Below are 54,489 nucleotides of genomic sequence, written 5' to 3' on the forward strand. Positions count from 1 at the left end.
AGGCTTGTCGAATCATTTTTAATTGATCTGCCTGTACCAGTCATTTATTTGGCTGTCAACGACGACGGCAAGTACGAAGTCATTGACGGACTCCAGCGCCTTACTTCCATATTTGACTACTTCGAGAATGGATATGCATTAACTGGCTTGGAGATCAGGAAGGAACTTGTAGGGAAGCAATTTTCAGAGCTTGATACCGAGCTTCAGTCAAAACTTGAGGATGCGACCCTCAGAACTTTTGAGCTTAGCCAGACAGCTCCAAAAGATTTGATGTTTATCATCTTTGAGCGCCTCAACACGGGAGGCATGGCGCTTAACGATATGGAGATTCGTAATTGTCTCTATCGAGGTGGGCTTAATGACTTGATTAAGGAGCTTTGCCAGCTCGAAGAGTTTAAGAACTCAGCGGGGCAGAGCGGCCTTGACAAGAGGATGGCAGACCGCACTCTAATCCTTCGCTATTTAGCGTTCTATCAGATGACCTACACAAAGGCGAAGAAGGGCTTAAAAGCATTTTTCAACGAGTTTTTTACTACCTATCGAAATCCCACCGCAGAAAAGACGAAGGAGTTTAGAGGGGCGTTTAAACATGCGATGCGTGCTTGCCAAACGGTGTTTGGGAATAAGGCCTTTCGCCTTCGGCGCGTCTACGAAAAAGGCGGCGGAGAATGGGCTTCTCGCATTAACGCCTCTATCTTCCAAGTTATATCAGTGTCGTTTAACGACTACGATATTGGCATAATCACTAGATCGGCGGACAGCATTTATGAGGCCTACATCGACTTGATCGAAGCCGATGAAAGATGGGTCGCGTCGGTCACGGCGGCCACAGGTGACTATTCTCGTATAGAGTATGCGTTTGAAACTTGGCAAGCCCGACTCAAAGATGCGGTGTCTGGCGAAAGGGCAAATGATGCAGTTCGTCTCTTTAGCCGAAGGTTGAAAGAAGAGATGTTTGAAGCCGATAATTCGTGTTCGATATGCGGCCAAAAGATTGTTATGCTAAATGATGCCGCGCTTGACCACAATCTTCAATACTGGAAGGGCGGTGAGACGGTTCCTGTGAATGCTCGCTTGGCTCACCGTACGTGTAACTGGAAGCGTGGCAAAGGGGTCTAACCAGCCCCTTGAGTGGACAGGCCCTCGCAGACTATCTGCAGTGCCACCCCAGTCTTCTTGCCTGCCACTCAGGGGCAGCGTTATACAGGCGCACCTATCCTATACTCCCGATCAATCCCAACGGTTCTCTATTTCCATGAACGAGATCCAGGCCTCAAAGCTCTTCGGCCAACTGCCTGAGGTCCTTCAGGCTTATCTGGCTCAGCGATCTGGAGAATACGGCATCCCTCCGCACGACCTCCTGAGAAAGATACCCGAGGGACTTCATGACAATCCGCTGGAGATCTTTAACTTCCTCAAGGAAAAGCATATATCTCATATCACAGCAATTTCCAATGGAGGCAGTCCTGATTCATTCATGAATTGGGTCTTTGAAGATGGGGCCGCCAATAGTGCACGCAACAATGATCCAATGAATATCTTGGAGTTTCTAAATGCACAAGCGGATGCAAGATTGGATTCAATGGTAGTTGAATTTGGCATCCCTGATCCAGGTACATCCGGTTTCAATCAGCAGTTTGCTGAATTCTTTGGCGTTGAGCAACTGGAATCTGCCCCAGACTTCTCTGATGTGGGAAATGCTATCCAGGACATTGCTGGGGGTGATCAGATTGTTCGCGAAGCCGCACATCAAGCCTTGCAAGATAGCTTATTTGATGTTGGAGTGCCTGTCGGTTATGTAACGGTTCGGGGATTGCGCACAGTATGGCCCTTTCTTAGATCTGTAGATTGGAAGCGATTCAGAGCTGATTCGCAATACAGGAACGCGATGGTATCTAGAGCATTGATGACATTTCGAAATGGAGGATGGAAAGAGGCTGCTAAAGCAGTAGTTGTGGGCTTCCTGATTGCAGCTTTCCCTCCCCTCTCATACATGATGGCTGCTCTTGGCTTAACAGGAGTTGCCTCAATTGGTATTCGCTGGCTTGCCACTCACCATGGTCTGCTCCCAACAGGAGTGGCGGCCGCCCTCAATATGATTGCTGGCTTCCTCGAAAGAGTGGCAGGTTTCCTCAGGAATGTCCTCGTGCTTGTTGAAAAGATCGTTGACGTTGTTATTGAAGCTGGTTCTACAGCTGTGAAGAAGATTGTTCAGGGCGGACAGCAGTTTATTAGCTCTGTTTCTAAGACAGCCAAAGCACTTGCTAATGGAGTAGCGACAATTGCAAAGTCTATCTCCTCTTGGGTCTTTGGCTGGTTCTGCAGGCCGGCCTTTGCGTAATTCCTTTAAATCATTGCTGTATAACATCCAAATTCAGAAGACGGGTGCAAATGTTGTTGGCATTGCATGGGGATTGCTGCCCGCTTCTGATTTGGAGCGTTAGACTTATCAGCAACAGATACTGCCATAAACCGTCTAGACCCATGCCAAGCGGGGACAGGCTTCTTTTGACGCGAAAAAGCCCTATTGCCGAGGATCCTTTTCGACGCAGATTAAAGAATCTACTTCTACGATCAACCGATCATATTTAACGGCTTTGGGTCGAAGAAGAGTGCTGCAGAGATAGTTTGCTATATCTTCTAACTGCGATTTAGTTATCTCCTTCTTTGTTATCTTCTTCATTTTTTCGTGGATGCTAGTGGCTTCAGAGAGACTTCGGAATGTTGCTGCTCGCTCCTTTCTGAAGTCTTTGGGCCAGTCTTTCTCTTCTGATTGCAAATAATAATACTGCGCCTCGGCAACAATCGAAGCCGCCCCAAAGATAATCGCCGTTCTCCCCTTGCCCTCATGCTGGAGTAGCCGACACATCGCCTTGTAGATCTTTGATCGTGCGAGAAGAATAAGTGCCTCATTCTGAATTTGGTTGGGGTAGCCCCTCGCGAGTAGGTTATTGAGGAATCCCCAGGCTTCATCATATCTGCCAAGTTTCTGTAGATAGGAGGGCAGCCTTAGATAAGTGTCAATGCCATAGCTCACAGAAGAGTTCTCGATTTTCTTGTATGCCTCTTTTAAGACTAGAACGGCTGCTGGCACGTTCCCATCTCGGTAGAGTTCTGTCGCTACCTTGAGGGTTTCGCTGGCCTGCAGTGATTGTACATAATCGATGATGTTGCCAGAATCTGTCCGAGTGTGTATGATTGCACTTTGTGCAACCCCTTTCCCCTTATCGGAGCAGATCCAGGTAGCTCTATCGGTGTCATGGGGCTTGATTAATCCTTCACTCATAAGTTGGCTAACGAATGTCCTGGCATTCCCGCCAACTAAATGTCGATAATACTCAAGACCACTATAGTATTCGATCATCTCTCTGGATAGAGGGGTATCGAGAAACTTTTTTAGAAACTGTACCTGTCCTGCGCTCAGCCTTGGCTGCGGTTCGTTGGATTGTGTAGGGCTGGTGGCATTGCCTCCGTCGAGTAATCGACGATCAAGGGGAGGTGGGGGCGGAGGTGGTGGCGGAATGCCCAGCACCGTTCGGGAAAGACTTCCGCTATGTCGCCTGCATCGTGGGCATTCTGTTGCATGGCTGGGGAGTTCTTCCCCGCATTCGATGCAGATCATTGTTACCTCCCACCTGTTCGAGGATTACCTTAAGTCTACTGATGCGATGCTTGCCTGTTGGCTTTCGGCTGGCTCTGGCGGTTTCTGACTCTTGGGTGTTTGTCATTGGAAAGTTTGAAGGAGCCAGTTTTGCTTAGCGACCACGGTCGTGTGAACTTTGTTCAACCTGCTAGAGAAGCACAAACAGGGTGAGAGACTTTTCGATATGATCAAGTTTTTTCGAATCAGGCGGGATCGCCATGAAGCAAGTCACGATCCTCGGCACCACCTTGAATGCTGTTGTCATATCCACCAAGCTCAACCATAGTCAGCACTATCCCAGATTGCACGAGTCCTGCAGATATAAACCAAGAAAGTCTAACAATGCCATCCACCTGTGCCGCCTCCGAATGAACCTTTTACACCCCTCGGTCTATCCGCGGCCAGGTGATGGCAAGCGTTAGCTGCACAGGAAGGCCGAGGTCGGTATCGTTGATGTGATGGTGGCGCTTTCGGATGCCGACAATCCTCAGAAGCGGTCCATATAGGGTCTACTTCTACAGTCACGAGCCAAACGAGCCTCCCCATGTTCATGTCGACAGAGATAAGGCGTCTTGCAAGGTCTGGCTTGTTCCTGTTGCACTGTCCTCGAGCCTTGGTTTCAGCGCCAGAGAGCTGCGTGAAATTGAACGGCTGGTCAGCTTGAACAGAGCTATCCTGCTGAAAGCATGGGAGGAGTTTCATGGCTAACCCTGGTGAGCAGGTCACTGACGTTGCGTTGACAGAAGACAGGCTGATCGTCGACCTGGCTGACGGTCGTTCTATCTCGGTACCGCTGGCTTGGTTCCCAAGGCTTCTACATGCAACCTCCCAGGAGCGTGACAACTGGGAGATTGCAGGGGCTGGCTACGGAATCCACTGGCCAGATGTCGATGAGGATTTAAGTGTGGAAGGCCTGCTTCGAGGTGCGCCAGCGCCCCAGGCAAAGGCTCTGGTCAGCTAACACCGCTATGCACCTGAGCCGCCGCCATAACGCTATATTCTTCGCCGCGCAAACCTTGCGGCCAGGTGATGGCGAGCGTTGGGCGACGATGGAGGTGATTTCGTGAAGTGGTTAACGGATCTTTTAGGTTCTGTAGCAACCACCGGTCTATGGGTGTTCGCCGTTTACAAGATCAGCAGATATGCCATAGATAAGTTTGAGGCCTCAATCGGCCGATCAGTCGACAGACTGCGACGCCTAGGCAGTGTAGAGTTCGATCCAACACCAAACAGGGAGTTGCCACAAGACGAGGCTTCACCAGTCGTCGAGACACGTGCTCTCCCGTCACCTGCAACGTCACTTCAGGAGCGGAAACTCGAAGAAATAAGGGCATGGGTGCAGCAGCTCCCAGCGGCTGAACGTGAGGAGCGGCTTCAATCAGCGCTTGCCGCGTGGCAGATCTCTTGGCACTTCGAGTTTGTGCACTCGAATATACTGGGAAGTCAGCTATCACTGCTGAAGTCCTTGAACTCTCAGTCCATCACGGTAGATCAAGTGCGCGCAGGGTACGATCGTTTTGCAGTCGCCAATCCTCAGCTTTATAGTAACTACCCGTACGAAAGGTGGCTGACCTGGCTACGGGACGCTGCTCGGTGCGTTGACGAGAGCGAAGGAATCATGTCAATCACTGAAGAAGGACGATCCTTTCTTAATTACTTGGTTACGCGGGGGTATTCCCTTGAGAGGCCTGGATAAATGTGGCACCAATGCTCAACACCACCATGCACCAGAGCCGCCGCCGCTCATGTCGTATCTACAGCTCGATCTCCTTGCGGCCTGGTGATGGCGAACGTTATACGGACGAAAAGACGTAGTCACAGACCCACCAAGGACGGGGGGTCTCACAGCTTAGGTGAGTTATCGAGTCATTCATCCCAAGGCATTAGCCTAAAATTGTCTTTTTGCCTCTCGGCACCACTTTACATACTCCAATAGCTGCCCCTCGCTGGCAGGCTCTACTCGAATTGCATGAGGGTCTCCGCCGACTGGCAAGTAAAAAGTAACTACTGCAGGGATTCGCGATGCGACATATGTTGAGCGAATATGATCAACCATTTTTCGTGAGCACTTGAAGTGAACGTCAGTGTTTAGCGCGAAATACGGATCTGACTCCATGAATCCATAGTCAGCATTCACAATGAACCCGATAGTCTGGCTCACATTGTTGAAGCTCTCAAGAAGATAGGGCATTGCCTAGGAGTCATCTCAGCGGAGACTGTACTATAGATTGCTTAAGTCTCAGCATCTGCTTGCCAAGCTAGCCATGCTTTTGGAAATGTATCCGAAGATGCAGGTCCAAGATGATAGTTAAACAAAGTCTTTTGCGGATAGTCCGATTTCTCTGCTATCGAATATCCTTTGGCATTTAGTGCTTCAGGCAGCTTTGCGGGAGCGCTTCTCTTCATTGCTATTCCTTCCTTGCTCTTAGCCTTTGCTTCTTGAGCTCACTAAGCAGGATTATGGAATAGTGGCCATGCGCCCTCAACGCGTAGGAGAGCCTATGGTCGGTGATATAGGCATCCTGCTGTGAACCGCATAACATCAAGATCCAGCGGGCTGCCCGAGAATCCTTGGCGAGTGTTTCCAATCCTTCCGCCGCTGATCTTGGCGTTAGGCAACCCAATGAGATCAGCTCAACGGAAGTGATGAGGTAACCCGCAGTTGTCTTTATCCACAGACCCAAGAGTCGAACCGAAAGCCAAGCACTGAGCGGGAGAGGGGAGGCAAGGAGCAAGGGCTTCATCCTGGGGCTGATGGACCGCCGGTGCCTCAGCTGCGACCTCTATGAGGGCCAGGTCGAGGATGTGATCGGTGCCTGTCTGCTGCTCCATCAGACATGTCTGGCCCAGGCGGATGGTGGTATCCCGACGTCGTTGACCAAGTGGCCCGTTCCAGCGCGCAGGTGGCCCCATTCCTGGCGCACCTTGGCCTCCGCCCACCGCTGCGCCTGTCTGCAGGGTCCGTGCGCCAGCCACCTACGTGCGGCAGGTGTTCGACGGTCGTCGCTACCTGGAGCAGGGAACCGAGGGAACCGACGCTGCGGGATGGGGCCCCACTGGATCCGCGACGGTGATGGCCTGGATGCCTGCTGCGGATGCTGTCCGGCGGATCTCAGCGTTCAGTCACAAGGCTCAATCGAGGCAGCAGACAGCCCATACGCTCAGGAGGTTCCAGTGGAACCGCACTGGGACATCCCTACATCTACCAGCTCGATGAAGACTCGCCTCCAACGCGCCGGTGCCCTGCTGGGTCCTGGCCTCCTGCTGTTCACGGCGTCCGCTCCGTTCCACCAGCTCGCGTCCGCCGAAACGCTGGTGCGAGCCGCGGGCCGCTGCAAGCTGGAGAGAGCGGGCAATGAGCTCTTCAACGGTCACTGCAGCTTCAAGCACAAGGCGGCCGGTGGCACCGATGCCTTTGTGGTGAAGCTCGATGACGGCACCGACTTCAACTTCTCTGGCCCCAACCCTCAGGCCCTGCAACTGCAGACCTACGCCGGGATCGTGAACGTGCGCCACAACGCCAAGCCCGACCACGATGTGTTCCTGTGGAACGCAGACGGGGGAGATCATCGCCTCTCGGTGAAGCTCGACAACGTGCAGAACCCTGACGTGGATTTCGAGGACAGGCCCCAGAAGGCCACCAGCGCAACTCTGGTCGGTGTCGCGCTGGGAGGGTTGATCGGCGCTCTGATTGCCGGATCGGACAAGGGCGGCAGCAGCGAACCCGCCCGCGTGGGAGCCCCGGTGAGCGCACTGCAGTCGCTGGTGGGGGTGAAGGGCGCCAGTGCCGAGAGCGAGATGACCAGCAAGGGGTACACCTACCGCGGGGGTGACCAGATCGGCGACAGTGCCTTCACCTACTGGGAGCAGCCCCGCACCAACAGCTGCGTGGCTGTGCGTACCACCAACGGACGGTATCAGTCGATCACCTATACCGAACCCAGCAAGTGCAGGTGATCGCCTGAACGCTCAGGCCATTGATTGCTCTGGCCGCCGGCCCTCCGGACGGCGGCCTTGGGCTTGACTTGTGACACCCAGAATGTCATAGAACACCTTAAATCCAGCCACGGAATCAATGGGAGACTCTGGAAAGGCCAATACGATCGCGAGGTGATTTCCCTGCCAGTGCAGTGCTAGGCGCGCTTATCCGATTCGCTGTCTACAGGCTGCTGAGCGTGGCACGTCGAGCCGCAAGCCAAGCGTATGGATCGGAGTCCAATTATACCTGGGCTATCTGGCAATCTTCTTTGCCACATGGATCGTCAATAGGGTCGACTACAATCGGATTGGTGAGAATGCGCTAACCACGAAGCTGTGGTATGCGTTTCCAACTCTTTTCGGATCTGCATTCCTTGTGGTTGCCATCACTGCCCTGGGATGGTGGCGCATGGTTCTGTTCGATAAAACGAAATCCGGCCCTCAGTGGGTTTGGATCCTTCCTATCGCGATGGCGGGGGTCATTGTGATGAACTTCCTGGGTGTGGTACCGAAACAGCCCACCTCTGAGCTTCTTGGTTGGTCACTACTCGGAGCCGTGGGGGTTGGATTCGGCGAGGAATTAATCACTCGGGGAAGTCTGATCGTGGGTCTTCGAAGTCGTGTTAGCGAAGGCAAGGTATGGCTGATCAGTTCCCTCTTATTTTCTGCGCTTCATCTTCCTAACGTCCTCTTCGGATTTCCGCTATGGGCCATGCCTGTACAGGTGCTGTTGACATTCATCATGGGCAGTGGCTTCTACGCCATTCGCCGCATGTCCGGCACTCTGATTCTATCGATGATTCTGCATGGGCTTTGGGACAGTGCCTTGTTCCTTAACGTCGCTGTCGGCGGAGCACCCTCCTCTATTCAATACTCCGTGTACCCCATCGCGATCATCTGCGTCATCGCAGTCCTTTGTTGGGGGCGGAATGCGCAAGCCCAGCAAGGCTGACGCTTCATAGGTGCCGACAGCATAGATGCTTCCCTATACTGTAAAAAGGCCTTATGGGTTTCTTCAGATTTGATGCAGCCCCTAGCATCTGTTTCTGAGGTCGCCTAACATCAAGATTCAGCGGGCGCGGCCAGAAATGCCTGATAGATGCATTGCGGTCTTCTCCGCAGCTGATCTTGAGCGTTAGGCCGTTCATCGCGATTCGGGCCTTCCAGGGACAAGTCAATCGAAGGATGATTGAGCGGAGTCCTCTCGTTGAATAAGCCTGACCTAGTTTCATGGTCGGAGTATTCTGATGCCAATGCTGCGGCTTCCGACCTCATTCCTTAGGGTGACCCGCATGATGTGCTTAGCGTAGGCGAGCAAGCGTGTATCGAAAGTATAATCGCCAAACTTCAGCTTGGTGAGTATTCGGAAGCTCATAGCCTTCTCGCGTTTGCGGTTGATTCTTCGGACGAGTTCGGAGAGCATCGTCTCGTAGCTATCACCCGGTGTTTCATCAAGGATGAGTAGAAGTACGCCTTGATGCTCAAGAGGTTCATGCAAGTCCATGCCATACGCACGTTGAAACAGAGCTGGACGGACACCGTGTTTCGAACACTCAGAAAGGACGCGGGATACGAAGCGTCTATCACGGTACTGATCACCGCAGAGTTGATCGCCTTGTTCTACTACCGAGCGCTGCAAGTGTGTACGCAGTCCCCGGTCCTTGTTGTGATTGGCAAGCGTATCTTGGAAGAAGAGGCGGCCCACACTCGATACTAATCTGAGCTGCTTCGGTTTATCCGTGAACGCCGCACTTAACTTCTTCGTCCTATTTCAGGGGCTCTGCATCGAATGCTATACGCGGGAACAATCGTCGTGGTGTTCGCTGATTATTGCCGAGTTCTGCGTAAGGGCGGATATGGATTGGTCGGTTTCTGGGCGGCATGCTGGGGTGTGTTTGGCGCTGCCTTTGCTAAGATAGATCCAATTCTGCAAAGTCCGTAGGCGAACTCGCTGATGCAGACATGCGTCCACATCGGGCGCGACTTATTGGCATAGCGTTAGAGCGCAGCACACAAATGAGAACAAGAAATGAAAGCAATGGCTACAGCTAAGTATGTCATCACCTTGGTCGGTGTTGGAATGCTTGTTGGAGCGTTCCTTTTTTTCAGGAGTACGAGCTCATTTATCGCTGAGGCGACCAAAGCAGAAGGCACTGTGGTTGAACTCGAAGAGTCTCGGACTAGTGATTCAACTTTCTATAGTCCTGTTGTTCAATTTACCAGTCTGAATGGTCGGGTCATTGAATTCGTCTCTTCCGCTAGTAGTAACCCGCCAACATACTCAAAAGGTCAAAAGGTTGAGGTCTTGTACCTCCCGGCAGATCCAAAGCATGCAAAGATTAATGGTTTCTTTCCCCTTTGGGGAGGTTCAGCCGTTCTCGGTGGAATGGGTAGCGTATTCTTCTCGATCGGAGCTGGCATCATCCTTGCTGGAGCACTGAAGTGCCGCAAAGACGACTATCTAAAAAATCATGGAACACCAATAGAAACTGACTACCATAGCGTTGAGCTCAACACCGCTATATCAGTCAATGGGTCTTATCCATTCCGAGTTGTGACGCAGTGGCAGAATCCATGGACTTCTGAGCTGCATGTCTTTAAAAGTAACAGCATCTGGTTTGATCCCTCGAGTTATATTCAGAGTAACAAAATTACGGTATTCATAGAGAAGGGAAATCCAAGGCATTACTACGTAGATCTCTCTTTTCTCCCGAAGCTTGCAGAATAATGCTCTCTAACAACTCCATCCGCCTCATGACGCTAACTTCCGCTACCTGATCCCCCCCCTGAAGCTTCCGGTCGGATACTTTCGCGATCTCCCGTACGGGACACAGCTGCTGAGGGGCCAGGTTGGCGGGCAGCAATCAAACCGATTGAGGCCTAGCGCGTGGCTCAAGAGGGTGCGGGCTCACCACTTGAGCAGCCCATCGAGCAAGCCATCGGCCGGCGGTTTTTTCATGCAGCCCCTAGAAATTAGTGTCGTTGAGCGTCTGCTCCACTCAACACACCTTCAAGCTGCATTTCATACCGGACACGGTCTTGAATGGGCTGCTTGGTGGCGCTGCTCTCAAGCCCGCAGACCTGCAGCGCCACGCTCGATACCCTGATCAGCTTTGCCAGCGATGACCCGCAGATGGAGGCGGGTTGCCTGTTCGTGAAGATGCGCGCCACGCGCTCGCCCTGCGGCGCGCCGTGGTGGATCTGCGGCTGCTATCGAACCTGCAGCTGGAGCTTCGCACCACTTCGGCGCTTGCTTCCATGGCCGGTTTCTGCTGTTTGACGGCGCCGAACTTCATCTGAATGAATAACTGCCTACCCTTGCATGCTTCAACTGACCGATAGCGAGAATCCCATTCTCATTGCCGGCCTCGTGATCGCCGCTGACCCAGAGTGTTAAGCAGAGGTAATCCTCTCCCATGATATCCTTTTGCCCTAAACGAGTCAATACAGAGAGATGTCGCGCTCAGGATGTCCGCTTACATCTCGCGTTTGTCCAGTTGCACAACGTTGGCTAGAATGATGAGCAGCCCAATCACGAAGCTCGTCGAGGAAATCGCAAAGGCTTTTACAGAAGCCGCTCGCGCTCACGTGACCGAACCCTTTTGGGTGACACACTACGGAGCTGTTGAGATCTATCCCAAGCATCTTGTTTATTGGATATGTGTGAAGTCTGACGCAGAGCGTGACCGACTCGTTCAAAGCACAGAATTGAAGAGCCGACACCGGTCGATCCTCGAATAAGTCGACTATCCCGCGGACGGCAGGAGGCAAGTCGGCATTGGATTCGAATCGCAAGAAACAGTTAATCGGGAGTCAGGCGGGAATTGGTGGCATCACTGGAAATGAGTGTAACGCCACAATGAACCTATCAATCGATAGAGGCATTTCCGGTCCATGGCTTGTCTTTGGTGTTATCCCTATGCAACAAGCTGTTGGCAGGAAGTCGCATCTGGTGCCGAGATTCAGTTCCGTGGGGAGACCCTTTGGTTTGTTGGAGAGGTGGACTTCCATCAATCCTGTCCGGCTGAGGTTTGCCCACAGTTACACAAGTCTTTGGATGTCTTTCTAGAAGTCTGTGCCGAGCGCGGGGAATTGAGCTCCGCATCGTGTCAAGCCATGGGCTTCAATAAAGCTCCGGAGAGAAAGCGAGCTAGTGTTTTCAACCCTCACTCCCAGTCGTCCGATGCGTGCTCCACTCGCCCTTCTTGGCGCTGGCCTCCTGGCCATCAGCCTCCCGGCTGGGGGTGGCGTGGCCCAGCCTGCGGTTGAGAGTCAAAGGGTCACCTTTCCATCCGGAGCTGATTCCACCCAGCTCAAGGGTCAGCTCAAGGGCGACCAGACCATCGACTACAAACTGCGGGCCGGCGCCGGTCAGACCCTGACGGTGGAACTCAAGGGTTCCAACCCGCAGAACTACCTCAACGTGATGGCGGCCGGGACTGACAACGCCCTGTTTATCGGCAGCAGCTCCGGCAACCGCTTCCGGGGCCTCCTACCCAGTGATGGTGATGTGAGGGTGAGGGTGTATCTGATGCGGCCGGCGGCGCGCCGCAATGAAACCAGCACCTATAGCCTCAAGGTGGGGATCAGCGGTGCTCCGCTCACCCCTGTGCCCGCGTCCCGCGATGCCCTGATCCCCGGCACTCCCTATCACGCCTCTGCGGATGTGCCTTGTGTGTCCGGGAGCAGCGGCAAGGCCACCAGGTGTAAGGCCTTCGTGATGCGCAGGGCCAACAACAGTGCCACGGTGGTGGTGACGAACCCAGAGGGTCAGAAGCGTCAGTTCCTGTTCGTGAAGGGAAAGGCGGTTGCTTCGGATCAACCTGAGCAGCTCTCGGTGCAGCGGCGCGGTGATAGCTCGGTGCTCAGTCTTGGCGAGAACTTTGAACGCTATGAGATTGTCGATGCCCTGGTGGTGGGGGGCTGAGCCCTCTGCCGGCTCGATGCCATCGGTGACCGGGGCGACGGGCCGTGCCATTCCCCGCATCTTCATCAGGGCGCAGCTTGTCTGGCTGCCTTGGTAGCCCTGAAGAGCCTGCTCCAACCCGGTAGCTGGGTGACGCTATCGACTTGCCGCAACGGAGCCGATCACCCTCGGGGGAATGCTGCCGGCACCAACCAGATCCGGCGCTGAACTGTTGAATCTGGGCATAGGAATGAAGCATGCCGCTCATGACGACGTGAGCAATCTTGAAGCCAGGTGATGGTGAGCGTTGGTTTTAGGTGTTAACTCCCACTAAACTGGAGAGGGTCAATAGAGGAAGAGACGTTGGCACGTGAAGGAGTTGCCCGAGTGGGGAGCCGAACGCTTGCTTATCTTGAAACGGGTGACGATGGCGGACCACTTGTTATCCATCATCACGGAGGGCCATCCAGCCGCTTGGAGGCCTTGCTCTTCGATTCCTGTGCAAGTGCCCATGGGCTGAGGTTTGTCTGTGTTGACCGGCCTGGTATCGGTGGGTCCGATCTTCAGCCGGGCCGCACCTTCGCGTCATGGGCAAACGACCTCCAGACGTTGGCTGATTCCTTGGGTGCACAGCAGTTCGCGGTGACCGGCTGGTCTGAAGGGGGTCCGTGGGCTCTTGCCGCCGCAGCCTATCTAGACCCTGGTCGCCTTGCCCATGTCACATGCATTGCTGGTGCCAGCTACGGAACGTTTGGAGATAATTGGGCCGTCAAGTACCAAAGTAGCGTGGATGCGCTTGGTGGGCGCCTCGCGTTGCACTTCCAGCCTGGCTTCAGGCTCATGTATGAACTGCTTGGATTGAGTGCTACCCACTTTGAAGCCAACTATCTGCAGGCTCTGAGGAAGTCGATGGGTGTCTCTGATCAGGAGGTCCTGGCAGATGAGCAGGTCTGTCAATCCTTTCTGGAGGCATCACGGGAATGCTTTCGGCAGGGCGTTGAGGGGCTTGTCGCTGACGCCACGATGCTCTACGAGGCTTGGCCGTTTGACATGACCAAAGTGACGCGTCCGGTCCACTTCTGGCAGGGAACTGATGACAAACTGGTGCCTGAACCCATCAATCGGATGGTGGCGGACAAGACCCCTGGTGCCATCTGGCGTTCCATCAGCGGTGGAGGCCACTTCATTGCTATCAGCCATGCGAACGAGATTCTTGCTCAGGTGGCCAGCGATCTTGCCAAGGCGCCAACCTGACACCACACAGCTGATGGCCCATCTCGATGGGCCTTGGCATTGATCGGGCCTTGATGACGCCTCGCGTACCCACGATCCCTGCAGCGCCCCGATCCATTCAGAAGGGCACGCCTCTGAAGCATCTGCTGGGCCAGGAGGCCATTGAGTGTCTGGCGAACAACCTGCAGATTGTTGATGCAGGCTTTCCGGTTCGCCGATTCTGCCAATCCGCACTGGCAGGCATTGAGCCGTTGGCCATCATGCAGCGTGGAGTGCATATCGCCAGGGCGCTTCGTGAAGTCCTGCCTGGGAACTACCAGGAGGCTGTTCAAGTCCTCATGGCGTCGTTGACGCCGGAGAAGTCAGAAGCAGAAGAGATGGGGCTGGCAGGCTTTTTCTATCTTCCACACAGCTTCTTCATTTCTGAGTATGGGCAGGATGTCCAACACAGCAGCGGCAACGACCCTTTTGACACGTCGATGCTGGCTTTGCATGCCCTCACCATGCGGTTCACCTCGGAATTCGCCATCCGCACGTTTCTGATCCAGCAGCAGGCGCGCACGTTGGAGAAGGTTGATCAGTGGATCACCGACCTGAATCCGCATGTCAGGCGCCTCTGCAGCGAGGGGACGCGGCCAAGGCTCCCTTGGGGGAAACGCATTCCTTCGTTTGTGGCCGATCCGAGGCCAACGCTGCCCATCCTTGAATCTCTGAAGAACGATTCATCGCTGTACGTCCGCCGCAGCGTTGCCAACCACCTGGGGGACATCGCCAAAGACCATCCGGAACTCGTCTTTACCACCTGTGAGCGTTGGTTGCGGGATGGTGCCTCCGCTGACCTGCAGTGGCTGATCCGGCATGCAGTTCGTTATCCCGCCAAGCAGGGAGATGCACGTGCGCTGAAGATACGTGCAGCAGCCAAGGGCAGCGCGTTGTAAGGCGCTCCACCATGGCCTGAACCATCATCCCAGCCATGCCATCCGAGCGATGACGTTCTTCTCCTTCCTTGTTCCTCTGGTGGTGCACTACGCGTTGACCGTTCTGCCACTGGGCTTGGGGCTGCTGGCCTTGGCACGGACACGCCCCGGCCGCAGGCGCCAACATTGGATCGTGGTGGCTGGCCTGTTGGCGGTGTTGGGTGGCGCGCTGGTGCTGCTCCAGGGCAAGGCGGCTCTGATGGGTGCGCCAGACGACGGCACCTGGTTCGTGGTGGTGACGGGACTGCTGCCGATCGCCTTAGGGGGCATCAGCCTGCTGCGCTGGTCGCGGCTCTGAGCCTCCGAAGCAGCCAGGCTGGTGACATCAGGGCCAGGTGATGCCGCAGACGCTCCTTTCCACCCTCTCCCGCAGTGAACGGCTGTCGATCGCCGGCACCTACACCCTGACGCTGCTGGAGAACCTCTGCATGCTCGCCTATCCGGCCATCACCGGCTGGGCGGTGGACGGGCTGCTGAAAGGCAGCTACCGGGGCCTTTCGGCGCTGATCGCCGTGTGGCTCGTGCACCTGGTCACGGCCTTCGTGCGGCAGCGCTTCGATACCCGGGTCTTCATGGGCCTCTACGCCCGCCTCGCCGTGCTCACCGTCGCTGAGCAGAAGCACCTCGGCCACGGCACGAGCATCGTGTCGGCGCGGGTCGAGATGATGCGCGACATGGTCGGCTTCTTCGAGGCTGATGTGCCGGCGATGTTCTCCCAGGTGGTGACCGTGGTGGGCTCGCTGGTGATGCTGTTCACCTACGACCTCCAGGCGGGATTCATCGCCATGGCGGTGCTACTGCCGATGGGGCTCGTCAACGCCTGGTACTGGCGGCGCGCCCTGCGCTTGCACCGCGGCCTCAACGACCAGATCGAGCGCGAGATCGCGGACATCGAGGCGGCGCGCCCGCTGCGTCTGCGTCGCCACTTCGGCCGGGTGCGCCGCTGGCATGTGCAGCTCTCCGACAGCGAGTCGTGGACCTGGACCGTGACGGAGCTCGCCACGATCGTGGCGCTGGTGGTGCTGCTGATCGATTTCACCCGATCGCCGGTGTTCAGCGCCGGCGCCATCTATGCCGTGCTCGCCTATGTGTTCGATTACCTCGAGGGCCTCGACAGCGCTCCGTTGATAGTGAACAACATCGCCCGGCTCCAGGACATACGGGCGCGACTGGCACGCTGAGCATCAATGGATCCCGGCATGGGCTGAAGTGATGAGGATGGGATGGCACCCCCTGTCGAGCGCTGCTGACATGACGTGGAGCGTGTCTGTTCAGCAACCTGTTCGGTTGCCCGCGATCCTCGGTGTCGATGTTGCGTCATTCCATCTTTGCGGCTCAGGCTGCGGGTATGTGTGATGGTTGCGTGGTATTCATGCCATGCCAGCACCGGCTTTTGCAAGAATCAGTCATGAGTATCCCGGAGCAGGTTGCATGGCGAAAACTCTCAAAGCGTTCGGCTGGTTCTTTCTTGCGATCGATACGGTTGGATTGGCCTTCATGGTGCAATGGGCGCTAATGGCAAGTTCTCGAGATGGCGAGATAGCCTATGCCGTTGTCTTTCTGCTCTTCGCATTGGCGTTGGTTGGCGTGGGGGGTACGGCGTTGGCGTGCAGTGCAAAACGTGGGTCAGTGCTGGGGCTTTGGTGTTCGACACTCTTTTTGGGTATTCCTCCCCTCATCGTTGCTGCGATACGCATCAGCAATTCCATCTAGCGCCTCATGAATAAGGGGCATTTACCGTTCAGATCCGCTTAACGCGTGTGACCTTTCGTGCTTGAACTGACAGGTTGATTCTCCGTGCACCTACACCTAGCCACTCACGCTCCAGTCTTGAGGGGATCCAATCCGCTCGGTAAACGTTTCAACGGCCTGCGTTCTTCCTGCGGCTTAAGCTCAGCGGACCATCTCGACATTGGCCGCAATGACAGTCCTCGCTCGCTTCATTTACGAAGTGAAGCCGGGCCGCACCGGCGACTTTCTCGAGAAGCTGGCGCAGGCCGGTTCGCCCCGGTTCACCAGTCCTGTGATGCCGCGGGCGTTCAAGCTGTTCCGCTGCTCCGTGCCAAGGCCTGAGACGGAGCGCCTGCTTTCGGTGGAGTTGCTCACAGAGTTCCTGCCGCTCTGAGAGCAGGCCCCGGGCCTGCCAGCGCTCAGACCCCCGCCAGCACCTTCTCCTCCTCCTCCACGCTCACCACGCGGCCGGCGTCACTGAAGCCGTCGATCTGGTCGAAATTGAGGTAGCGGTAGAGCTGGTCGGAGAGGGGATCGATCTTGGCCGCCGCGATCTCCAGGTATTCGGCTGGCGTGGGAATGCGGCCCAGCAGCGCACACACGGCCGCCAGTTCGGCGCTGCCCAGATACACCTGGGCGCCATTGCCGAGGCGGTTGTTGAAGTTGCGCGTGCTGGTGGAGAACACCGTGGTGTTGTCTTCCACCCGGGCCTGGTTGCCCATGCACAGCGAGCAGCCCGGCAGCTCCATGCGGGCGCCGGCGGTTTCGAACTTGGCGGTGTAACCCTCGGCGCGCAGCACCTCATCGTCCATGCGGGTGGGGGGGCACACCCACAGGCGGGCGGCGCTGGTGCCGGCCCCATCCAGCACCGTGGCGGCGGCGCGGTAGTGGCCGATGTTGGTCATGCAGGAGCCGATGAACACCTCATCGATCCGGTCGCCCGCCACCTCGCTCAGCAGCTTGACGTTGTCGGGATCGTTCGGGCAGGCCAGCACCGGTTCGGTGAGTTCATCGAGGTTGATCTCGATCACTTCGGCGTACTCGGCGTCGGCATCGGCGCTCAGCAGCTGCGGAGCCGCCAGCCACGCCTCCATCGCCTGGATGCGACGGGCCATGGTGCGGGCATCGCTGTAGCCCCTGGCGATCATGTTCTTGAGCAGCGCCACGTTGCTGCGCAGGTATTCCGCCACCGTCTCTTCCGAGAGCTTGATCGTGCAGCCGGCACAGGAGCGTTCGGCGGAGGCGTCCGTCAACTCAAACGCCTGCTCGAGCTTCAGATCCGGCAGCCCTTCGATTTCAAGGATGCGGCCGGAGAACACGTTTTTCTTGCCCGCCTTCGCCACCGTGAGCAGACCCTTCTGGATCGCCACCCACGGGATCACGTTCACCACATCGCGCAGGGTCACGCCCGGCTGCAGCGAACCGCTGAAGCGCACCAGCACCGATTCGGGCATGTCGAGGGGCATGGCGCCGATCGCGGCGGCGAAGGCCACCAGGCCCGAGCCGGCCGGGAAGGAGATGCCGAGCGGGAAGCGGGTGTGGCTGTCACCGCCGGTGCCCACCGTGTCGGGCAGGAGCATGCGGTTGAGCCAGCTGTGGATGATGCCGTCGCCGGGGCGCAGCGCCACGCCGCCGCGGGAGCTGATGAAATCGGGCAGTTCGGCGTGGGTCTTGAGATCCACCGGCTTCGGGTAGGCGGCGGTGTGGCAGAAGCTCTGCAGCACCAGGTCGGAGGAGAAGCCCAGGCAGGCCAGTTCCTTCATCTCGTCGCGGGTCATCGGCCCGGTGGTGTCCTGCGAGCCCACGGTGGTCATCAGCGGTTCGCAGCTGGTGCCGGGCCGCACCCCGGCCAGGCCGCAGGCCCGGCCCACCATCTTCTGGGCCAGGGTGAAGCCCTTGCCGGTGTCGGTGGGGGCCACCGGACGGATGAACAGGTCGGAGGCGGGCAGGCCCAGGCGGGCGCGCACCTTGTCGGTCAGGGAGCGGCCGATCAGCAGCGGGATGCGGCCGCCGGCGCGCACCTCATCGGTGATCGTGCTGGGCTTGAGCTCGAAGCGGGCCACGATCTCGCCGGCGCCGGCTTCACCCGCTGCGCGCTCGATCGTGCCGTCGTAGGGGCGGATCGTGATCACATCGCCGGTGTTCAGCGCCGCCACATCGCATTCGATCGGCAGGGCGCCGGAATCCTCGGCCGTGTTGAAGAAGATCGGCGCGATCTTGCCGCCCAGGATCACACCGCCGGAGCGCTTGTTGGGCACATGGGGAATGTCGGTGCCGGTGTGCCACAGCACCGAGTTGATCGCTGATTTGCGCGAGCTGCCGGTGCCCACCACATCGCCCACGTAGGCCACCGGATGGCCTTTCGCCTTGAGAGCAGTGATCTGCTCGAGGCCGCCGGGTTGGCGCGTCTCCAGCATCGCCTGGGCGTGCAGGGGAATGTCGGGGCGGGTGGTGGCGTGGGTGGCCGGCGAGAGGTCGTCGGTGTTGGTTTCCCCCTCCACCTTGAACACCGTCACGGTGATCGCCTCCGCCAGCGGCGCCTTCTTGGTGAACCAGGCGGCCTCGGCCCAGCTCTCCACCACCTGCTTGGCCCACGGGTTGGTCTCCGCCAGCTCCAGCACGTCGTTGAAGGCGTCGTAGACGAGCAGGGTGCCGCTCAGCCCCGTGGCGGCCTCGGCGGCGATCGCCGCATCGGCGTGGCTCAGCAGCGTGATCAGCGCCCCCACGTTGTAGCCGCCGATCATCGTGGCCAGCAGGCGGGTGGCCGCGATCGGATCCACCAGCGGACTGGTGGCCAGCCCCTGGGCCACGGCGCTCAGCCAGCCCGCCTTGACGTAGGCCGCCTCATCCACCCCCGGTGGGATCCGTTCGCTCAGCAGATCCAGCAGGAACGCCTCCTCGCCGGCGGGCGGCTGCTCCAGCAACTCGGTGAGGGCCTGGGCCTGGGGGGCCGAGAGCGGCAGCGGCGGCACGCCGAGGGCCTCACGCTCCGCAGCGGCAGTGCGGTAAGCGGCCAGCAGATCGGCGGCGGCGATGGGGGACGAAGCCATAGGAGAAGGGGTCATCCCTTGAACGTACGGGAGGCTTCCATTCTTTGCGGCCGCCGGACCGCCAACGGTGGCATCGGCTGCAGAACGGTGGCGGTAAGGGGGCGTGACAGCCGGCTTCTAGGGTGGGTCTTCGAGCGCCCCTCCGCCTGCCGCCATGATCCCCACCTCCGACCTCCATGTGGTGGAGACCCGGCCGCTGGTGGCGCCGGCGGTGCTGCACCGGGAGCTGCCCCTCGGCGAAGCGGCGGCGGCGGTGGTGGCCGGCGCCCGCGAGCGCATCAAGGCGATCCTGCACGGCCGTGATTCGCGCCTGCTGGTGATCGTGGGGCCCTGCTCCGTCCACGACGTGACAGCCGCCCAGGAGTACGCCGCTGCCATCGCCCGGGTGCGGGCCGAGCACCTCGATCAGCTGGAGATCGTGATGCGGGTGTACTTCGAGAAGCCGCGCACCACCGTGGGATGGAAGGGGCTGATCAACGATCCCCACCTCGACAGCAGCTACGACATCAACACCGGCCTGCGCTTGGCGCGCGGCCTGCTGCTCCATCTCGCCGAGCTCGGCCTTCCCGCTGCCACCGAACTGCTCGATCCGGTGGTGCCCCAGTACATCGCCGATCTGATCAGCTGGACGGCGATCGGCGCCCGCACCACCGAAAGCCAGACGCACCGCGAGATGGCTTCGGGCCTGTCGATGCCGATCGGCTTCAAGAACGGCACCGACGGCAGCGTCATGACGGCGATCAACGCCATGGAGGCGGCCGCCCGTCCGCACCATTTCCTCGGCATCAGCCGCCAGGGCCATGCGGCGATCGTGTCCACCACCGGCAACCCCGATGGCCACCTGGTGCTGCGCGGCGGCAAGGGCGGCACCAACTACCACCCGGAAGCGGTGGCAGCGGCGGCGGCCTCGCTGGCCAAGGCCGGCTTGCCGGCGCGGCTGATGGTGGACTGCAGCCACGGCAACTCCAACAAGGACTACCGCCTGCAGGGCCAGGTGCTGGCTCAGGTGGGTGAGCAGCTGCGCCAGGCCGCCTGCCCGGTGATGGGCGTGATGATCGAAAGCCACCTGGTGGCGGGCAATCAGAAGATCCCGGCGGATCTCTCCCAGCTCACCTACGGCCAGAGCATCACCGATGCCTGCATCGACCTGGACACCACCCGCGAGGTGCTCGCCGGCCTGGCCGAAGCGGTGAAGGAGGCTCAGCGCCAGGCGCCCACCGGCGAGGTGCTGGCAGCGGTCTGACCACCTGATTGTGTAGCTGGCACTCTCTAATCGTGAGTGCCAGATTGATGCTCTGCAACGAACTGTTCAGCTGGAACAGTCGCTGGAGTGAATCTCCCTAATTTGCCTTCACCACGTTGCAGGGAAGGCGGTATGTCTTATCTATTGCAATTCTGCGGATTGTCAGAGCCGCTGCAGATGTTCTATCTGGAGCAGACATCTTCCGCCGCCGGCCACAGCGGCCCCGTCTTCGCCGGCTTCCGCCCCTTTCAGCTCGACGACCTGCTCGGTTGGGCCCTGGCCTCCTCGCAGCAGCGGGGCTGGGATCCTGAAGGCATCCAGCGCACCGTGCTGAACGTGTGGATGGAGCGCGCCGAGGTGATCCGTCAGTGGCAGCTGCGGCTGCGGGAAGAGCCCAGCGACCGGCTGATCGTGGCGGGCCTGGGCACCCGCGACGACTGGCGCCACCGCTGCGAGCGCATGCTTCAGGCCTGAGCGCCGAGCAACCTCCAGAGCAGGCCCACCGCCACCGGCACGGCCAGGTTGTCGATGCCCAGCAAGGCGAACTGCTCCAGCAGCATCGCCGCCGCCGCGATCGCCACCAGCGCCGGCAGCGACGGGCCCAGCCCGCCGCCCGCCTGCAGGGCCAGCCGCAGGGCCGCCAGCACCGCCAGGCTCACCAGCCCCATCGCGCTAGTGCCCAGCAGTGATTTGCGCTGGCCGGCGATCGTCCAGCTCGGCGACGCGATCGACGCCCCCAGCAGGCCCGCCAACCCATCGCCGCAGGCCATCACCAGCACCCCGGCCGCCACCGCATCACTGCGCTGCGGCCAGAACAGGGCCAGCAAGGTGGTGATGGCGGCGCCGTAGGCCACGGTGCCGTAGCTGGCGCGGCCCACGTCCTCCACCGCCGGCAGCAGGCGGAAGCGGTGGTTCAGCGCCGCCGCCACGGTGACCGCCGCCGCCGCCGGCAGGGCGATCCAGCGCTCGATTCCCAGCCCCCAGGCGATCAGCACCACAGGTCCGGTGCCGATGTGCAGCACCTTGCGGCTCCACTCCGCCCGTTGCGGCCAGCGCGCCCGGGTCTGCAACGCCAGCAGCACCACCAGCGCCAGCCACAACAGAACGGCGGCAACCCCGAGGGCCTGCCGCCATTCCTCGCCCAGCCCCTCCCACCAGAGCGGCAGCGCCAAGGGCCTCAGGCGGCCTGCTGGAAGTTGCTCATCAGCCGCAGCTTCATGATCGCCTTGGCCTCCAGCTGGCGCACCCGTTCGCGCGACACATTGATCGCGCGGCCGATCTCGGCGAGCGTGAGCGGCTCGGAGCCCTCCAGGCCGAAACGCAGCTTGAGGATCTTCTGCTCCCGCTCATTGAGCTGGGAGAGCCAGGCGCCCAGGTGCTCCTTCTGCAGGCTGCGGTCCATGTGGTCCATGGGCTCGTGGCTGGCCGGATCGGCGATCAGCTCACCCAGGGTGCTGCGGTCTTCCTCGCCGCGGGCGTGGGCGTCGAGGGAGGCACAGGGAGCGCTCTGGGCGATCAGCTCCTCCAGCTCGCGGGGCTCCATGCCCATGGCATGGGCCAGCTCCAGCCGGTTGGGCTGGCGGCCGAAGCGGTGCGACAGCTCGCGGGTGATGCGCCGCATCTTCGAGAGCTTCTCGGAGATGTGGATCGGCAGCCGGATCGTGCGGGCGCTGTTGTCGATCGCCCGGGTCATGCCCTGGCGGATCCACCAATAGGCATAGGTGGAGAACTTGTAGCCCATGGCCGGATCGAACTTGTCGACGGCGCGCTCCAGCCCGATCGCCCCTTCCTGCACCAGATCGAGCAGCTCGAGGCCCTGGTTCTGGTACTTCTTGGCGACGCTCACCACCAGCCGCAGGTTGGCGGCCATCATGCGGTCGCGGGCACGGGTGCCCATGCGGATCTGGTGCCGCTGCCGCACGGTGAGACTCTCGGGAGGCAATTCGAGCAGGCGTTTCATCCCCTGCACGTGATGCGCCAGTTCAATCTCTTCAGCCGCCGTAAGAAGTGGTACACGGCCGATGTTGCTGAGATACCAGCCGATCGAATCGACGCTCAAGCGCCCACTGGACCGCTGTTGACCCACCCGCGGCGGTGGCTTGATGCCGCCGCCCGCAGCCGAAGCTGCAGATGTGGATCGCGGAGGTGTCCCCATCACCCCGGCCTCCTGCTAGTTGTGGCCGGAACATAGCAGAGGCATACCGATGAAAGGGTAATGAATCGGTTACTTTCGCCACAAATAAGTCGTCACATCTTTGTTTCTCAATTATTCGCGCGCGGCGTGCCTGTTGTGGTGGCCTGTGTTTCGCCACGTTGAGCGGCGGCCGCCCGCCAGGGGCAGCGGCCGCCGCTGTGCGCAGACCCTGATCCGGGCTCAGGCGTTTGCTGAGGGTTGCAGCGAAGTGCGCCAGCCGTTGATCAGATCCAGCTGGGCGCAATGCTCCTCCCCTTCCGCCTGCCGTTGGATGAAGGTGCCGTCGGGTTGCATGTCCCAGGCGGCGACATTGTCATTGAGATACGTATCGAGCAGCCGATCCAGCACTAAGTGCTGGGCCGGATCCTTGATCGGTGCCACCGCTTCCACCCGCCGATCCAGGTTGCGGGGCATCCAGTCGGCGCTGCCGAAATACATTTCCGGTTCGCCGCCATTGCCGAAGCGGAACAGGCGGGAGTGCTCCAGGAAGCGCCCGATCACGCTCACCACCTTGATGTTGTCGCTCACGCCGGGCACGCCCGGCCGCAGGCTGCACATGCCCCGGATCACCAGCTCAACAGTGACCCCGGCCTGGGAGGCCGCATAGAGCAGGGCGATGATCGGCGGATCCACCAGCGAATTCATTTTTGCCCGGATCGAGCCGCCCAGGCCGGCGCGGGCATGGTCGATCTCACGCTGAATCAGCCCCTCCATGCCCTTGCGCAGCGTGACCGGCGCCACCAGCAGGCGGCGGAAGCTCTGCTGCTTGGAGAAGCCGGTGAGGTAGTTGAACAACTCCACCAGATCCTTGCCCAGGTCCTCGTTCGCCGAGAGCAGGCCGATGTCGGTGTAGAGGCTGGAGGTTTTGGAGTTGTAGTTGCCGGTGCCGATGTGCACGTAGCTGCGCAACCGCTCCTTCTCCTTGCGCACCACCAGCATGATCTTGGTGTGGGTCTTGAGGCCGAGCACCCCGTACACCACATGGACTCCGGAGCGCTCCAGCTGGCGGGCCCACTGGATGTTGTTGTCCTCGTCGAAGCGAGCCTTCAGCTCCACCAGCGCCATCACCTGCTTGCCGTTCTCGGCCGCCCGGATCAGCGCCGAAATGATCGGCGAATTCTTGGAGGTGCGGTAGAGGGTCATCTTGATCGCCATGACCGAGGGGTCATCGGCGGCCTGGTTGATGAATTCCTCCACCGAGGTGGCGAACAGGTCGTAAGGGTGGTGCAGCAGCACGTCGTTGCGGCGCAGCACCGCGAAGATGCTCTGGAAGTCTTCGGCCTTGAGTGAGCCATCCTCCAGGCGGCTCTTCTGGGTGCGTGCCAGGGCCACGTTGGTGCGGCCGATGTGCGGTTTGTCCTTGAGCTGGGGCAGGGGAATGGCCAGCAGGCTCATCAGGTCGTCGAGGCCCAGGGGGCCATTGATCCGGTAGAGGTCTTCCGGTTCCACATCGGTGGCTTCCACCAGCTGCTCCACCACTTCCTCGGGCATCTCATCGGCCACCTCCAGGCGCACCACCTCGCCGCCCCGCCGCCGCTTGCGCAGGCCTTCCTGCAGCGCCTCCATCAGATCGTCCGCCTCCAGATCCCGCAGTTCCAGGTCGGCGTCGCGGGTGATGCGGAAGAAGTAGTGCCCCTCGATCGTCATGCCGGGGAACAGCAGTTGCAGGTTGAAGGCCACCACCTGCTCGAGCGGCACGGCGCAGTACACCACGTCCTTGGCGTTGCGGCCGCTGAGCTCGGTGGGGATTTCCACGAAGCGCGGCAGGTTCTTCTGCGGCACCTTCACCCGGGCGAACTGCTGCTGGCCGGTGTCCGGATCGCGGATCAACGCCGCCACGTTCAGGCTCAGGTTGCTCATGAACGGAAACGGGTGCGCCGGATCCACCGCCAGCGGGGTGAGCACCGGAAAGATCGCCGTCTTGAAGTAGTCGTCGGCCCACTGTTTCTGGGCCTTGTTGAGCCGCTGGTAGTCGAGCAGGTGCACGCCGTGCTCCGCCAGGCTGCGCTTCATGTGGCCGCGATAGTGCGCCTGCTGCTGTTCCAGCAGCGGCCGCAGCCGCTCATGAATCGCCTGCAGCTGCTGCTTCGGGGTGAGACCGTCGTCGCTGAGGGTGTCCACACCCGCCTCCAGCTGCGACTTCAGCGAGGCCACCCTCACCATGAAGAATTCATCGAGGTTATTGCTGAAAATGGCGCTGAATTTCGCCTGTTCGAGCAACGGCGTGCGGGGATCGAGTGCCTGGGCCAGCACCCGGCTGTTGAAGGCGATCCAGCTCAGCTCCCGGTTGATGTAGAGCTCCGGGGCCACCACTGGTTCACGCATCACCCACTGCCCTCAGGACCTGTGCCGGCACCAACGTAGCCAGCAACCTGCATCACTTCTGTACAGCGGTTGCTTGCCTTTGCGCCCCGGCTTGGGGTAACCCAAAGGCGATCAGCACCGCCACGCCCGCCAGCAGCACGATGCTCAACCAGAACGGGCTCTTTTCGCCGATCAGTTCATAGGCCACCCCCGCCAGCGGCGGGCCGATGAAGCTGCCCAGGCTCTGCAGGCCCTGCAGGCTGCCCAGGGCAGCGCCCTGGCCGCCGCTGTCGAGCCGCCGCGACACCAGGCTGCGCAGGCTGGGGGTGACCAGACCGGTGCCCGCCGCCAGCACCGCCACCGCGATGAACACCAGCGGCTGGGCGGTGGCGGGAGTGGCCAACGGCACCAGCAGCGTGCCGGCGATCACCATGCCCAGCCCCGCCATCGTGAGCCGCCATTCGCCGAACCGCTTCACCAGCGGTCCGATCAGGCCCCCCTGCACCAGCGTGGCCACCACGCCCACCACCAGGAAGGCCGCGGCCGACAGGCCCGGCCCCCAGCCGAACATCTCCTTGAAATAGAGCACCAGCACGGCGGTGAAGCCGTTGAAGGCCAGGAAGAACAGGAAGAAGGCCAGGCACAGGCGCCGCACCTGCGAGTTGCTGAACACCTTGCTCAGCTGGCTGAGCGGGTTGAGCTCGCGCTTGCGCGGCAGCGCCTGGCGTGCTTCCGGTGGATGGGTTTCCGGCAGGGCGGTGAGCACCAGCACCAGGTTCACCGCCGCCACGGCCACGGCCACCAGCAACGGCAGGGTGAGGCTGATCTCCGCCAGCAGCCCCCCCAGGGCAGGGCCGAGCATGAAGCCCACCCCGAAGGCCACGCCGATCAGGCCGAAGGCCTTGGCCCGCTTCTCCGGTGGGCTGATATCGGCCAGCACGGCACCGGCGGTGGCGGCCGTGCCGCCGCTCACGCCATCGATCAGCCGCGCCACGAACAGCAGCGGCAGCGGCCAGGCACTGCCCGCCGGCCAGGGCACCGCCAGCGTGAGCGCAAAACCGCCCAGGCCGAGCACCGAGCCGGCCACACAGCCGGCGATCACGGGCCGCCGCCCGAAGCGGTCGCTGAGGGCGCCGATCAGCGGCGTGAACAGGAACTGGGCCAGGGCGTAACTGCCCGCCAGCAGCCCCAGCGTGCGGCCATCGCTGGTGAAGCTGGCCAGCAGAAAGGGCAGCAGCGGAAACACGATGCTCTCGCCCAGCCTGTCGTTCAGCAGGGTGAGAAAGACGCAGAAGCGGGTGGAAGGGCGCGGCCAACCCATGGCATCAACGCGCGGCAGTGCCCATACCTTCCCATGGGAGCCCTTAGCCGCGGCGCCAGCTGTGGAAGCGTTGCAGCAGCGCCAGGGTGCGCTGGGGGGCGTGGGCCCGTTTCCAGACCCCGGCGGCGTACTTGCTGGCTTCCGAGAAGGTGGGGTAGGCGTGGATGGTGGAGAGGATGCGGCCGAGGCCGAGCCGCCAGCGCATCGCCAGCACGAATTCCGCCAGCAGTTCGCCGGCCTGCTCCGCCACGATCGTCACCCCCAGGATCCTGTCGCTGCCGGGCGGGGTGAGCACCTTAACGAAGCCGGTTTCGGCGCTTTCCACGATCGCCCGATCCAGCTCCTGCAATGGAAAGCGGGTGATCTCCACCGCCACCCCCTGCCGGGCGGCCTCCGCTTCATTCAGCCCCACCCCGGCCACTTCCGGATCGGTGAAGGTGGCGCGCGGAATCACCCGCCCATCGACTTGAAAGCGGCGGAACGGGGCGAACAGGGCGTTGACACTGGCGTACCAGGCCTGGTGGGCCGCGGTGTGGGTGAACTGCCAGGGGCCGGCCACATCGCCGGCGGCGTAGATGTTCGGGAAGAGGGTCTGCAGCGCGCCGTTGGTGTCGATCGTGCGGCCAGTGGGAATGCCCAGCTCCTCCAGGCCATAGCCGCTCAGCCGCGCCTGCCGGCCGATGGCGCAGAGCACCTCATCGCACAGCCGTTCGCTGTGCACGGGCGCCTCGGCAGGGCCGGTGCTGATCAGCACCACCTTCGCTCCGCCGTCAGCCTGCCCGCCGTCAGCGTCTTGTGGCCGCCGCTCGAAGCCCCGCACCGTGCAGCCGGTGAGCACCTCCACCCCGTCGGCTTCCAGGGCCTGGAGCACCAGCGCGGCAGCGTCGGGGTCTTCGCGGCTGAGCAGCTGCGGGCCCCGCTGCAGCAGGGTGACCCGGGCGCCCAGGCGGGCCAGAGCCTGGGCCAGTTCACAACCCACCGGTCCGCCCCCCATCACCACCAGGCGCGGCGACGCCAGTGGGCAGTTGCGCAGGGCCTGCCAGAGGGTTTCGCTGGTGAGCAGACCCACTGCGTCGGCGCCCGGCAGATCCGGCAGCACCGGGCTGGCGCCGGTGGCCAGCACGATCGCCGGCGCCGTGAGCCGCTGCTCCTCGCTGCCGTCACCCTTGCGGATCGCCACGGTCCAGGGGTCGATCAGGCGGCCATGGCCGCGCAGCACCTCCACCCCCAGCCCTTCGTAGCGCTCGGCGCTGTCGTGGGGGGCCACCGCCGCCACCTTGGCGAACACCCGCTCCAGCACCTGCGGCAGCGACACGCTGGGGTTGTGGGGGGTGAGGCCGTAGCGATCCGCCCGGCGCATGCGCGCCGCCTGACGGGCCGTGGCGATCAGGGCCTTGCTGGGCACGCAGCCGGTGTTGAGGCAGTCGCCGCCCATGCGATCGGCTTCGATCAGGGTGACTTTCGCCTTCACGGCGGCGGCGATGTAAGCCGTGACCAACCCCGCCGCGCCGGCGCCGATCACGATCAGGTTGCGATCGAAGCGGGCCGGCCGCCTCCAGGGGCGGTAGAGCCTCCAGCGCTTCCAGCCCTCCAGCGCCAGCCGCGCCAGCCAGGGGAAGGCCCCCAGCAGCACCAGCGACAGCAGCAGCGGCGGCGTGAGGATCCCCTCGAGGCCGCGCAGCTGCGCCAGCTGGGTGCCGGCATTCACGTAGACGAGGGTGCCGGGCAGCATGCCGATCTGGCTGGCGAGATAAAAGGAGCGGACGGGCAGCGGCGTGAGCCCCATCACCAGGTTCACCAGCACAAAGGGAACCACGGGCACCAGCCGCAGGCTGAGCAGGTAGAGCACCCCGTCGCGGCGCAGGCCCGCCTCGATCGGCGCCAGCCGCGCGCCGAAACGCTGCTGCACCGGCTGGCGCAGCAGGGTGCGGGCCAGCAGGAAGGCGATGGTGGCGCCGGCGCTGGAGGCGAACGACACCAGCAGGGTGCCGAGCCCCAGCCCGAACACCGCCCCTCCGGCCAGGGTCAGCACGGCGGCGCCGGGCAGGGAGAGCCCGGTGATCAGCACATAGGCGAGGGCGTAGGCGGCGGCGGCGCTGAGCGGGGCCTGCTGGCGCCAGACCAGCAGGCCGGTGCGGGCGTCACGCAGGCCCTCGACGCTGAGCACCTGGGGCAGGTCCAGCAGGAAGAACAGCGCCACCAGCACAGCCAGCGCCAGCAGCAGCAGCCAGCGCCAGGCGCCGCCCGCAGCGGCGGTGCGCGTCAAGCCGCCAGCGCCCCGCCGCAGCTGGAGCCGCTGCCGGCGGTGCAGCCGAAGCAGTGGTCGGCCACCTGGATCGGATCGCCGCTGGGGTCACGCCGCAGCAGGTCACGCAGGTGGGGGCGACCGGCGGGATCCGCCGGGCCGGCCGGATCGCCCGCGAGCCTCAGGCCCAGCTGCTGGTTGAAATCACAGTCGTAGAGGTGGCCCTGCCAGTCGACGCTGATCAACCGGCGGCACATCACCTGCTCCAGGTTGGCGTCGCGATGGCTGCGGCGCAGCAGCTCCAGGTAGCCCTCCAGCTGCCCCTGGGCGCTCAGCACCGCCGCGAACCGCTGCACCGGCATGTTCGCCAGGGCATAGAGGCGGTTGAACACCACGCCGTGGTCGGCCGCCAGCACGCGCCGGTAGTCGGCCTCCAGCGGCTCCTGCTCCGGCGGCAGCACCGGCCCCTGGGGGTTGAACACCAGGTTCAGCTCCAGGTCCGTGCCCGGCTGGCCGTAGCCGAGGGCATTGAGCTGGCGCAGGCCGTCGATGCTGCGCCGGAACACGCCGGAGCCCCGCTGGCGCTCCACGTTGTCCTGCAGGTAGCAAGGCAGTGATGCCACCACCGTGACCCCCTCGGCGGCCAGAAAGGCGGCCAGATCCTCCTGGCCCGGCTCCTGCAGGATCGTCAGGTTGCAGCGGTCGATCACCTCCACCCCTAGGGCGCGGGCGCGGCGCACCAAGTCCCGGAACTGGGGGTGCAGCTCTGGTGCGCCGCCGGTGAGATCGAGGCAACGCACGGCGCGGGCCGCCAGCACCGGCGGAATCAGCGCCAGGGTGTCCGCCGTCATGCTTTCGGTGCGGCTGGGCCCGGCGTTCACATGGCAGTGCACGCAGGCCTGGTTGCAGCGGTAGGTGAGGTTCACCTGCAGGGTGTCGAGCCCCTGGCGGTGCAGCGCCGGGAAGGCGGTGGCGGCCATGGCGGGCCGGATCGGGCTGGGGGACGGGGCGGACATCGCGCGGCTGGGGTCAGATCGTGTCGCCGAGCACCTGACGGCCTGCGGGCCTGGCGCCGTGGCCACCGAGCGGCTCGACGCTGACCGACACGCTGCTGGCCTGGCTGGTGGGGGAGGTGGGAATCGGCATCGCCACATGGCCCCTGGCGTCGGGCACGAAGGGCACACAGCCCACCAGGCGGTCGTTCACCTTGGCCCAGAGCCGGTAGGTGTGATCAGGCGGCGGCGGCGGCAACCCGTCCACCAGCAGCAAGTTGTGGCTGGGGTTGCCGGTGACGATCACCGTGCCGCTGGCGGCGCCCGCGCCTGCGCCCGCCATGGCCCGCAGCGGCATCTGCCGGCTGACCGCGCTGAGCGGCGCACCGCTGGTGGCCAGTTGCTGCTGCAGCTGGGCCAGTTGGGTCTGGGTGCGGTGCAGCTGCACGCCCACCGCCAGCAGACCGAGGCCGAGCGCGGCGGCGATCAGGCCGGGCAGACGTGGCGTGGCCGGGCGCGCCAGCAGCCGCTGCCGCAGGGCAGCCGGCGGCGTGCTGGTGGCGGGCAGGGCCAGGGGCAGCAGCTCCAGGGTGGTGCTGAATTCATCGAGCCGCTGGCGCAGGGCAGGTTGCTGGCGCAGAAGTTCGGCCAGCTGGCCGCGCTCCGCTTCGTCGAGGTCGCCGAGCGCGTGGCCGGCCAGCAGGGCCTCCACGTCGAGTGGTTCGCCTGCAGCGTCGTGGTGGCTGAGCGGGTGGTCGCTGCTCATGGCTGGGGGTGGAAATCGATCAGCAGCGTCCGCAGGCGGATCAGCCCCTGCCGGGCGCGGGTTTTCACGGTGCCGAGCGGCAACTGCAGCCGTTCGGCGATCGCCGACTGGCTCAGGCCCTCGTAATAGGCCATCTCCAGCACCTGGCGCTGGTTGGCGGGGATCGTCTCCAGGGCGGAGCGCACCCGCCCGGCCAGGTCGTTGGCCTCGGCGCAGTCCTGCGGGTTGCGCACGGCGGCCGGGAACAGCTGGGACGACCAGCGTTGCACCAGCTGCCAGCGGTTCTGGCGTTGCTGGATGCGGTTGAACGCCATCGAGCGGGTCATCAGCAGCAGGTAGGCCAGCACCGGGCCCCGCTTCGGGTCATAGCGGCCCTGCTGCCAGTAGCGCACGAACACGTCGTGGCAGAGGTCCTCGGCTTCCTGCGGGGAGCGGCACAGGCGCAGCGCCAGCCGGTAGACCGGCGCGCCGCAGCTGTCGTAGAGGGCGGCCAGATCCTGGTGCTGCCCGCTGCCGGCAGGCTGGGGCGGCGTGGCGGCGGCCTCCGCTTCGGAGCGGCTCACGGGCACGGTGAGGGTGGATCGGAACGGCATGGTGGGGATACCGCTGACCTCCCGGATCGGATGGGGCGGGGCCAGCGGCGTTGGTCAGCGGCGGCCGGCAAACCGCCGCTGCCGGTCACCGGTATCCCCTCCGCACCCTTTGGCCTCGAACGTTCCGTGATCACGTTTTCCCTTTCCAGCGTCAGCCGCGCTGCCGCGGCGCTGGTGCTCAGCGGCACCACCATGCTGGCGGCGCAGGCCATGGAGCCCCAGCAGCAACGGGGCACCTTCATCAAGGCCGAAGCACCGGTGAGCGGCGGCTTCGTGATTAAGAACGAGGGTGGCAAGCGGCTGCTGATGCTCAGCAGGGACTTCAAGACCAACGACATGGCCCCCGACTTGAAGGTGGCCTTCAGCCCCTCGGCCACCCCCCTGGCCGGTAGCAAGCCGCCCGCCTACCCGCTCAAGCCCGGCAGCTACACCGTGCTGGCGCCGCTCAAGGCCAGCAAGGGCGGCCAGACCTACGTGATCCCCGCCTCGATCGATCTGAGCAAGCAGAAGTCGGTGCTGATCTGGTGCCGCCAGTTCAACGCCACCATGGCCTGGGCACCGATTCAGCCCGCGAAATAGGCGCCCGGAGGCGCCATGATCGGCGCCATGGATGCGGCCCCGACCCAGCTCAGCCACCTCAACGCCAGCGGTGAGGTGCACATGGTGGAGGTGGGGGACCGTCCCGCCAGCGATCGCCGCGCCGTGGCCGAGGGCTTCATCGCCATGGATCCGGCGGTGCTGGCGCTGGTGCTCGAAGGCCGCGCCGCCAAGGGGGATGTGCTGGCGGTGGCGCGGGTGGCGGCGATCCAGGGCGCCAAGCGCACCTGGGAGCTGATCCCCCTCTGCCACCCGATCGCGCTCACGGGCCTGGAGGTGCGCATCGAGCCCAGCGCCGATGGCCGCGGCCTGCGTCTGGAAGCCGCCGCCCGCACCACCGGCCCCACCGGCGTGGAGATGGAGGCGCTCACTGCCGTGCAGGTGGGCCTGCTCACCCTCTACGACATGGTCAAATCCGCCGATCCGGCCATGACCATCGGCCCGGTGCGGCTGCTGAGCAAGACGGGAGGACGCCACGGCAGCTGGTCCCATCCCGGCGCCGTGCCCTCCTGAGCCGTCACCCCCGATGAGCAACAGTGCGGCCCCGCTTGAGCCCTACCCCCGCGAAGGCCTGCCGTTGGAGGAGGCCCGCCGCCAGGTGCTGGCCGCGCTCACGCCCCTGGCCGGCAGCGAGACGCTGCCGCTGGCGCAGGCCCTGGGCCGCGTGAGTGCGGCGCCGGTGCTGGCGGCTGCAGCGGTGCCGGGCTTCCGCGCCTCGATCATGGATGGCTACGCCCTGGCCGCGGCCAGTGTCCCGCAGGTGGGACACTCCTGGCGCCTGGTGGGACGCTCGGCGCCGGGCGCCCCCTACGCCGCGCCGCTGCTGGAGGGGGAAGCGATCCGCATCCTCACGGGTGCGCCGCTGCCGGAGGGGGCCAGCCGGGTGCTGCCCCAGGAGCTGGTGGAGGCCGATGGCGAGCGCCTGAGCCTGGTGCGAGAGGCGGGCCCTAACCCCTGGATCCGCGCCGCCACGGAAGAGGCCGCACCCGGCCAGGAACTGCTGGCCGCCGGGGTGCGGCTGGGCCCCGCTGATCTGGGCCGGCTGGCCAGCTGCGGTGTGGCGACCCTGGCGCTGCGGCGCCGGCCCCGGCTGGGGCTGCTGATCAGCGGTGATGAGCTGGTGCCGGCCGGCAGCCCGCGCGGGCCAGGTCAGATCTGGGAGAGCAACGGCACCCTGCTGGCGGCGCTGCTGGCGCGCCTGGGGGTGGAGGTGGCCGAGCAGCGGGTGGTGGCCGATGCGCCCGAGCGCCTGCGCGCCGTCCTGCTGGAACTGGCCGCCAGCTGCGATGTGGTGGTGAGCACCGGCGGCGTGTCGGCGGGCGACAGCGACTGGATCCGGCCGCTGCTGGAGGAGCTGGGGCAGGTGAGCTTCTGGAAGCTGTTCCTCAAACCCGGCCGCCCGTTCGCCTTCGGGCAGCTGCAGCGGCCCGGCGCAGACGGCACCGTGCCGTTGTTCGGGCTGCCCGGCAATCCGGTGGCCGCGGCGATCACCGCCCTGCAGCTGCTGGTGCCGGCGTTGCAGGTGCTGGAGGGGGCGCCGGTGCAGCCGTTGCCGCGCCTGAAGGTGCGGCTGGCCGCGGAGCTCAAGCGTGGAGCCGGCCGCCCCGAGCTGGCCCGCGCCCGGCTGCAGGTGGGCCCGGAGGGGGAGCTGCTGGCGCTGGTGGAGGGCAGCCAGGCCTCCTCCCGCATCGGTTCGCTCCAGGGCGCCGACCTGCTGTTGGAGATCCCGGCCGAGCTGGGCACGCTGGCGGCCGGCAGCGAGCTGTGGGCCCAGCTGCTGCGCCTGCCGATCTTCTGAGCGCCTAGCTCAGTAGGCCGTGTTGCCGGCCACCCAGGTGCCCACGCCGCCGCTCCACTCCCGCTTCCAGAACGGGGCCTCGTGCTTGAGCGCTTCGAGCAGCTCCTGGCCGCCGCGCTGGGCCGGGCCGCGGCGGTCGGCGCTCACTGCCACCAGCACGATCGTGTCCCCCGGCAGCACCCGCCCGACGCGGTGATCCACCCGCACCGCCCGCAGGCCATGGCGCTGGGCGCAGTCGGCGGCGAGGCGGGCGATCTGTGCTTCCGTCATGCCGGGGTAATGCTCCAGTTCCAGGGCCTCCAGCGGCGCCCCTGCCGCCGTGATGCCCCGCACCCGGCCGATGAAATGGGCTTCGGCAGCAGCGGGCTCGGCGCCGCCGGCCGCCAGGCTCCGCTGCCAGTCGGCGAGTGCGACGAGCGGGTCGAAGGGTTCCGGGTGCAGCTGCAGCTGCAGGGCGCCGGTGTCGGGGAGCGGATCAGCCACCGGCTTCAACCCCCACTGATCGGTGGCAGGAAGGCCACCTCGGCGCCGGGCGCGAGCGGCTGGTGAACCCCGGCGAACACCTGGTTCACGGCCACTCGCACCTGGGACGGCAGCGTCTCTCCCAGCCCCAGCTGCGGCCACAGACTCGCCGGGGTGGGGGCCGGGGCGCCGGCGGGCAGCTCCACACGGCGCTCCGCCCAGCCGGCCTGCTCCCTGAGCGCGGCGAACAGCCGCACGGTGATCACGGTGGAGTTCACGCTGGCGGTCACGGACGTGTGGCCACCAGCACCCGGTGGCGATGGTCGGAGGCGACGCGGCGCAGCCCCACGAAACCGGCCTCGCTGAGTGCCGCCGGCAGGTCGAGGCGGAAGTCGTCCTCCAGGTAGGGCTCGGTGCTTTTGAGCAGGGTTGCCAGCGGCGGCGGCATGGCGCGGATGGCCTCGGCGGCAGCATGGAGCCAGGCGTGGACGCGCCCGCCGGCATCACGCACCCGCACCACCGCCAGCCTCTGGGGGGAGAGATCCAGCCCGCTCACCCGCACGCCGCCATGCCCGTACCGCTCCAGCCAGTCGGCGAGCCAGCAGAGGTTGCCCTCCTGGTAGGCGTGGAAGCGGGCGCGGTAGTAGGCGGGGATCTGCGTGGCCGGGTTGGTGCAGGCCTCCAGCAGCGGCTCCGCCTGACGGCGCAACTCCTCCCGGCGCTGCCGCCAGGGGATGCCCCGTGTTTCGGCAGTGCGGATCATCATGCGCCGCGCCTGCAGAAACAGCAGCTGCCGCAGCGGTTCCACCGCCAGCACCGCCGCAATCAGCCGCCCCAGCGCCGTGCGGTCATCGACCCAGTTGGGGGGAGTGCTGGCGGAGAGGCTCATGCCGGTAGGTCCAGGGACACGGCAGGGCGCAGATCGGCGAGCAAGCATCCGCAGGCAGTTCGCCACCACGATGGCAGCGGAGGGAGTCCACTGCCTGCGGTCCTCCCATCTTGCTGCTCACCCACGTCCCTCAGCCCGTTCGTCCATAGGCAGCCCTATCTAGATTCAGCCCTGCGATGAATCCTGGTCAGCCTCGATGAGCGGATCCTTTGTTGTCTGCGGAGACGGCTTGCGCCTGCGGATGTTGTCCCTCGTGGGTCTCACCCTGCTGTTGGGCGGCGCGGGCCCGGCGATGGCCGGCAGCACCCCCAGCTCTGCCAAGGACGGGGGCGTGCAGGCCGTGTTTGCCACCCAGCAGGAGGCCGAGGCAGCAGCGCCTCGCTTCGGTTGCAAGGGGGCCCACCGCATGGGCAACGTCTGGATGGCCTGCGCCAGCCACCCTCCCGCCGGCGGCAGCCAGAAAGGCGGTCAACAGAGTGGCGGCCAGCACGGCGGTCACTCGCATTGATGGACGACTCCGCGTGCGGCGCCAAGCCGAAGCTGGTGGCCATCGGCATCGCCCCCCTGGGGATCATTTCGATCGGCATCGTGCCGATGGGGGTGGTGAGCATCGGTGTGGTGCCGATGGGGGTGGTGAGCCTCGGGGCCGTGGGCATGGGGGTGATCAACCTCTGCGTGGTGGGGATGGGGGTGGTCGTGGCCGGCGTCAATGTGATGGGCGTGTGGTGGACGGGCCTTGAGGGCATGGGGCCATTCCGGCAGGGGCCGATCCCGGCGCGCGTGCACCATCACCACGGCGCCGCGCCGCCGCCCGCGGCCCTGATGGCCTACCCCAGCAAGGAAACGGCGCTGCAGAAGGCGAAGGAACTCGGCTGCGAAGGCGTCCATGCCATGGGCGAGCTGTGGATGCCCTGCAGCGAACATCCCGGCGGCCACGGCGCGCACTAGCGGCCTCAGCCTTTGGCGCTTGCCCGCAGAAAGGCTTCGGTCTGGGCTTCGTTCCAGCTGATGCCGCCGAGCCAGCGGCCGATGGAGGCGGCGATCGCCGCGGCGGTGAGCAGCCAGGGCAGCACGGCGGCATTGCCCTGCAGCGTGAACACGAACAGGCCGCAGAACAGCGGGGTGCGGCAGGCGCCGCTGAACGCCGCGGCGGCGGCGACCGCGGCCAGCGCCGCCTGCTGCTCCGCCGGCAGCTGCTGCAGCCAGGGGCCCACCAGCACCGCCCCCAGGCTCATGGAGTCGTGCATCAGGCCGCCCGGTGCACCGATCGCGATGCTCAGCAGGGGCCCCAGCAGCCGCGGCAGCGGCGCCCACCAGGGGCTGTCGGCCGTGCCGGCCAGGGCCGGGCCGAGCGCCAGCGAGCCGTCGTTGAGGCTGATGCCGCCACTGGCCATCGCCAGCAAGGTGAACAGCGCCGCGATCGCCACCGCCAGCGGCAGCCCCCTGGAGCGCAGCCAGGGGCCGAGCCACTGGGCCAGCGGCACCAGCAGGCGCACCAGCACCACCCCCACCAGCGCCGCCAGCACAGTGATCAGCAGGGCCAGCGGCAGCAGCTCGGCCGCCATGGCCACCGCCACCCCTTCCGCCAGGCGGGCGGGCTGGCCCAGACCGGTGGTGAACAGGGTGCCGATGCCGGCGAGCACCAGGGTGGGCATCACCAGGTTGAAGCCCGACACCGCGCTGAGCTCTTCGAGCGCGTAGGCGGCACCCAGCAGCGGGGAGCGGAAGGCGGCCCCGAGACCGGCACCACCGCCGATCGCCGCGGTGAGCGCCAGCGGCAGCTGCTGCAGTGGCACCAGCCGGCGCCGCAGCGCCAGCAGCAGGGCCGCACCGAGGGCGGCGGAGGGCGATTCGGTGCCCACGCTCAGCCCGGCCAGGTGGGTGAGGGCCAACAGGGGCAGGCGGGCCAGCTGGTGGCGCAGCGACAGGGGGGCCAGGGCGCGCTCGCGCTCGGCGTCGCTGCGGGCTGTCTGCAGCGCCATCACACCGGTGAGCCCACCACCCCGGCCCGCTGCCAGCGGCCCCCAGGCCAGCAGCACAAACAGCAGCGTGGCCCCAGCCGGCGCGAGCACCAGCAGGGGATCCAGCGCCCCGTCGCCGCCGAGTGGCCAGAGCCGCTGCAGCCGGAAGCCCAGCTCCGACAGCCATTGGTAGGGCAGTTCCGCCAGGCCGATCAGCGCACCGGCCAGCAACAGGCAGAGCGGGAAGGCGAAGCGGTTCATGCCGGGGTGAGGCGGGTGTAGGAGCGGACCAGCAGCCCCAGCACCAGCGCCAGGGCGAGCAGCGTGAGCGCCAGCGGCAGCTGGGAGCTGGCGGGCAGCACGGTGGCGATCAGCACCAGCAGCCCCGTGCCCTCCTGCTGCAGGAAGCCGGTGAGCGCGGAGGCCTGCCCGGCCTGGGCGGGAAAGGATTGCATCGGCATCGCCAGCCCGATCGGCACCAGCACACTGGCGCCGAAGGTGATCACCAGCATCGGCAGGAACAGGGAGAAAGTGTTGAACCAGCCGCCCAGCCCCAGCGCCACCATCAGCAGCCCACCGAGCAGCATTGCCCCCAGCCCGAAGCGCAGCAGCCACGGCTGCCCCCTGGCCACCACGAACCGCACCACCATCAGCGCACCGGCGATGTAGGCCACGGTGAGCCCGAGCGAGAGGGAGCCGAAGCCCGCTGCGTCGAAACCGAAGCGCGTCTCGTAGATGAAGGGACTGGCGGCGTCGTACAGGGCGATCATGCCGGTGGCGACGGTGGCGATCAGCGACGGCAGCAGGAAACGGGCATCCACGGCGAGCCGCAGGTAGCCGCGGCCGATCGCCGCCACGGATGGACGGGTGGCGGCCGCCGCCAGCTCCCGGCTGAGCGACTCAGGCAGGGCGCGGGCCAGGTAGAGGGCGGTGGCGAGCCCCAGCGCCGCCACCAGCAGGAAATCCACCCGCCAGCTGGTGGCGCGCCCGATCAGACCACCCACGAAGGGGGCGAAGCCGAGCGCCAGCGCGAAGCTGATGCTGGCGAACGACATCGCCCGCGCCAGCTCCCGGTTGCTCAGCACATCCCGCAGCGCCGCCCGCGACACCGAGGTGCCGCAGCCGGCCCCGATCCCCTGCACCACCCGCAGCAGCCGGAACGGCTCGAAGCCCGGCACCACGGCCAGCAGCAGGCTGGCGGTGATGAACATCCAGAGCCCGGCCAGGGCGATCGGCCGGCGACCGTGCCGATCGGAGAGCGGCCCCCAGATCAGTTGGGAGGCGCCGTAGCCGAGTGCGTAGGCGGTGACGGTGGTTTGCGTGGCGGCGGCATCGACGCCGAAGTCACTGGCCAGCTGCGGCAGGGAGGGCAGATCGATGAACAGGCCGGTTTGGCCGAGCGCCGCACCCAGACACACGTACAGAATCACGGCCAGGTTGCTCATCCGCCCTCACCCGCTGAGGGTTGCGCTGCATGGCCCACGAGGATCCCGCCGTCACTGTCGATGTGCTGCAGCGGGTGAAGCCTGGCCGCACGGAAGCTTTCGAGGCGGCCCTGAGCGAGCTGGTGGCCGCCGCCCGCTGCTGTGAGGGCCATCTGGGCGTGAATGTGTACCGCCCGGTGGATGAGCACGATTCCACTTACCGGATCGTGTTCAAGTTCGCGCGTCTCAGCCAGCTGCGCCGCTGGGAGGTGTCGCCGCAGCGCCAGGCCCTGCTGGCGCGCGTGGCGGAGCACACGCAGGAGCCACCGCAGATCTCCGTGCTGAGCGGGCTGGAAACCTGGTTCACCCTGCCCCGGCAGCCGGGGGTGCCGCCGCCGCCCCGTTACAAGATGGTGGTGATCACCACCCTCACGATTTTCCTGCTGATCAACCTGATCAGCCTGGTGCTTTCGCCCCTGGTGCGGGAGCTGAACCCCCTGCTGCGCACCCTGCTGGTCACCGCCTCGACGGTGACCCTGATGACCTACGTGGTGATGCCAAGGGTGACGCGGCTGTTCCGCCGCTGGCTCTACCCGCGCGCCTGAGCTCACACCTGCCGCCGCAGCTGTTCATAGGCCTGGCAGAACGGTTCGCCCAGTGCCTGCCGCAGCACCCGGTCGGCGGCGAAGGCCTCCAGCGCCTCCTCCACGCTGCCCGGCAGCGACCGCGCCCGGCCGATCGGCGGATCGGTGTAGGCGTTGGCATCCTCACGGGGGCCGGGATCGAGGTTGCGCTCGATGCCATCGAGGCCGGCGGCCAGCACCGCCGCCGGCAGCAGGTAGGGGTTGGCGGCGCCATCGGCGAGGCGCAGCTCGAGCCGCTGGTCGTCGGGGATGCGCACCATGTGGGTGCGGTTGTTGCCGCCGTAGCTGATCCAGCCCGGTGACCAGGTGGAGCCGGAGGTGGTGTGCAGACCGCCGAGCCGCTGGTAGCTCTCGGCCACCGGGTTGGTGAGTGCGCAAAGCGCTGGCGCATGCTCCAGCAACCCGCCCAGAAACTTGTAGGCCAGCGCCGACAGGCCCAACGGCCCGCGTGGATCGTGGAACAGGTTGTGGCCGTCGGCGTTCCAGAGCGAATGGTGCAGGTGGGCGCCGTTGCCGGTGAGGGAGGCGAATGGCTTGGGCGAAAAGCTCACCCGCGCGCCGTGCTGCTCGGCCATCGCCTGCGCCATCACCCGGAAGAAGGCATGGCGGTCGGCGGTGACCAGGGCGTCGGCGTAGGTCCAGTTGAGCTCGAACTGACCGTTGGCATCCTCGTGATCGGCTTGGTAGGGCCCCCAGCCCAGGTCGCCCATGCCATCGAGCAGGCCGCCGATCAGCGGGTACTGCCGCATCAGCGCCAGCTGGTCGTAACAGGGCTTGCTCTGGCTGTCGTCGCCATCGGCGATCGCGGCGCCGCCGGGCTGCAGCAGGAAGAATTCCGCCTCCACACCGGTGCGGAAGTGGTAGCCCAGCCGCGCGGCCCGCTCCAGCTGGCACTTCAGCACCCAGCGCGGCGACTGCTCCAGCGGCAGGCCGCCCACCTGCAGGTCGGTGGCCACCCAGGCCACATCCCGCTGCCACGGCAGCACCATCAGGCTGGAGGTGTCCGGCAGGCCCAGCACGTCGGGGTCGGCGGGGGTCATGGCCAGCCAGGCGGCGAAGCCGGCGAACCCGGCACCGGCGGCCGCCACCTCCTGCACCGCCGCCACCGGCACGAGCTTGGCCCGTTGCACGCCGAACAGATCGGTGAACGAGAAGAGCACGTGGCGGATGCCGCGATCGGTCGCGAAGCGGGCCAGGTCGGTCATCGAAGCGGTGGGGGTGAAAGGGATGGGGGTCAGGGCCGGCGTCAGTCGTCGCAGAGCCGCTCCAGGGCACTGCGGATGAAGGCCTGTTCGGCTGGCGCGTCGCGGGGGTTGCCGGCGCGATGGCCCAGCACCGAATCGATCACCGCGAAGTGGGCGCCGGGAATCTGACGGGCTTCGGCGGCGCAGTCGTCGGGGGGGAAATAGAGGTCGTGGCTGCCGGCGAGCACGGTGGTGCGGGCGCGGATGGCGCTCAACGGTGCCGGCAGGGCGTTGGCCAGCCAGGCATCGAGCATGGCGATCAGGTCATGGGGATCATGGCGCCGGTAGGCCGGCAGCCAGCTGCGCTCCACCGCCTCCTCCACGCTGGCGATGCCCTGCACCAGGTGTCGCCCTTCCTTGTAATAGGCCTGGCTGGCGGCCCAGCTGGCGTAGATCAGCGCGAAGGTGCGCAGAGCCTGCTCGGGCCTGGCGCGGAAGCGGTGGCCGTCCCAGGCCGGATCGGCGGTGAGGGCCTGGCGCAGGCTCAGCAGGAACAGGCGGTTATGCGGGGTGGTGTGGGCCGTGCCGCAGAGGCAGAACAGCCGTTCCACCGCCGCCGGGGCCAGGGCGCCCCAGTGGTACGCCTGCTGCGCCCCCATCGACCAGCCGTACACGAGCGCCAGCTGCTCCACCCCGAACAGCCCCTGGATCAGCTGCTGCTGGGCGCGCAGGTTGTCGCTGTGGTGGATCACCCAGCCGTCTTCCGCCAGCCCCATGGCGCTGTTGCTGGGGCTGCTGGAGCGGCCGTTGCCGAACTGGCTCACCAGCACCACGCACCAGCGTTCCGGGTCGAGGATCGGGCCCACCACCCATTCGATGTCCTCCGGCCAGGCCCCGTAGGAACTGGGGTAGAGCACCAGGTTGGAGCGCTGTGGGTTGAGCGTGCCGTACACCCGGTACGACAGCCAGCCATCCGGCAGCGTCTGGCCGCAGTGGAAGCGGAACGGCCCCAGCGGGAAGTGGCGGTCGCCGCTGGACGCCGGGGCGCTCAAACCGGCTGCGGCTGGAGGGTGGGGGCGGCGGGCAGCTTCAGCAGCGACGGATCGGCCAGGAAGCGGCGATGCACCGCCAGGTAGCCCGGATCCAGATGACGCAGCTGGGGCGCCAGCCACTGGTGGGCCGCCGGCAGGGCATGGAACGGCACCGAGGCGAACAGGTGGTGCTCGGCGTGGAACGGCATGTTCCACATCAGCCAGCGCAGCGGCGCCAGGGTGCTGGTGGTGCGGGTGTTGCTCAGGCCGTTGGTGCCGGTGTCGCAGCCGCCGTGCTCAGCCAGCAGCACGAAACGCAGCAGCGGTTGCCCCAGTGCCAGCGGCAGCAGCCAGTGCCAGAGCAGAAAGCCGTTGCCCCCCGGCACCGACAGCAGCAGCAGCACGCCGTAGACAGCCGCCTGCTTCAGCAGGGAGCTGCGCACCGCTGGCGCCGCATCGGCGGGGATGTAGGGGTTGGCGCTGAACTCACCGCGCAGGCCGCGCAGATGGCCGCGCAGCTTGGCGTTCCACCAGGGCAGGCCGCTGAGTTCAAGCAGGTAGGCCCAGCGGCTGGTCGGCGGTTGGTCTTCCAGCTCGGGATCAAGACCCGGCTGGTGGGTGTAGCGGTGGTGCCACTGGTGGTAGCGGCGGTAGAAGTCGGCGTTGTAGAAGCTCAGCACCCCCGCCCACCAGGCCACGGCGTCGTTGACGGCGCGGCTGGCGAAGGCGGTGCGGTGGCCGCATTCGTGCATGGCGCAGAAGGCGAAGGCCAGGCCCCAGCCGCACAGCAGCAGGGCCGGCAGGCGCAGCAGCAGGCTGAGCCGCTCGTCGCCCCACACCCAGCCCGTCGCCAGGATCAGCGCCGCATGGGAGAGGGTCTGCAGCCAGCCGGCCCGATCGGAGCGGCCATTGAGCTCGCGCAGCTCAGCGGCGGGGATCAGGGCGCTGGCGTCGGTTGATGGGGTCGCCCCTGGATGGTCGTCCACGGAAGGGGTCGCCGCTGGATGGTCCACAGCCGTCATGAGCCGAGCAGTGCCGTGCATTCCAGCGGCTCCGTCCGGCTGCCGCGAGGCTGCAGCTGCTGCTGGATCCGTTGGGCGAGGTGATCGGCGTCGCCGCCGATGCCGCAGAAGCGGCCCGAGCCCCAGGTGTGCAGCCACGGCAGGCCGATGAAATAGAGCCCCTCGGCCTGGGTGATGCCCCGGTGGTGCACCGGTTCGCCGCTGCCATCGAACACCGGCACTTCCACCCAGCTGAAATCGGAGCGGTAACCCGTGCACCAGATCACGGCGGCCAGCGGCTCCTTGTAGAGGTCGATCAAGCTGAGCTCGCGGCTCGGGGCAGGACGCCAGCAGGGCTGGTACGGCGGCTCCAGCGGCGCGTCGAGGCCGTTGGCGGCGATGTAGGCGTCGATGCTGGCGCGGATGCGGGTGTACACGTCATCGGCCGCATCCAGGTTGGCGGCCAGGTTGTCGGCAAAGCTCAGGCCCGCTGCGGTGATCCGCTCCAGCCGGCCATGCAGCACCATGCCTTCGCTGGCCCGCTGGCGCAGGTCGATTTCGCGGCCGCCGTCCCGGCCCGTGAGGTAGTGGTTCGTCTTGTGGCGGATGGCGCGGGGATCGGCATGGGCGTCGATCGGGGTGTCGTAGACCCCCATCCGCTCCAGCCACTCCACCACGTCGCGGCCGCGGTAACGGCGCGGCGAACGGGGCGCCGAACCCACGCTGAGGTGCACGCGACGCCCGGCCAGGAAGAGATCTTCGGCGATCTGGCAGCCCGACTGACCGCTGCCCACCACCAGCACCGGGCCCTCCGGCAGCTGATCGGGATGGCGGTAGTCGCGGGCATCGAGCTGGAGCACCTTGCCGGGCAGCCGCTCGGCCATCGGGTGGCGGCGCGGGTGGTGGTAGGCGCCGGTGGCGATCACCACCTGCTCGGTGTCGACCACGCCGGCGCTGGTGAGCAGGCGGTAGCCATTGCTGCTGGGCACCAGCCGTTCCACGCTCACCCCCTCCCGCACGGTGATGGCTGAACGTTCGGCGAAGCGGCGCACGTAGTCGACGATCGCCTCACGGCCCATGAAGCCGTCGGGATCATCGCCGTCGTAGGGGAAGCCGGGCAGGCGGCACTGCCAGTTGGGGGTGACCAGGCAGAAGGAATCCCAGCGCTGCTGCTCCCAGGCGTGGGCCACCCGGTGGCGCTCCAGCACGAGCGCCTCAATGCCCCGTTGCTGCAGGCAGCTCGCCACCGACAGCCCCGCCTGGCCGCCGCCGATCACCACCACCGGCGCCGTGACGGGGGCGGCAGCGCCGTCGGTTGCCGCGCTCTGCGCAGGTGTGCCACCGGGAGACGCAGCGATGGTCTCAGCGGCAGAAGCGGCGGGTGAGGTGGAGGCTGACCCCACGGGCAGGCGGCGAAGGGGAGGAAGACAGTGGCGCGGCCAGGCCATCACCCTCCTCATCGTGAGTTGCCGTGAGGGGCGGCCCGGTAGCAATCAAGACCAAATCGCAGGCCAGCACGGGCTCTGCCGTTTGGTGCCTCCTGCTACGTAAGTTCACACAGGCCTGGTGCATGGTCGTGACGCTGTTTCCTTCGCAGGTCGCCGGTTCATGCCTGAGGTCACCCGCCCCGCCAATCAACCTGGCGATTTCCTCGTGGATTACGAGGAGAAGGTGTTCCCCGATGTGAAGGCGGAACCGGGCGAAAAGGCGCTCATCACCTTTCACACCGTGGCGTTCGAAGGCTCGATCGGCCTGGTGAACCTGCTGCAGGCCAGCCGCCTGATCAACAAGGGCTTCGAGACTTCGATCCTTCTCTACGGGCCTGGCGTCACCCTCGGAGTGCAGCGCGGCTTCCCCAAGCTCGGTGATGCCGCCTTCGACGGCCACCTCAACTTCAACGCCCGCCTGCAGAAGTTCATGGACCAGGGCGGCAAGGTGTATGCCTGCCGCTTCGCCCTTCAGGCCCTCTACGGCCATGGCGAGGGGGCGCTGATGGCGGGCATCACCCCGGTGAATCCGCTCGATGTGCTCGACATCGTGCTGATGCACCGCAAGGAAGGCGCCTTCATCCTCGACACCTGGACGCTCTGACGATGAACGGCCCGATCGTCGTGGCCGCCGCCCAGATCCGTCCGGTGCTGCACAGCCTGGAGGGGTCTGTGGAGCGGGTGCTGGCAGCGATCACGGAGGCGGCCGGCCAGGGGGTGCAGCTGATCGTGTTCCCCGAAACCTTTCTTCCCTATTACCCCTACTTCTCCTTCGTGGAGCCGCCGGCGCTGATGGGGCGCTCCCATCTGCGCCTCTATGAGCAGGCGGTGACGGTGCCGGGCCCGGCGCTGCGCCGCATCGCGGCCGCGGCGCGCGAGCACGCCATGCACGTGCTGCTGGGCATCAACGAACGGGAGGGCGGCAGCCTCTACAACGCCCAGCTGCTGATCGACGCCAACGGCGCGCTGCTGCTGAAGCGGCGCAAGCTCACCCCCACGTATCACGAGCGCATGGTGTGGGGCCAGGGCGATGGCGCCGGCCTCACGGTGGTGCCCACGGCGCTGGGGCGCATCGGTGCCCTGGCCTGCTGGGAGCACTACAACCCGCTGGCCCGCTTCAGCCTGATGGCCCAGGGGGAGGAGATCCACTGCGCCCAGTTCCCTGGTTCGCTGGTGGGCCCGATCTTCAGTGAGCAGACGGCCGTGACCCTGCGGCACCACGCGCTGGAGGCGGGCTGTTTCGTGGTGAGTTCCACCGCCTGGCTCGATCCCGCCGACCTCGATCAGATCACGCCGGATCCGGCGCTGCAGAAGGCCTGCCAGGGGGGCTGCCACACCGCCGTGATCAGCCCGGAAGGTCGCTACCTGGCGGGTCCGCTGCCGGAGGGGGAAGGGCTGGCGATCGCCGAGCTCGACCCGGCCCTGATCACCAAGCGCAAACGGATGATGGACAGCGTGGGCCACTACAGCCGCCCCGACCTGCTCGGCCTGCGTCTCGATCGCACGCCGGCGCGCCAGGTGCAGGAGCGGGACGGGGGCAACGCAACGGCTGCCGGTGGTGGCGCTGGTCCTGCCATGCCTGCTGACCTGCCCGTACTGCTGGAGCCCTTGCTGGAGCCCCAGCGGGAAGCCTTGCGGTCACCCCTGACGGCCGTGCCGCCCCCGGCTGCGGGGATCTCCGCCCCTCCGCCACGGCTCAGTTCCTTGCCGGAGGCGGTGCCCCATGGCTGACTCCAGGGATGCCGCCGCGCTGGCGCGGCTCGTCACCGACCTGCAGGTGCAGGGCCTGGTGGAGCCCGGTGTGCCCGGCAACAAGGGCCGCCGCGGCGGGGCCGGCCCCTCCGACCACCGCGCCCTCACCCTGGATGGCACCACGGTGATGGTGCCCGTGTACAGCAGCGCCGCCCAGCGCTCCCCCTTCCGCCTGGCGGCCGGTGGCGCCGGGCTGGAGCTGCAGCGGGAGTCCGCCACACCGCTGGCGGTGGTGGAGGCTCCGCCGGAGCCGCGCTTCTACGGCCTGCACACCGCCGACGGCACGCCGTACCGCTCGATCGCGCTGCTGCACAGCCGCGATGTGCTCGCCACCACGCTGCTGCAGACCTGCATCCGCTTCCGCGACCGCAGCCAGTCGTGCCAGTTCTGCGCCATCGAGCAATCGCTCGACGACGGCCGCACCCTGGTGCGCAAGACCCCGGCGCAGGTGGCGGAGGTGGCGGAGGCGGCGGTGCGGCTCGATGGGGTGCGCCAGCTGGTGATGACCACCGGCACCCCCAACAGCGACGACCGCGGCGCCCGCCTGCTGGCCGAGACGGCGGCGGCCGTGAAGGCGCGGGTGAACCTGCCGATCCAGGCCCAGTGCGAGCCGCCGGAGGATCCGATCTGGTTCCAGCGGATGAAGGACGCCGGCGTCGACAGCCTCGGCATGCACCTGGAGGTGGTGGAGCCCGAGGTGCGGCGCCGCATCCTGCCGGGCAAGGCGGAGCTGAGCCTGGAGCGCTACTTCGAGGCGTTCGAGCAGGCCGTGGCGGTGTTCGGCCGCGGCGAGGTGTCCACCTATCTGCTGGCGGGGCTGGGCGACAGCGCCGCCGCGATCGTGGCCTGCAGCGAGCGCCTGATCGCCGCTGGTGTGTACCCGTTCGTGGTGCCGTTCGTGCCGATCAGCGGCACGCCGCTGGAGCACCATCCCGCGCCCAGCGCCGCCTTCATGGTGGAGATCTACACGGCCGTGGCCCAGCAGCTGGCGGCATCGGATCTGCGCGCTGCCGCGATGTCGGCGGGCTGCGCCAAGTGCGGCGCCTGCTCGGCCCTGTCGCTGTTCGAGCAGGCGGCCGCCACGAGCGACGCCCCATCGGCCCCACCACAGGCGGGCTGCGGCCCCTCCAGCTCCTGATGTTCTTCATTGACCCCTCCAGCCACGACATCGGCCGCAGCCCCACCTCGGCGCCGGCCGCCTTCACCCCGTCGGTGCGCTGGGGTCTGGGTATCGACGCCGAGGATTTCCGCCTCTCGCCCTCGGCCTGCTCCGAGCGCTTCTCCTTCCATCTGCTGCGGCCCGGCACGCCGCTGCTGGCCGGCTACTGGGATCTGCGTCGCCGCATCTTCTGCCAGGAGCAGCATCTGTTCGAAGCCTCCGACCGCGACGCCCGCGATGCGGAGGCCACCCCGATCGCGGCGATCGCCCATGGGGCCAACCGGGCGGGCGCCAGCCCGGGCAGCGGCGGGCCGGTGGTGGGGGTGGTGCGGATCCTGGAGCAGGAGCCAAGGCTCTGGTACGGCGGCCGGCTCGGCGTGGACGCCGCCTTCCGCCGCCACAACCAGATCGGCAAGGGCCTGATCTGGAAGGCCGTGACCACCGCGAACGGCTGGGGTTGCGACCGCTTCCTGGCGACTGTGCAGGAGCAGAACGTGCGCTTCTTCCAGCGCCTGCACTGGCACTCGGTGGACACCCTGGAGCTCAAGGGGCTGCCCCATCACCTGATGGAGGCCGACCTCCGTTACTACACCCCGTCGCGGGAACGCCGGCCGGTGGCATGAGCGGCATCGACCTGGCGCCGCTGGCGGCACGGCTGCGTGCCCTGGCCGGCCTGCACGGCAAGACCGCCATTCAGCGCCCCGCCGCCCATTTCCCCCACCAGCCCTTCGCCGCGCTCGGCCCGGCTGCCCTGCTCGGCGATGACGCCGCCCTGCTGCCGGCCTGCAGCGGACGCCTGCTGCTGGCCAGCGAGGGGATGGATCCGGGCCTGCTGGCCAAGGATCCCTGGTTCGCCGGCTGGTGCGGCGTGCTGGTGAACCTCAGCGACATCGCCGCGATGGGTGGCCGGCCGCTGGCACTGGTGAACAGCCTCTGGTGCCGCGGCGCGGAGCGGGCTGAGCCGGTGCTGGCGGGCCTGCAGGCAGCGGCGGCGCGCTTCGCGGTGCCGGTGGTGGGCGGCCACACCAACCTCAACAGCCCCTACGACGCGCTGGCCGTGGCGGTGCTGGGCAGCGCCGCTGGTGCGGTGCTCTCGGCCCGTTTCGCCCGCCCCGGCGACCGTTGCTTCCTGCTGGTGAATGGCGCCGGCCGCATGCGCCATCCGGATCGCTTCTGGGATGCGGCCACACAGGCGGCGCCGGAGCTGCTGCGCCGCCAGCTGGCCCTGCCGGCGCAGCTGGCAGAAAACGGGGTGGTGCATGCCGCCAAGGACATCAGCATGGGCGGCCTGGTGGGCACGGCGGTGATGTTCTGCGAGAGCGCCGGCTGCGGCCTGACGCTCGAGCTCGAGGCGATCACGCCGCCGGCGGGCGTGCCGCTGGACGACTGGCTGGCCTGCTTCCCCAGCTTCGGCTTCCTGCTGGCGGTGACGCCGCAGCAGGAGCCGGCCCTGCGCACGGCCGTCGCGGCGGAGGGCAGCGAACCGGCACTCATCTGCCAGCCGATCGGCCACTTCACGGCGGAGCCGGGCGTGCGCCTACGGGCCGGTGGCGGCGAGGAAACCGTGTGGAGCGGCGCCGAGGCGCTCACCGGCTTCGGCCCGGTGCCGTCGGGGTAGGGGGTGCAGCGCTCAGCCTCGCTGGCCTGGTTCCGCTTCAGCGTTCACTGTCACCTCTCGCCGCCCTGCCATGCCCGAAGTCTTGCTGCAGCTCGAATGGCCCGATGGCCGCCAGACCACGCTCTTTTCGCCCTCGACGGTGATCCTGCAGCACCTCCAACCCGGTGAGCGGCTGCCGGTGGCGGAGTTGCAGCAGCGCGCCGAGCGCGCGCTGGCTGAGGCGTCCGAGCGGGTGCGGGCCCGCTATGGCTTCGCCTGCACGCGCACCGATGAGGAGCGCAGCAAGTTGCGCCACACCGCCACCGCCTACGCCGCCGACCAGTTCGTTCAGATCAGCGCCCCATGACTTCCTCTTTCTTCGCCAAGTTCCGCGGTGACCGGGCGCCGCTCCCTCCCCGGCCCGCCCGCCGGGCCATCGCCCTGGCCTGGTTGGGCGGCTTCCTGGCGATCGCCGCCGTGGCCCTGCTGCAGCTCGGCCTCAGTGCCCCCTTCGTGCTCGGCTCCTTCGGCGCCACCTGCGTGCTGGCCTTCGGCTACCCCGACGTTCCCTTCTCCCAGCCGCGCAACATCGTGCTGGGCCACACGCTCAGCACCGCCGTGGGCCTGCTGTTCCTCAGCCTGTTCGGCTCCCAGTGGTGGGCCATGGCCGCCGCCCTGGCCACCGCGATCGCCCTGATGATGGCCACCGGCACCGTGCATCCCCCGGCCGGCTCCAACCCGGTGATCGTGTTCCTGCTGCAGCCCGGCTGGGGCTTCCTGCTCTTCCCCACCGTGCTGGGCGCCGTGATCGTGACGGTGGTGGCGCTGGTTTATAACAACGCCGTGAGAGCTGGCAGGTATCCGAAGTATTGGTGAGGGGCTTGATGCGGTTGGGGTGGAGCGAGTTGAGTCGAGAAAAAAGCAGCTGTGTGACGGCTGTGCCAGCGCGTCTTCATGGCATCGTCGTTTTCGACTTCAGGCTCGACCTGCCGTTGGCGCTGAGCTCTGTCTGTGTTCTGCTCAGCGGCGCCAGGACGGTGATGTGACTCGACCGTCTGTTCACCTGGAGTCATCCTGCTGCCCACGGGGGGTCTTGCCGATCACCTCCGGCCATAACGCCTTGATCTCCTCGGCCTGATGGTGGGCGGCGAACCGCTCCCAGAGGATGCCGTTGACATCCGTTTCGGTTGTGAAGGCGGTGGCTGATGGATCTTCCCAGCCCAGATGGCGCAGTGAGCCTGGTGGAAGGGCGGAGTCCTGGCGCACGGAGAGATTCAAGGCTTCGGTGCGCCACAACGCATACTCCCCGGGAATGGATGTGCAGGGCGGGCAGCCCAGGCGTCTGGAGTAGTCGTCAATGGTGGCTTCGATGTTGTCTGTTGCGAGTGCGATGTGAAGCCTTCTCATCCCGTTCCTGCCGAAGGATCGCCATTCCCATGCTGCAGGAACTGCCTGCCTGGTGCCTGCTTCACGCCTGATGCACCACCTGCTGTGGGTAGGGCATCTCGATGCCTTCCTCGGCAAAGCGCTTCCACACGGCGATGCTCACTTCGCTTTTGATGCTGCCGTTGTTCATCGGATCTTCGATCCAGTAGCGCAGGCCGTAGTGGATGCCGGAATCGCCATAGCTGAGCAGCAGCGCTTTGGGTGGTGGCTGGCTGAGCACGCGAGGCGATTGGCGGGCCACCTCCTCCAGCAAAGGGATCACCTGGGCGGGGTCGTGGCGGTAGGCGGCTGACACATCCAACTGGCTGCGGCGCAGGCGGTCGGTGCCGGTGTAGGTGACGGTGGTCGTGGTGAAGAAGTCCTGGTTGGGGATCACCAGTTCGGCATTGTCGCGGTCGCGCCAGAGCACGGCCGCCCGCAGGCCGAGGCTGCGCACCTCGCAGGGATCGCCATCGATGAACAGGATCTCCCCGGGCCGCACCGATCCTTCGAACAGCAGCCACAGGCCGCTGATGAAGTTGGAGAACACCTCCTTGATGCCGAAGCCGATGCCCACCGACAGCCCCCCGGCGATGGCGGCGATCGCATTGGTGTTGAGGCCCACGCGATGCATCAGCCAAAGCACGCCGGCGCCGATCAGCAGATAACGCAGCACCAGCGTGGTGGCTTCGCGGGTGCCGTCGCTGAAATGCAGCAGCCCCTGCAGCAGGCGCGCCAGCCAGCTCACCGGGTAGGCGGAGATCGCCACCAGGAAATAGGGAATTGTGAGCAGCAGAAACAGATTGCCGGTGGTGATCGTGTCACCGAACACCGGCAACAAGGGGATGTCGGCCACATCCTCGAGCGAATCGAGCTGGTTCACCAGCGATCCCGCCACCAGCAGCACGTACAACGGCCGAACCAGCTGGTTGAACAGACGATCCACCCCGCGGATCGGGAAGCGCAGCACCAGCGCTTCGTGCAGGAAGGCCAGGAACAGCCAGATCGCATACATGCGCATGAAGTAGAGCGCCAGGCCGGCCGGCTGCCCCAGCCACTCCAGCAGCGCCGCATTCAGCCGCAGCGCCAGCAGCAACCCCACAGTTCCCACCAGCGCCAGCCGGCGGCCCCCCTGGCGCAGCCGTGGCCGCACCACCAGTTGAAAGAACGCCAGCAGCGCACCGGCGCTCAGGCATTGCACCAACACCACCGGCCGGCTCAGGTAGCCCAGCCAGCCGGTGAATTCAAACAACAGGCTGTTCATCGGCCGCCCTTCACGGTGCCAGCGCCGCAGCAGGGCGATGGGAGAGCAGCATGGCGGTGGCCTCGGCCGGCGTGAGCTCTCCTTGCACCGTGCGCTGCAGCACGAAATCAATCGCCCGGCCGGCCGCCACGGTCTGCTCCGGGTTGCTGAAGTTCAGCATGTGGGAGTTCTCCAGGCTCGTGGCCAGGGCCGCCAGGCGATGGGAACTCTTGGTGGGAACCAGCACATCGGGGTTCACCGGCAGCGTGCCGGGGGCGGAGAGCATCATCTCCCGCTGGTTCACCTTGTTGAGGCTGAACAACACAAAGGCCTCTGCCAATTTCCGTTGACGGCCCGTGGAATGGCGCCCGAAACTCCACACCCGCAAGGCGGTGATCGGTTTCGCCGGACGGCCCTCCGCCCCCGGCAGCACCGACATGCCCAGGTTCTGGCCCAGCTTGCGGCTGAGCGGCTCCAGCCAGTTGCCGTTGCAGCTGATCCAGTCCCGGTCGCCTCGCTCCAGCTGGCCCACCAGATCGGCGTCGTCTTCCGAGAAGGACACATTGCTCTGCAGGTTGGTGGCGGCCAGCCAGGTCAGCCACTCCTCCAGTTGCCTGCGGTCGTCTGCTGACACCAGCACAGGCGTGGAGGTTGTCTTGCTCGGCGGGTGCTCCACCAGCTGCAACAGGGTGTCGTCAGCCTCGAAGCTGCTGGCGGTCCACAGCAGGTCGGCGAGCTGCAGCGGCAGGCCCACCTGCAGCCCCTTGGCGCTGAGTTCCAGCAGCTCCGTGAGTGTGGTGGGTGGATCGCTCACGCGGCGGCGATCGAAGCAGGCCACCTGGGGCTTGGCCAGCAGCGGAATGGCCAGGTAGCGGTTGCCGATCAGGAAGTCGTTGCGGAAGCGGGGCGCCAGGCGATTGAACTGCACGGGGTTCAACGCCACTGCTTCGGTGAGCCCCCTCTCGTGCAGCCGCAGCGCCGTGACCACCGGGCTCACCACCAGATCGGGCCCCAGGCCGCGCGACTGGCGAAAGGCCATGGCCTCCACGATCCGATCGGCCGCAAAGTGGTTGACGTGGATGTCGACGTTGGGGTTGAGCTTGCGGAAGCCGTCGATCAGCAATTGCGACTGGCTGGTGGTGCCTTCGTTCTGGGCGGGGTTGCCGATCGAGCCCCCGGCCTTCTCCACGTAGATGTACAGCGGCTCACGGCCCAGCAGGTTCGCCATGCCGCCCTCACAGCCGCTCAGCGCCAGCAGCACCGCCACCGTGGCGCCGATCCGCCCCCAGCGCTTCATCGGCCGATTCCCGTGAGCGTTTCGCTCACCTCCCACAGCTGCCGCCGCTGGGCGGCATCGAGCGCCGCCGGTGCGATCCGCACCTGGGTGGGCCAGCCGCGCATGCCGCCCCATTGATCCGGACCGTAGTGCTCACCGCCCCTGGCGCTGGGCGCGGTGGCGGCATGGAGCTGGGGCAGGGCGCCCATCGCCGCGCTCTGGAACAGGGGATCCATCAGCCGGTAGCTGAGCGCTTCCAGCTTCGAGCCATTGGCGGCTACCGAGGCGGGCTGCAGGTTGGTGCGCGCCAGGCCGGGATGGGCCGCCAGCGAGGCCACGCCGCTGCCGTCGGCGGCCAGCCGCTCCTGCAGCTCGAGCGCGAACATCACATTGGCCAGCTTGCTCTGGCTGTAGGCCGCCCAGCGGTCGTAGCGCTGCTCCGCCGCCAGGTCGTCAAAGGCGATCCGGCCGAAATACTGGGCGCCGGAGGTGACCGTGACCACCCGCGCGTCGCTGCGGCCCCGCAGCAGCGGCAGCAGCAGCAGGGTGAGGGCGAAGTGGCCCAGGTGGTTGGTGCCGAACTGCAGCTCGAAGCCATCGCGGGTGAGCGTGCGCGGCGGCGCCATCACGCCGGCGTTGTTGAGCAGCAGATCCAGCCGGCCGTACTGGTCGGCCAGCCACTGGCTGGCGCGGCGGATGCTCTGCAGATCAGCCAGATCCAGCTCCAGCACCTCCAGCCCGCCGCCGCCCCGCACGCTGGCGATCAGCTCGCTGCGGGCCGCCTCGCCCTTCCGCCGGCTGCGGCAGGCCAGCACCACGGTGGCGCCATGGGCCGCCAACGCCCGGGCCGATTCCAGCCCCAGGCCACTGTTGGCTCCGGTGATCAAAGCGATCCGACCGCTCTGGTCGGGGATGGCGTCAGCGGTCCAGGGCATGGGGGGAGCGGCTGGGCGGCGGGCATTCACGCGTTCCACTGTGTCGCCTGGAGCTCCAGCACGGTGGGCGCCACCCACAGCGCGCCACTCTGCCGGTGGGCGGCATCGATCTCGGCGGCCACCAGCGCCGCCTCCTCAGCACTCCAGCGGCCCTGGCGGATCAGCTCCTGCCCGTAGATGACCACGAAGCGCTCCAGCCAGCGCGCCACCGCATCGCCCGGCCGCCCCACCAGGGCCAGCGGTTGCAAGGCGTCGATCTGAAAGCCCCGCGCCGCCAGCAGTGCCGGCAGCCGCCGGTTCACATCCGGATCACCGCCGGCCGCCTCGAAGCTGGCGTAGGCGGCCTCGGCGAAACGGGACACGGCCGCTCCGTTCGGGTACAGCCCGAAGCTGCGCCAGTGCACGTATTCATGCAGTACCACCCGCCCGCCTGCGGCCATGCAGCGGGACAGCCCGTCCAGCAGCGGCTCCAGCGTGGGCAGGAACATCGCCACCCAGCGGCACCAGGCCAGCTGGAAGCCCTCCGCCGGCAGTGGATCACAGCTGAGGTTGTGGGCGCGCAGCTCCAGTTGCGGCAGCCCGGCGGCCTGGGCCGCGGCGCGGGCCACTTCCAGATACGTGGGGCTCAGCTCCAGGCCGAGCACCCGCCCGCCGGGCCCCACCAGCCGCGCCAGCTCCAGGCTGGAGAAGCCTGGCCCGGCGCCCAGATCCAGCACCGCCTGGCCCGGCTGCAGCCCGGCGCGCTGCCAGGCGGCACGGGCGGAAGGCAGCCACAGCGCGTGCTGCACCCGCAACCGCTCGATCTCCGCGTCGGAGCTGCCGAGCACGTAGCGGTCGGGGGCCATCACCGCGGCTCAGTCCTCCGGGAACAGCAGGCTGGCCAGTTCGTCGGGGTCCACGTCGTAGACGCGGGCGAGGCTGGTTTCGATCGCGGAGGTCACCTCGCCGGAGAGAAAGCGCATGGCGTTGAGGGCGTCCTCGGCGATGTCGTCGGTGAGCAGGGTTGCTTCGCCGCCCAGCTTTTCGTCGTTGATCACCGCCATCACCCAGCTCTGGTAGGCGTACACGAGGTCGGAGAACTCAAGCTCCGGGTCATTGAGATCCAGGGCCATGGAGGTGTCGGGCGCAGTCGTGAGCAGTTTGGCCCCCGGCGGTGACGCCTCGCCCGATTCGCTGGTCGGCGTCGCGACCCGGCTCAGTAGCCGGAGGAGCCCGGCGGCGGTGCGCTGGCCGGCTGGCGCCGCAGGTGAGCCGTCACCGCGACCGGCTGGTTCTGGGCATAGCCCACCGGCAGCCACAGGTCGCCAGCGGCGGCGGCGTAGTGGATTTCCCAGTGGTAGAGGCCGATCAGGGCGCGGGGGTCCTCCTGGATCAACGACGCGTAGGCCAGCACGGCGCGGCCGTAGTTGTCGCTGTTGTTGTAGCCCCACAGGCCCTTGCGGATGTCC

General features: G+C 65.5%; 57 protein-coding genes (2 of these 57 only partly in view). 30 read left to right on the forward strand and 27 right to left on the reverse strand.

Annotated elements, in window-relative coordinates; genetic code table 11:
* Together CJZ80_RS06295 and CJZ80_RS15000 are read left to right on the forward strand one after the other, a co-directional pair.
* A protein-coding gene (locus CJZ80_RS06295) for a DUF262 domain-containing protein (RefSeq protein WP_198948255.1) crosses the window boundary here: on the forward strand, positions 1-1,119 show its 3' portion. The gene continues 222 nt to the left of window position 1, outside the view; the window shows 1,119 of its 1,341 coding nt (coding positions 223-1,341); its start codon lies beyond the left edge, outside the window; its stop codon occupies positions 1,117-1,119.
* A 136-nt stretch (positions 1,120-1,255) separates the two neighbouring features.
* Positions 1,256-2,341, forward strand: a complete 1,086-nt coding sequence (locus CJZ80_RS15000; RefSeq protein ID WP_144036950.1) for a hypothetical protein — start codon at positions 1,256-1,258, stop codon at positions 2,339-2,341.
* A gap of 183 nt (positions 2,342-2,524) precedes the next feature.
* On the opposite strand, the gene CJZ80_RS15005 is transcribed toward CJZ80_RS15000, so the two are convergent.
* The gene (locus CJZ80_RS15005) at positions 2,525-3,532 is read right to left on the reverse strand and encodes a hypothetical protein (protein WP_144036951.1); all 1,008 of its coding nucleotides are present in this window, start codon (positions 3,530-3,532) and stop codon (positions 2,525-2,527) included.
* A gap of 585 nt (positions 3,533-4,117) precedes the next feature.
* Here CJZ80_RS15005 and CJZ80_RS06300 point away from each other — a divergent pair.
* The 4 genes from CJZ80_RS06300 to CJZ80_RS06315 all read left to right on the forward strand — a co-directional run bounded on the left by CJZ80_RS06300 (position 4,118) and on the right by CJZ80_RS06315 (position 8,573).
* A complete protein-coding gene (locus tag CJZ80_RS06300; protein ID WP_087069026.1) occupies positions 4,118-4,351 on the forward strand; it encodes a DUF4160 domain-containing protein in 234 nt (77 codons plus the stop codon).
* Positions 4,344-4,604 (forward strand): DUF2442 domain-containing protein, encoded by a 261-nt coding sequence (locus tag CJZ80_RS06305; RefSeq protein ID WP_094511221.1) that lies wholly within the window; start codon positions 4,344-4,346, stop codon positions 4,602-4,604. The genes CJZ80_RS06300 and CJZ80_RS06305 overlap by 8 nt, the downstream gene beginning before the upstream one ends.
* A 2,252-nt stretch (positions 4,605-6,856) precedes the next feature.
* The gene (locus CJZ80_RS06310) at positions 6,857-7,600 is read left to right on the forward strand and encodes a hypothetical protein (RefSeq protein WP_233132868.1); all 744 of its coding nucleotides are present in this window, start codon (positions 6,857-6,859) and stop codon (positions 7,598-7,600) included.
* Between the two features lie 430 nt (positions 7,601-8,030).
* Positions 8,031-8,573 (forward strand): CPBP family intramembrane glutamic endopeptidase, encoded by a 543-nt coding sequence (locus CJZ80_RS06315; protein ID WP_094511222.1) that lies wholly within the window; start codon positions 8,031-8,033, stop codon positions 8,571-8,573.
* Between the two features lie 276 nt (positions 8,574-8,849).
* Here the strand turns inward: CJZ80_RS06315 and CJZ80_RS15010 are convergent, their stop codons facing one another.
* The gene (locus CJZ80_RS15010) at positions 8,850-9,326 is read right to left on the reverse strand and encodes a hypothetical protein (RefSeq protein WP_144036952.1); all 477 of its coding nucleotides are present in this window, start codon (positions 9,324-9,326) and stop codon (positions 8,850-8,852) included.
* Positions 9,327-9,650: 324 nt separating this feature from the next.
* Between CJZ80_RS15010 and CJZ80_RS06330 the strand changes: the two genes are divergently transcribed.
* The 9 genes from CJZ80_RS06330 to CJZ80_RS06370 all read left to right on the forward strand — a co-directional run bounded on the left by CJZ80_RS06330 (position 9,651) and on the right by CJZ80_RS06370 (position 16,862).
* Complete coding sequence (locus tag CJZ80_RS06330) at positions 9,651-10,349, forward strand: DUF3592 domain-containing protein (RefSeq protein ID WP_094511225.1); 699 nt, start codon at positions 9,651-9,653, stop codon at positions 10,347-10,349.
* A gap of 324 nt (positions 10,350-10,673) precedes the next feature.
* Positions 10,674-10,901, forward strand: coding sequence for a hypothetical protein (locus tag CJZ80_RS06335; RefSeq protein ID WP_144036953.1), 228 nt, complete (start codon positions 10,674-10,676; stop codon positions 10,899-10,901).
* A gap of 969 nt (positions 10,902-11,870) precedes the next feature.
* On the forward strand, positions 11,871-12,548 hold the full coding sequence (locus CJZ80_RS06340) for a hypothetical protein (protein WP_144036954.1): 678 nt from the start codon (positions 11,871-11,873) through the stop codon (positions 12,546-12,548).
* A gap of 366 nt (positions 12,549-12,914) precedes the next feature.
* Entirely contained in the window at positions 12,915-13,781 is an 867-nt protein-coding gene (locus CJZ80_RS06345; protein ID WP_255374121.1) for an alpha/beta fold hydrolase, read from the forward strand.
* A gap of 26 nt (positions 13,782-13,807) precedes the next feature.
* Positions 13,808-14,698 carry a DNA alkylation repair protein gene (locus CJZ80_RS06350; RefSeq protein ID WP_198948257.1) on the forward strand — a complete coding sequence of 297 codons (891 nt, stop codon included), beginning with the start codon at positions 13,808-13,810 and terminating at the stop codon, positions 14,696-14,698.
* 49 nt (positions 14,699-14,747) lie between these two features.
* Complete coding sequence (locus tag CJZ80_RS06355; protein ID WP_094511229.1) at positions 14,748-15,035, forward strand: hypothetical protein; 288 nt, start codon at positions 14,748-14,750, stop codon at positions 15,033-15,035.
* A 40-nt stretch (positions 15,036-15,075) separates the two neighbouring features.
* Entirely contained in the window at positions 15,076-15,918 is an 843-nt protein-coding gene (locus CJZ80_RS06360; protein ID WP_094511230.1) for an ABC transporter six-transmembrane domain-containing protein, read from the forward strand.
* A 250-nt stretch (positions 15,919-16,168) separates the two neighbouring features.
* Positions 16,169-16,450: a hypothetical protein gene (locus CJZ80_RS06365; protein ID WP_094511231.1), complete on the forward strand. Its 282-nt coding sequence runs from the start codon at positions 16,169-16,171 to the stop codon at positions 16,448-16,450.
* Positions 16,451-16,658: 208 nt separating this feature from the next.
* Complete coding sequence (locus tag CJZ80_RS06370; RefSeq protein ID WP_094511232.1) at positions 16,659-16,862, forward strand: hypothetical protein; 204 nt, start codon at positions 16,659-16,661, stop codon at positions 16,860-16,862.
* Between the two features lie 25 nt (positions 16,863-16,887).
* Here the strand turns inward: CJZ80_RS06370 and acnB are convergent, their stop codons facing one another.
* Entirely contained in the window at positions 16,888-19,533 is a 2,646-nt protein-coding gene (gene acnB, locus CJZ80_RS06375) for a bifunctional aconitate hydratase 2/2-methylisocitrate dehydratase (RefSeq protein WP_233132869.1), read from the reverse strand.
* 139 nt (positions 19,534-19,672) lie between these two features.
* Here acnB and CJZ80_RS06380 point away from each other — a divergent pair, with 139 nt between their 5' ends.
* Together CJZ80_RS06380 and CJZ80_RS06385 are read left to right on the forward strand one after the other, a co-directional pair.
* The gene (locus tag CJZ80_RS06380; protein WP_094511234.1) at positions 19,673-20,761 is read left to right on the forward strand and encodes a 3-deoxy-7-phosphoheptulonate synthase; all 1,089 of its coding nucleotides are present in this window, start codon (positions 19,673-19,675) and stop codon (positions 20,759-20,761) included.
* 159 nt (positions 20,762-20,920) lie between these two features.
* Positions 20,921-21,235, forward strand: a complete 315-nt coding sequence (locus CJZ80_RS06385; RefSeq protein ID WP_315855867.1) for a hypothetical protein — start codon at positions 20,921-20,923, stop codon at positions 21,233-21,235.
* Here CJZ80_RS06385 and CJZ80_RS06390 read toward each other — a convergent pair.
* The 8 genes from CJZ80_RS06390 to CJZ80_RS06425 all read right to left on the reverse strand — a co-directional run bounded on the left by CJZ80_RS06390 (position 21,226) and on the right by CJZ80_RS06425 (position 31,176).
* Positions 21,226-21,927 carry a dolichol kinase gene (locus CJZ80_RS06390; RefSeq protein ID WP_233132885.1) on the reverse strand — a complete coding sequence of 234 codons (702 nt, stop codon included), beginning with the start codon at positions 21,925-21,927 and terminating at the stop codon, positions 21,226-21,228. The two genes, CJZ80_RS06385 and CJZ80_RS06390, sit on opposite strands and share 10 nt — an antisense overlap.
* Before the next feature lie 11 nt (positions 21,928-21,938).
* On the reverse strand, positions 21,939-22,916 hold the full coding sequence (locus CJZ80_RS06395; protein ID WP_094511236.1) for an RpoD/SigA family RNA polymerase sigma factor: 978 nt from the start codon (positions 22,914-22,916) through the stop codon (positions 21,939-21,941).
* A 219-nt stretch (positions 22,917-23,135) separates the two neighbouring features.
* Positions 23,136-25,280 carry a polyphosphate kinase 1 gene (gene ppk1 / locus CJZ80_RS06400; RefSeq protein WP_094511237.1) on the reverse strand — a complete coding sequence of 715 codons (2,145 nt, stop codon included), beginning with the start codon at positions 25,278-25,280 and terminating at the stop codon, positions 23,136-23,138.
* Positions 25,281-25,332: 52 nt separating this feature from the next.
* Positions 25,333-26,580, reverse strand: a complete 1,248-nt coding sequence (locus CJZ80_RS06405; RefSeq protein ID WP_094511238.1) for an MFS transporter — start codon at positions 26,578-26,580, stop codon at positions 25,333-25,335.
* A gap of 43 nt (positions 26,581-26,623) precedes the next feature.
* Positions 26,624-28,846 (reverse strand): FAD-dependent oxidoreductase, encoded by a 2,223-nt coding sequence (locus CJZ80_RS06410; RefSeq protein WP_094511239.1) that lies wholly within the window; start codon positions 28,844-28,846, stop codon positions 26,624-26,626.
* Positions 28,843-29,841: an arsenosugar biosynthesis radical SAM (seleno)protein ArsS gene (gene arsS, locus CJZ80_RS06415; protein WP_198948258.1), complete on the reverse strand. Its 999-nt coding sequence runs from the start codon at positions 29,839-29,841 to the stop codon at positions 28,843-28,845. Before arsS ends, CJZ80_RS06410 begins: the two co-directional genes overlap by 4 nt.
* Positions 29,842-29,854: 13 nt before the next feature.
* Entirely contained in the window at positions 29,855-30,583 is a 729-nt protein-coding gene (locus CJZ80_RS06420) for an anti-sigma factor domain-containing protein (RefSeq protein ID WP_094511240.1), read from the reverse strand.
* Positions 30,580-31,176, reverse strand: a complete 597-nt coding sequence (locus tag CJZ80_RS06425) for a sigma-70 family RNA polymerase sigma factor (protein WP_094511241.1) — start codon at positions 31,174-31,176, stop codon at positions 30,580-30,582. Before CJZ80_RS06425 ends, CJZ80_RS06420 begins: the two co-directional genes overlap by 4 nt.
* A gap of 30 nt (positions 31,177-31,206) precedes the next feature.
* Here CJZ80_RS06425 and CJZ80_RS06430 point away from each other — a divergent pair, with 30 nt between their 5' ends.
* The 3 genes from CJZ80_RS06430 to glp are packed head-to-tail and all read left to right on the forward strand — an operon-like array spanning position 31,207 to position 33,571.
* A complete protein-coding gene (locus tag CJZ80_RS06430) occupies positions 31,207-31,755 on the forward strand; it encodes a DM13 domain-containing protein (protein ID WP_233132870.1) in 549 nt (182 codons plus the stop codon).
* A gap of 15 nt (positions 31,756-31,770) precedes the next feature.
* On the forward strand, positions 31,771-32,286 hold the full coding sequence (gene moaC, locus CJZ80_RS06435; RefSeq protein ID WP_094511242.1) for a cyclic pyranopterin monophosphate synthase MoaC: 516 nt from the start codon (positions 31,771-31,773) through the stop codon (positions 32,284-32,286).
* 13 nt (positions 32,287-32,299) lie between these two features.
* Entirely contained in the window at positions 32,300-33,571 is a 1,272-nt protein-coding gene (gene glp, locus CJZ80_RS06440) for a gephyrin-like molybdotransferase Glp (protein WP_094511243.1), read from the forward strand.
* A 9-nt stretch (positions 33,572-33,580) separates the two neighbouring features.
* Here the strand turns inward: glp and CJZ80_RS06445 are convergent, their stop codons facing one another.
* From CJZ80_RS06445 to CJZ80_RS06455, 3 genes are read right to left on the reverse strand one after another with little or no spacing between them, the layout of a single operon-like run.
* Positions 33,581-34,054 (reverse strand): molybdenum cofactor biosynthesis protein MoaE, encoded by a 474-nt coding sequence (locus tag CJZ80_RS06445; protein ID WP_233132871.1) that lies wholly within the window; start codon positions 34,052-34,054, stop codon positions 33,581-33,583.
* A 5-nt stretch (positions 34,055-34,059) separates the two neighbouring features.
* The gene (locus CJZ80_RS06450) at positions 34,060-34,323 is read right to left on the reverse strand and encodes a MoaD/ThiS family protein (protein WP_233132872.1); all 264 of its coding nucleotides are present in this window, start codon (positions 34,321-34,323) and stop codon (positions 34,060-34,062) included.
* Complete coding sequence (locus CJZ80_RS06455) at positions 34,320-34,922, reverse strand: hypothetical protein (RefSeq protein ID WP_094511244.1); 603 nt, start codon at positions 34,920-34,922, stop codon at positions 34,320-34,322. The genes CJZ80_RS06450 and CJZ80_RS06455 overlap by 4 nt, the downstream gene beginning before the upstream one ends.
* Before the next feature lie 196 nt (positions 34,923-35,118).
* Here CJZ80_RS06455 and CJZ80_RS06460 point away from each other — a divergent pair, with 196 nt between their 5' ends.
* Together CJZ80_RS06460 and CJZ80_RS06465 are read left to right on the forward strand one after the other, a co-directional pair.
* Positions 35,119-35,430: a DUF3721 domain-containing protein gene (locus CJZ80_RS06460; protein ID WP_233132873.1), complete on the forward strand. Its 312-nt coding sequence runs from the start codon at positions 35,119-35,121 to the stop codon at positions 35,428-35,430.
* Positions 35,430-35,870 carry a hypothetical protein gene (locus tag CJZ80_RS06465; protein ID WP_094511245.1) on the forward strand — a complete coding sequence of 147 codons (441 nt, stop codon included), beginning with the start codon at positions 35,430-35,432 and terminating at the stop codon, positions 35,868-35,870. Before CJZ80_RS06460 ends, CJZ80_RS06465 begins: the two co-directional genes overlap by 1 nt.
* Positions 35,871-35,875: 5 nt before the next feature.
* On the opposite strand, the gene CJZ80_RS06470 is transcribed toward CJZ80_RS06465, so the two are convergent.
* Entirely contained in the window at positions 35,876-37,144 is a 1,269-nt protein-coding gene (locus tag CJZ80_RS06470; protein WP_094511246.1) for a chloride channel protein, read from the reverse strand.
* A complete protein-coding gene (locus CJZ80_RS06475; RefSeq protein ID WP_094511247.1) occupies positions 37,141-38,328 on the reverse strand; it encodes an MFS transporter in 1,188 nt (395 codons plus the stop codon). Before CJZ80_RS06475 ends, CJZ80_RS06470 begins: the two co-directional genes overlap by 4 nt.
* 29 nt (positions 38,329-38,357) lie before the next feature.
* Between CJZ80_RS06475 and CJZ80_RS06480 the strand changes: the two genes are divergently transcribed.
* A complete protein-coding gene (locus tag CJZ80_RS06480; RefSeq protein ID WP_094511573.1) occupies positions 38,358-38,912 on the forward strand; it encodes an antibiotic biosynthesis monooxygenase in 555 nt (184 codons plus the stop codon).
* Positions 38,913-38,914: 2 nt separating this feature from the next.
* Here CJZ80_RS06480 and glnT read toward each other — a convergent pair whose 3' ends face one another.
* The 4 genes from glnT to CJZ80_RS06500 are packed head-to-tail and all read right to left on the reverse strand — an operon-like array spanning position 38,915 to position 43,615.
* Positions 38,915-40,156 (reverse strand): type III glutamate--ammonia ligase, encoded by a 1,242-nt coding sequence (gene glnT, locus CJZ80_RS06485; RefSeq protein ID WP_094511248.1) that lies wholly within the window; start codon positions 40,154-40,156, stop codon positions 38,915-38,917.
* A gap of 41 nt (positions 40,157-40,197) precedes the next feature.
* Positions 40,198-41,187 carry an alpha/beta fold hydrolase gene (locus CJZ80_RS06490; protein ID WP_233132874.1) on the reverse strand — a complete coding sequence of 330 codons (990 nt, stop codon included), beginning with the start codon at positions 41,185-41,187 and terminating at the stop codon, positions 40,198-40,200.
* Entirely contained in the window at positions 41,184-42,209 is a 1,026-nt protein-coding gene (locus CJZ80_RS06495; protein ID WP_094511249.1) for a fatty acid desaturase, read from the reverse strand. Before CJZ80_RS06495 ends, CJZ80_RS06490 begins: the two co-directional genes overlap by 4 nt.
* A complete protein-coding gene (locus tag CJZ80_RS06500) occupies positions 42,185-43,615 on the reverse strand; it encodes an MSMEG_0569 family flavin-dependent oxidoreductase (protein ID WP_094511250.1) in 1,431 nt (476 codons plus the stop codon). Before CJZ80_RS06500 ends, CJZ80_RS06495 begins: the two co-directional genes overlap by 25 nt.
* Before the next feature lie 160 nt (positions 43,616-43,775).
* On the opposite strand from CJZ80_RS06500, the gene CJZ80_RS06505 reads away from it, so the two are divergent.
* The 7 genes from CJZ80_RS06505 (at position 43,776) to CJZ80_RS06535 (ending at position 49,038) form a co-directional block, all read left to right on the forward strand.
* Positions 43,776-44,258 (forward strand): MSMEG_0572/Sll0783 family nitrogen starvation response protein, encoded by a 483-nt coding sequence (locus CJZ80_RS06505; RefSeq protein ID WP_094511252.1) that lies wholly within the window; start codon positions 43,776-43,778, stop codon positions 44,256-44,258.
* Between the two features lie 2 nt (positions 44,259-44,260).
* Complete coding sequence (locus tag CJZ80_RS06510) at positions 44,261-45,385, forward strand: Nit6803 family nitrilase (protein ID WP_094511257.1); 1,125 nt, start codon at positions 44,261-44,263, stop codon at positions 45,383-45,385.
* Entirely contained in the window at positions 45,378-46,544 is a 1,167-nt protein-coding gene (locus tag CJZ80_RS06515; RefSeq protein ID WP_094511262.1) for an MSMEG_0568 family radical SAM protein, read from the forward strand. Before CJZ80_RS06510 ends, CJZ80_RS06515 begins: the two co-directional genes overlap by 8 nt.
* Positions 46,544-47,188 carry an MSMEG_0567/Sll0786 family nitrogen starvation N-acetyltransferase gene (locus CJZ80_RS06520; RefSeq protein WP_094511267.1) on the forward strand — a complete coding sequence of 215 codons (645 nt, stop codon included), beginning with the start codon at positions 46,544-46,546 and terminating at the stop codon, positions 47,186-47,188. The genes CJZ80_RS06515 and CJZ80_RS06520 overlap by 1 nt, the downstream gene beginning before the upstream one ends.
* Positions 47,185-48,183: a sll0787 family AIR synthase-like protein gene (locus CJZ80_RS06525; protein ID WP_094511272.1), complete on the forward strand. Its 999-nt coding sequence runs from the start codon at positions 47,185-47,187 to the stop codon at positions 48,181-48,183. The genes CJZ80_RS06520 and CJZ80_RS06525 overlap by 4 nt, the downstream gene beginning before the upstream one ends.
* Positions 48,184-48,253: 70 nt before the next feature.
* Entirely contained in the window at positions 48,254-48,529 is a 276-nt protein-coding gene (locus CJZ80_RS06530; RefSeq protein WP_094511277.1) for an MSMEG_0570 family nitrogen starvation response protein, read from the forward strand.
* On the forward strand, positions 48,526-49,038 hold the full coding sequence (locus CJZ80_RS06535; protein WP_094511281.1) for an HPP family protein: 513 nt from the start codon (positions 48,526-48,528) through the stop codon (positions 49,036-49,038). The genes CJZ80_RS06530 and CJZ80_RS06535 overlap by 4 nt, the downstream gene beginning before the upstream one ends.
* Before the next feature lie 183 nt (positions 49,039-49,221).
* Here CJZ80_RS06535 and CJZ80_RS06540 read toward each other — a convergent pair whose 3' ends face one another.
* The 7 genes from CJZ80_RS06540 to CJZ80_RS06570 form a co-directional block, all read right to left on the reverse strand.
* Positions 49,222-49,569, reverse strand: a complete 348-nt coding sequence (locus tag CJZ80_RS06540) for a hypothetical protein (RefSeq protein WP_094511286.1) — start codon at positions 49,567-49,569, stop codon at positions 49,222-49,224.
* A 61-nt stretch (positions 49,570-49,630) separates the two neighbouring features.
* Positions 49,631-50,851: a mechanosensitive ion channel family protein gene (locus CJZ80_RS06545; RefSeq protein WP_094511291.1), complete on the reverse strand. Its 1,221-nt coding sequence runs from the start codon at positions 50,849-50,851 to the stop codon at positions 49,631-49,633.
* A 10-nt stretch (positions 50,852-50,861) separates the two neighbouring features.
* Entirely contained in the window at positions 50,862-52,127 is a 1,266-nt protein-coding gene (locus CJZ80_RS06550; protein ID WP_094511296.1) for an extracellular solute-binding protein, read from the reverse strand.
* Complete coding sequence (locus CJZ80_RS06555; protein WP_094511301.1) at positions 52,124-53,041, reverse strand: oxidoreductase; 918 nt, start codon at positions 53,039-53,041, stop codon at positions 52,124-52,126. Before CJZ80_RS06555 ends, CJZ80_RS06550 begins: the two co-directional genes overlap by 4 nt.
* A gap of 26 nt (positions 53,042-53,067) precedes the next feature.
* Positions 53,068-53,886, reverse strand: coding sequence for a methyltransferase domain-containing protein (locus CJZ80_RS06560; RefSeq protein WP_094511306.1), 819 nt, complete (start codon positions 53,884-53,886; stop codon positions 53,068-53,070).
* Positions 53,887-53,895: 9 nt separating this feature from the next.
* Positions 53,896-54,153: a hypothetical protein gene (locus CJZ80_RS06565; RefSeq protein ID WP_094511311.1), complete on the reverse strand. Its 258-nt coding sequence runs from the start codon at positions 54,151-54,153 to the stop codon at positions 53,896-53,898.
* Between the two features lie 83 nt (positions 54,154-54,236).
* Positions 54,237-54,489, reverse strand: the 3' end of a protein-coding gene (locus CJZ80_RS06570; RefSeq protein WP_094511314.1) for a lytic transglycosylase domain-containing protein. Its footprint extends 758 nt past the window's final position; 253 of the gene's 1,011 nt are visible here — the last part of the coding sequence; its start codon lies beyond the right edge, outside the window; it ends in the stop codon at positions 54,237-54,239.

The sequence above is a fragment of the Synechococcus sp. MW101C3 genome, assembly GCF_002252635.1.
In the GTDB taxonomy this organism is placed as follows: domain Bacteria; phylum Cyanobacteriota; class Cyanobacteriia; order PCC-6307; family Cyanobiaceae; genus MW101C3.

What these genes read in the sequence shown, in the direction of transcription:
- CJZ80_RS15000 (WP_144036950.1), top strand. Translation starts at nt 1,256, where the DNA reads ATGAACGAGATCCAGGCCTCAAAGCTCTTCGGCCAACTGCCTGAGGTC.
- CJZ80_RS06300 (WP_087069026.1), top strand. Translation starts at nt 4,118, where the DNA reads ATGCCGACAATCCTCAGAAGCGGTCCATATAGGGTCTACTTCTACAGT.
- CJZ80_RS06305 (WP_094511221.1), top strand. Translation starts at nt 4,344, where the DNA reads ATGGCTAACCCTGGTGAGCAGGTCACTGACGTTGCGTTGACAGAAGAC.
- CJZ80_RS06310 (WP_233132868.1), top strand. Translation starts at nt 6,857, where the DNA reads ATGAAGACTCGCCTCCAACGCGCCGGTGCCCTGCTGGGTCCTGGCCTC.
- CJZ80_RS06315 (WP_094511222.1), top strand. Translation starts at nt 8,031, where the DNA reads ATGGTTCTGTTCGATAAAACGAAATCCGGCCCTCAGTGGGTTTGGATC.
- CJZ80_RS06330 (WP_094511225.1), top strand. Translation starts at nt 9,651, where the DNA reads ATGAAAGCAATGGCTACAGCTAAGTATGTCATCACCTTGGTCGGTGTT.
- CJZ80_RS06350 (WP_198948257.1), top strand. Translation starts at nt 13,808, where the DNA reads ATGGGCCTTGGCATTGATCGGGCCTTGATGACGCCTCGCGTACCCACG.
- CJZ80_RS06355 (WP_094511229.1), top strand. Translation starts at nt 14,748, where the DNA reads ATGACGTTCTTCTCCTTCCTTGTTCCTCTGGTGGTGCACTACGCGTTG.
- CJZ80_RS06360 (WP_094511230.1), top strand. Translation starts at nt 15,076, where the DNA reads ATGCCGCAGACGCTCCTTTCCACCCTCTCCCGCAGTGAACGGCTGTCG.
- CJZ80_RS06365 (WP_094511231.1), top strand. Translation starts at nt 16,169, where the DNA reads ATGGCGAAAACTCTCAAAGCGTTCGGCTGGTTCTTTCTTGCGATCGAT.
- CJZ80_RS06370 (WP_094511232.1), top strand. Translation starts at nt 16,659, where the DNA reads ATGACAGTCCTCGCTCGCTTCATTTACGAAGTGAAGCCGGGCCGCACC.
- acnB (WP_233132869.1), bottom strand. Translation starts at nt 19,533, where the DNA reads ATGACCCCTTCTCCTATGGCTTCGTCCCCCATCGCCGCCGCCGATCTG.
- CJZ80_RS06380 (WP_094511234.1), top strand. Translation starts at nt 19,673, where the DNA reads ATGATCCCCACCTCCGACCTCCATGTGGTGGAGACCCGGCCGCTGGTG.
- CJZ80_RS06395 (WP_094511236.1), bottom strand. Translation starts at nt 22,916, where the DNA reads ATGGGGACACCTCCGCGATCCACATCTGCAGCTTCGGCTGCGGGCGGC.
- ppk1 (WP_094511237.1), bottom strand. Translation starts at nt 25,280, where the DNA reads ATGCGTGAACCAGTGGTGGCCCCGGAGCTCTACATCAACCGGGAGCTG.
- CJZ80_RS06405 (WP_094511238.1), bottom strand. Translation starts at nt 26,580, where the DNA reads ATGGGTTGGCCGCGCCCTTCCACCCGCTTCTGCGTCTTTCTCACCCTG.
- arsS (WP_198948258.1), bottom strand. Translation starts at nt 29,841, where the DNA reads ATGTCCGCCCCGTCCCCCAGCCCGATCCGGCCCGCCATGGCCGCCACC.
- CJZ80_RS06420 (WP_094511240.1), bottom strand. Translation starts at nt 30,583, where the DNA reads ATGAGCAGCGACCACCCGCTCAGCCACCACGACGCTGCAGGCGAACCA.
- CJZ80_RS06425 (WP_094511241.1), bottom strand. Translation starts at nt 31,176, where the DNA reads ATGCCGTTCCGATCCACCCTCACCGTGCCCGTGAGCCGCTCCGAAGCG.
- CJZ80_RS06430 (WP_233132870.1), top strand. Translation starts at nt 31,207, where the DNA reads ATGGGGCGGGGCCAGCGGCGTTGGTCAGCGGCGGCCGGCAAACCGCCG.
- moaC (WP_094511242.1), top strand. Translation starts at nt 31,771, where the DNA reads ATGATCGGCGCCATGGATGCGGCCCCGACCCAGCTCAGCCACCTCAAC.
- glp (WP_094511243.1), top strand. Translation starts at nt 32,300, where the DNA reads ATGAGCAACAGTGCGGCCCCGCTTGAGCCCTACCCCCGCGAAGGCCTG.
- CJZ80_RS06455 (WP_094511244.1), bottom strand. Translation starts at nt 34,922, where the DNA reads ATGAGCCTCTCCGCCAGCACTCCCCCCAACTGGGTCGATGACCGCACG.
- CJZ80_RS06460 (WP_233132873.1), top strand. Translation starts at nt 35,119, where the DNA reads ATGAGCGGATCCTTTGTTGTCTGCGGAGACGGCTTGCGCCTGCGGATG.
- CJZ80_RS06465 (WP_094511245.1), top strand. Translation starts at nt 35,430, where the DNA reads ATGGACGACTCCGCGTGCGGCGCCAAGCCGAAGCTGGTGGCCATCGGC.
- CJZ80_RS06470 (WP_094511246.1), bottom strand. Translation starts at nt 37,144, where the DNA reads ATGAACCGCTTCGCCTTCCCGCTCTGCCTGTTGCTGGCCGGTGCGCTG.
- CJZ80_RS06475 (WP_094511247.1), bottom strand. Translation starts at nt 38,328, where the DNA reads ATGAGCAACCTGGCCGTGATTCTGTACGTGTGTCTGGGTGCGGCGCTC.
- CJZ80_RS06480 (WP_094511573.1), top strand. Translation starts at nt 38,358, where the DNA reads ATGGCCCACGAGGATCCCGCCGTCACTGTCGATGTGCTGCAGCGGGTG.
- glnT (WP_094511248.1), bottom strand. Translation starts at nt 40,156, where the DNA reads ATGACCGACCTGGCCCGCTTCGCGACCGATCGCGGCATCCGCCACGTG.
- CJZ80_RS06495 (WP_094511249.1), bottom strand. Translation starts at nt 42,209, where the DNA reads ATGCACGGCACTGCTCGGCTCATGACGGCTGTGGACCATCCAGCGGCG.
- CJZ80_RS06500 (WP_094511250.1), bottom strand. Translation starts at nt 43,615, where the DNA reads ATGGCCTGGCCGCGCCACTGTCTTCCTCCCCTTCGCCGCCTGCCCGTG.
- CJZ80_RS06505 (WP_094511252.1), top strand. Translation starts at nt 43,776, where the DNA reads ATGCCTGAGGTCACCCGCCCCGCCAATCAACCTGGCGATTTCCTCGTG.
- CJZ80_RS06510 (WP_094511257.1), top strand. Translation starts at nt 44,261, where the DNA reads ATGAACGGCCCGATCGTCGTGGCCGCCGCCCAGATCCGTCCGGTGCTG.
- CJZ80_RS06515 (WP_094511262.1), top strand. Translation starts at nt 45,378, where the DNA reads ATGGCTGACTCCAGGGATGCCGCCGCGCTGGCGCGGCTCGTCACCGAC.
- CJZ80_RS06520 (WP_094511267.1), top strand. Translation starts at nt 46,544, where the DNA reads ATGTTCTTCATTGACCCCTCCAGCCACGACATCGGCCGCAGCCCCACC.
- CJZ80_RS06525 (WP_094511272.1), top strand. Translation starts at nt 47,185, where the DNA reads ATGAGCGGCATCGACCTGGCGCCGCTGGCGGCACGGCTGCGTGCCCTG.
- CJZ80_RS06530 (WP_094511277.1), top strand. Translation starts at nt 48,254, where the DNA reads ATGCCCGAAGTCTTGCTGCAGCTCGAATGGCCCGATGGCCGCCAGACC.
- CJZ80_RS06535 (WP_094511281.1), top strand. Translation starts at nt 48,526, where the DNA reads ATGACTTCCTCTTTCTTCGCCAAGTTCCGCGGTGACCGGGCGCCGCTC.
- CJZ80_RS06540 (WP_094511286.1), bottom strand. Translation starts at nt 49,569, where the DNA reads ATGAGAAGGCTTCACATCGCACTCGCAACAGACAACATCGAAGCCACC.
- CJZ80_RS06545 (WP_094511291.1), bottom strand. Translation starts at nt 50,851, where the DNA reads ATGAACAGCCTGTTGTTTGAATTCACCGGCTGGCTGGGCTACCTGAGC.
- CJZ80_RS06550 (WP_094511296.1), bottom strand. Translation starts at nt 52,127, where the DNA reads ATGAAGCGCTGGGGGCGGATCGGCGCCACGGTGGCGGTGCTGCTGGCG.
- CJZ80_RS06555 (WP_094511301.1), bottom strand. Translation starts at nt 53,041, where the DNA reads ATGCCCTGGACCGCTGACGCCATCCCCGACCAGAGCGGTCGGATCGCT.
- CJZ80_RS06560 (WP_094511306.1), bottom strand. Translation starts at nt 53,886, where the DNA reads ATGGCCCCCGACCGCTACGTGCTCGGCAGCTCCGACGCGGAGATCGAG.
- CJZ80_RS06565 (WP_094511311.1), bottom strand. Translation starts at nt 54,153, where the DNA reads ATGGCCCTGGATCTCAATGACCCGGAGCTTGAGTTCTCCGACCTCGTG.